General features: G+C 47.5%; 50 protein-coding genes. 19 read left to right on the top strand and 31 right to left on the bottom strand.

Annotated elements, in window-relative coordinates; translation table 11 throughout:
- The first annotated feature begins 128 nt into the window (after positions 1-128).
- Positions 129-2,474 carry a Tex family protein gene (locus KD147_RS05590; RefSeq protein WP_212547187.1) on the top strand — a complete coding sequence of 782 codons (2,346 nt, stop codon included), beginning with the start codon at positions 129-131 and terminating at the stop codon, positions 2,472-2,474.
- 61 nt (positions 2,475-2,535) lie between these two features.
- Here the strand turns inward: KD147_RS05590 and KD147_RS05585 are convergent, their stop codons facing one another.
- Together KD147_RS05585 and bioH are read right to left on the bottom strand one after the other, a co-directional pair.
- A complete protein-coding gene (locus KD147_RS05585; protein WP_105253587.1) occupies positions 2,536-2,844 on the bottom strand; it encodes a hypothetical protein in 309 nt (102 codons plus the stop codon).
- 63 nt (positions 2,845-2,907) lie between these two features.
- Positions 2,908-3,654 (bottom strand): pimeloyl-ACP methyl ester esterase BioH, encoded by a 747-nt coding sequence (gene bioH / locus KD147_RS05580; protein ID WP_105253586.1) that lies wholly within the window; start codon positions 3,652-3,654, stop codon positions 2,908-2,910.
- Between the two features lie 89 nt (positions 3,655-3,743).
- On the opposite strand from bioH, the gene KD147_RS05575 reads away from it, so the two are divergent.
- A complete protein-coding gene (locus KD147_RS05575; RefSeq protein WP_212547186.1) occupies positions 3,744-4,433 on the top strand; it encodes a ComF family protein in 690 nt (229 codons plus the stop codon).
- Between the two features lie 81 nt (positions 4,434-4,514).
- Here the strand turns inward: KD147_RS05575 and KD147_RS05570 are convergent, their stop codons facing one another.
- On the bottom strand, positions 4,515-7,082 hold the full coding sequence (locus KD147_RS05570; protein WP_212547185.1) for a M14 family metallopeptidase: 2,568 nt from the start codon (positions 7,080-7,082) through the stop codon (positions 4,515-4,517).
- Between the two features lie 150 nt (positions 7,083-7,232).
- Here KD147_RS05570 and nfuA point away from each other — a divergent pair, with 150 nt between their 5' ends.
- Together nfuA and KD147_RS05560 are read left to right on the top strand one after the other, a co-directional pair.
- Entirely contained in the window at positions 7,233-7,808 is a 576-nt protein-coding gene (gene nfuA, locus KD147_RS05565; protein ID WP_212547184.1) for a Fe-S biogenesis protein NfuA, read from the top strand.
- Positions 7,786-8,082, top strand: a complete 297-nt coding sequence (locus KD147_RS05560; protein WP_234399077.1) for a hypothetical protein — start codon at positions 7,786-7,788, stop codon at positions 8,080-8,082. The genes nfuA and KD147_RS05560 overlap by 23 nt, the downstream gene beginning before the upstream one ends.
- Here the strand turns inward: KD147_RS05560 and dinF are convergent.
- A complete protein-coding gene (gene dinF, locus KD147_RS05555; protein ID WP_212547183.1) occupies positions 8,027-9,361 on the bottom strand; it encodes an MATE family efflux transporter DinF in 1,335 nt (444 codons plus the stop codon). The genes KD147_RS05560 and dinF overlap by 56 nt on opposite strands.
- On the opposite strand from dinF, the gene KD147_RS05550 reads away from it, so the two are divergent.
- Positions 9,341-10,372 carry a polysaccharide deacetylase family protein gene (locus KD147_RS05550; protein WP_212547182.1) on the top strand — a complete coding sequence of 344 codons (1,032 nt, stop codon included), beginning with the start codon at positions 9,341-9,343 and terminating at the stop codon, positions 10,370-10,372. The two genes, dinF and KD147_RS05550, sit on opposite strands and share 21 nt — an antisense overlap.
- A gap of 9 nt (positions 10,373-10,381) precedes the next feature.
- Here the strand turns inward: KD147_RS05550 and KD147_RS05545 are convergent, their stop codons facing one another.
- Genes KD147_RS05545 through KD147_RS05525 form a run of 5 tightly spaced genes read right to left on the bottom strand, consistent with a single transcriptional unit; the run spans position 10,382 to position 14,125 of the window.
- On the bottom strand, positions 10,382-10,987 hold the full coding sequence (locus KD147_RS05545; protein ID WP_212547181.1) for an SCO family protein: 606 nt from the start codon (positions 10,985-10,987) through the stop codon (positions 10,382-10,384).
- On the bottom strand, positions 10,977-11,885 hold the full coding sequence (gene cyoE / locus KD147_RS05540; RefSeq protein WP_212547180.1) for a heme o synthase: 909 nt from the start codon (positions 11,883-11,885) through the stop codon (positions 10,977-10,979). The genes KD147_RS05545 and cyoE overlap by 11 nt, the downstream gene beginning before the upstream one ends.
- Positions 11,886-11,903: 18 nt before the next feature.
- Positions 11,904-12,893 (bottom strand): COX15/CtaA family protein, encoded by a 990-nt coding sequence (locus KD147_RS05535; RefSeq protein WP_212547179.1) that lies wholly within the window; start codon positions 12,891-12,893, stop codon positions 11,904-11,906.
- A gap of 10 nt (positions 12,894-12,903) precedes the next feature.
- On the bottom strand, positions 12,904-13,407 hold the full coding sequence (locus tag KD147_RS05530) for a redox-active disulfide-containing membrane protein (RefSeq protein ID WP_212547178.1): 504 nt from the start codon (positions 13,405-13,407) through the stop codon (positions 12,904-12,906).
- A complete protein-coding gene (locus KD147_RS05525; RefSeq protein ID WP_212547177.1) occupies positions 13,394-14,125 on the bottom strand; it encodes an SURF1 family protein in 732 nt (243 codons plus the stop codon). The genes KD147_RS05530 and KD147_RS05525 overlap by 14 nt, the downstream gene beginning before the upstream one ends.
- 29 nt (positions 14,126-14,154) lie before the next feature.
- Here KD147_RS05525 and KD147_RS05520 point away from each other — a divergent pair, with 29 nt between their 5' ends.
- Positions 14,155-14,457: a DUF2909 family protein gene (locus KD147_RS05520; RefSeq protein WP_212547176.1), complete on the top strand. Its 303-nt coding sequence runs from the start codon at positions 14,155-14,157 to the stop codon at positions 14,455-14,457.
- Here the strand turns inward: KD147_RS05520 and KD147_RS05515 are convergent.
- The 5 genes from KD147_RS05515 to lexA form a co-directional block, all read right to left on the bottom strand.
- The gene (locus tag KD147_RS05515; protein ID WP_212547175.1) at positions 14,357-15,232 is read right to left on the bottom strand and encodes a cytochrome c oxidase subunit 3; all 876 of its coding nucleotides are present in this window, start codon (positions 15,230-15,232) and stop codon (positions 14,357-14,359) included. The genes KD147_RS05520 and KD147_RS05515 overlap by 101 nt on opposite strands.
- 18 nt (positions 15,233-15,250) lie before the next feature.
- Complete coding sequence (locus KD147_RS05510; RefSeq protein WP_212547174.1) at positions 15,251-15,793, bottom strand: cytochrome c oxidase assembly protein; 543 nt, start codon at positions 15,791-15,793, stop codon at positions 15,251-15,253.
- Positions 15,794-17,368 (bottom strand): cytochrome c oxidase subunit I, encoded by a 1,575-nt coding sequence (gene ctaD / locus KD147_RS05505; RefSeq protein ID WP_105188077.1) that lies wholly within the window; start codon positions 17,366-17,368, stop codon positions 15,794-15,796.
- Complete coding sequence (gene coxB, locus KD147_RS05500; RefSeq protein ID WP_212547173.1) at positions 17,365-18,498, bottom strand: cytochrome c oxidase subunit II; 1,134 nt, start codon at positions 18,496-18,498, stop codon at positions 17,365-17,367. The genes ctaD and coxB overlap by 4 nt, the downstream gene beginning before the upstream one ends.
- Positions 18,499-18,815: 317 nt before the next feature.
- Positions 18,816-19,433, bottom strand: coding sequence for a transcriptional repressor LexA (lexA, locus tag KD147_RS05495; protein ID WP_212547172.1), 618 nt, complete (start codon positions 19,431-19,433; stop codon positions 18,816-18,818).
- Positions 19,434-20,059: 626 nt separating this feature from the next.
- Between lexA and KD147_RS05490 the strand changes: the two genes are divergently transcribed.
- The 3 genes from KD147_RS05490 (at position 20,060) to KD147_RS05480 (ending at position 22,258) form a co-directional block, all read left to right on the top strand.
- On the top strand, positions 20,060-20,644 hold the full coding sequence (locus KD147_RS05490; protein WP_212547171.1) for a hypothetical protein: 585 nt from the start codon (positions 20,060-20,062) through the stop codon (positions 20,642-20,644).
- 155 nt (positions 20,645-20,799) lie between these two features.
- Positions 20,800-21,474, top strand: coding sequence for a hypothetical protein (locus KD147_RS05485; RefSeq protein WP_212547170.1), 675 nt, complete (start codon positions 20,800-20,802; stop codon positions 21,472-21,474).
- A 112-nt stretch (positions 21,475-21,586) separates the two neighbouring features.
- Positions 21,587-22,258, top strand: coding sequence for a hypothetical protein (locus tag KD147_RS05480; protein ID WP_212547169.1), 672 nt, complete (start codon positions 21,587-21,589; stop codon positions 22,256-22,258).
- Between the two features lie 588 nt (positions 22,259-22,846).
- Here the strand turns inward: KD147_RS05480 and KD147_RS05475 are convergent.
- The gene (locus KD147_RS05475) at positions 22,847-23,197 is read right to left on the bottom strand and encodes an arsenate reductase/protein-tyrosine-phosphatase family protein (protein ID WP_212547168.1); all 351 of its coding nucleotides are present in this window, start codon (positions 23,195-23,197) and stop codon (positions 22,847-22,849) included.
- 177 nt (positions 23,198-23,374) lie between these two features.
- Here KD147_RS05475 and KD147_RS05470 point away from each other — a divergent pair, with 177 nt between their 5' ends.
- Positions 23,375-23,518, top strand: coding sequence for a hypothetical protein (locus tag KD147_RS05470; RefSeq protein WP_212547167.1), 144 nt, complete (start codon positions 23,375-23,377; stop codon positions 23,516-23,518).
- A gap of 247 nt (positions 23,519-23,765) precedes the next feature.
- Positions 23,766-25,988, top strand: a complete 2,223-nt coding sequence (locus KD147_RS05465) for an ankyrin repeat domain-containing protein (RefSeq protein ID WP_212547166.1) — start codon at positions 23,766-23,768, stop codon at positions 25,986-25,988.
- A 194-nt stretch (positions 25,989-26,182) separates the two neighbouring features.
- Here KD147_RS05465 and KD147_RS05460 read toward each other — a convergent pair whose 3' ends face one another.
- The 4 genes from KD147_RS05460 to KD147_RS05445 all read right to left on the bottom strand — a co-directional run bounded on the left by KD147_RS05460 (position 26,183) and on the right by KD147_RS05445 (position 30,743).
- A complete protein-coding gene (locus KD147_RS05460; protein ID WP_212547165.1) occupies positions 26,183-27,925 on the bottom strand; it encodes an LA2681 family HEPN domain-containing protein in 1,743 nt (580 codons plus the stop codon).
- A gap of 438 nt (positions 27,926-28,363) precedes the next feature.
- Entirely contained in the window at positions 28,364-29,131 is a 768-nt protein-coding gene (locus KD147_RS05455; protein WP_212547164.1) for a ribonuclease H family protein, read from the bottom strand.
- A gap of 96 nt (positions 29,132-29,227) precedes the next feature.
- The gene (locus KD147_RS05450; protein ID WP_212547163.1) at positions 29,228-30,229 is read right to left on the bottom strand and encodes a YiiX/YebB-like N1pC/P60 family cysteine hydrolase; all 1,002 of its coding nucleotides are present in this window, start codon (positions 30,227-30,229) and stop codon (positions 29,228-29,230) included.
- A gap of 94 nt (positions 30,230-30,323) precedes the next feature.
- Positions 30,324-30,743 (bottom strand): hypothetical protein, encoded by a 420-nt coding sequence (locus tag KD147_RS05445; protein WP_212547162.1) that lies wholly within the window; start codon positions 30,741-30,743, stop codon positions 30,324-30,326.
- A 1,326-nt stretch (positions 30,744-32,069) separates the two neighbouring features.
- Here KD147_RS05445 and KD147_RS05440 point away from each other — a divergent pair.
- The 5 genes from KD147_RS05440 (at position 32,070) to KD147_RS05420 (ending at position 38,047) form a co-directional block, all read left to right on the top strand.
- Complete coding sequence (locus tag KD147_RS05440; protein ID WP_212547161.1) at positions 32,070-32,606, top strand: TnsA endonuclease N-terminal domain-containing protein; 537 nt, start codon at positions 32,070-32,072, stop codon at positions 32,604-32,606.
- Complete coding sequence (locus tag KD147_RS05435; RefSeq protein ID WP_212547160.1) at positions 32,603-34,597, top strand: TnsB C-terminal domain-containing protein; 1,995 nt, start codon at positions 32,603-32,605, stop codon at positions 34,595-34,597. The genes KD147_RS05440 and KD147_RS05435 overlap by 4 nt, the downstream gene beginning before the upstream one ends.
- 8 nt (positions 34,598-34,605) lie before the next feature.
- Entirely contained in the window at positions 34,606-35,556 is a 951-nt protein-coding gene (locus tag KD147_RS05430) for a TniB family NTP-binding protein (protein ID WP_212547159.1), read from the top strand.
- A complete protein-coding gene (locus KD147_RS05425) occupies positions 35,549-37,195 on the top strand; it encodes a TniQ family protein (protein WP_212547158.1) in 1,647 nt (548 codons plus the stop codon). Before KD147_RS05430 ends, KD147_RS05425 begins: the two co-directional genes overlap by 8 nt.
- Before the next feature lie 483 nt (positions 37,196-37,678).
- Positions 37,679-38,047, top strand: coding sequence for a SpoIIAA family protein (locus tag KD147_RS05420; protein WP_105188080.1), 369 nt, complete (start codon positions 37,679-37,681; stop codon positions 38,045-38,047).
- Here KD147_RS05420 and KD147_RS05415 read toward each other — a convergent pair.
- A complete protein-coding gene (locus KD147_RS05415; protein WP_212547157.1) occupies positions 38,044-38,574 on the bottom strand; it encodes a DUF924 family protein in 531 nt (176 codons plus the stop codon). The genes KD147_RS05420 and KD147_RS05415 overlap by 4 nt on opposite strands.
- Positions 38,575-38,824: 250 nt before the next feature.
- Between KD147_RS05415 and KD147_RS05410 the strand changes: the two genes are divergently transcribed.
- Entirely contained in the window at positions 38,825-39,289 is a 465-nt protein-coding gene (locus KD147_RS05410) for a PaaI family thioesterase (RefSeq protein ID WP_212547156.1), read from the top strand.
- Positions 39,290-39,360: 71 nt separating this feature from the next.
- Here the strand turns inward: KD147_RS05410 and KD147_RS05405 are convergent, their stop codons facing one another.
- From KD147_RS05405 to KD147_RS05395, 3 genes are read right to left on the bottom strand one after another with little or no spacing between them, the layout of a single operon-like run.
- Positions 39,361-39,738 (bottom strand): ASCH domain-containing protein, encoded by a 378-nt coding sequence (locus KD147_RS05405; protein WP_212547155.1) that lies wholly within the window; start codon positions 39,736-39,738, stop codon positions 39,361-39,363.
- Entirely contained in the window at positions 39,716-40,771 is a 1,056-nt protein-coding gene (locus KD147_RS05400; protein WP_212547154.1) for a hypothetical protein, read from the bottom strand. The genes KD147_RS05405 and KD147_RS05400 overlap by 23 nt, the downstream gene beginning before the upstream one ends.
- A 3-nt stretch (positions 40,772-40,774) precedes the next feature.
- Positions 40,775-41,305 carry an ATP-binding protein gene (locus KD147_RS05395; protein WP_212547153.1) on the bottom strand — a complete coding sequence of 177 codons (531 nt, stop codon included), beginning with the start codon at positions 41,303-41,305 and terminating at the stop codon, positions 40,775-40,777.
- 349 nt (positions 41,306-41,654) lie between these two features.
- On the opposite strand from KD147_RS05395, the gene KD147_RS05390 reads away from it, so the two are divergent.
- Positions 41,655-42,149, top strand: a complete 495-nt coding sequence (locus tag KD147_RS05390) for an ImmA/IrrE family metallo-endopeptidase (RefSeq protein WP_212547152.1) — start codon at positions 41,655-41,657, stop codon at positions 42,147-42,149.
- Positions 42,149-42,484, top strand: a complete 336-nt coding sequence (locus KD147_RS05385; protein WP_212547151.1) for a hypothetical protein — start codon at positions 42,149-42,151, stop codon at positions 42,482-42,484. The genes KD147_RS05390 and KD147_RS05385 overlap by 1 nt, the downstream gene beginning before the upstream one ends.
- 883 nt (positions 42,485-43,367) lie before the next feature.
- On the opposite strand, the gene tuf is transcribed toward KD147_RS05385, so the two are convergent.
- From tuf to rplJ, 8 genes are all read right to left on the bottom strand, one after another.
- Entirely contained in the window at positions 43,368-44,552 is a 1,185-nt protein-coding gene (tuf, locus tag KD147_RS05380) for an elongation factor Tu (protein WP_212547127.1), read from the bottom strand.
- Between the two features lie 60 nt (positions 44,553-44,612).
- Positions 44,613-46,730: an elongation factor G gene (gene fusA / locus KD147_RS05375; protein ID WP_212547150.1), complete on the bottom strand. Its 2,118-nt coding sequence runs from the start codon at positions 46,728-46,730 to the stop codon at positions 44,613-44,615.
- A gap of 27 nt (positions 46,731-46,757) precedes the next feature.
- Positions 46,758-47,228 carry a 30S ribosomal protein S7 gene (rpsG, locus tag KD147_RS05370; protein ID WP_105199929.1) on the bottom strand — a complete coding sequence of 157 codons (471 nt, stop codon included), beginning with the start codon at positions 47,226-47,228 and terminating at the stop codon, positions 46,758-46,760.
- A 97-nt stretch (positions 47,229-47,325) separates the two neighbouring features.
- Positions 47,326-47,700 (bottom strand): 30S ribosomal protein S12, encoded by a 375-nt coding sequence (gene rpsL, locus KD147_RS05365; protein WP_010387308.1) that lies wholly within the window; start codon positions 47,698-47,700, stop codon positions 47,326-47,328.
- Between the two features lie 190 nt (positions 47,701-47,890).
- Positions 47,891-52,069 (bottom strand): DNA-directed RNA polymerase subunit beta', encoded by a 4,179-nt coding sequence (gene rpoC, locus KD147_RS05360; RefSeq protein WP_212547149.1) that lies wholly within the window; start codon positions 52,067-52,069, stop codon positions 47,891-47,893.
- Between the two features lie 92 nt (positions 52,070-52,161).
- On the bottom strand, positions 52,162-56,187 hold the full coding sequence (rpoB, locus tag KD147_RS05355) for a DNA-directed RNA polymerase subunit beta (RefSeq protein ID WP_105253349.1): 4,026 nt from the start codon (positions 56,185-56,187) through the stop codon (positions 52,162-52,164).
- Positions 56,188-56,458: 271 nt separating this feature from the next.
- Entirely contained in the window at positions 56,459-56,821 is a 363-nt protein-coding gene (gene rplL, locus KD147_RS05350; protein ID WP_105189354.1) for a 50S ribosomal protein L7/L12, read from the bottom strand.
- Between the two features lie 81 nt (positions 56,822-56,902).
- Positions 56,903-57,397, bottom strand: a complete 495-nt coding sequence (gene rplJ / locus KD147_RS05345) for a 50S ribosomal protein L10 (protein WP_105189355.1) — start codon at positions 57,395-57,397, stop codon at positions 56,903-56,905.
- Positions 57,398-57,671: the final 274 nt, after the last annotated feature.

Here is a 57,671-nt window from a genome sequence, read left to right as displayed (position 1 = left end):
TTTTAGCCCGCTCAAAATGCACGGCACGAACGACAAATTTGCCCTGCCGTTCGTGCCAAGCTGTGATATTATCCAGTTAATTTTACTCGTATTCGCCCTTATACGGGCATCAAGATATAAGGTTATTAATGGCTAATCTCACCACCGTTCTGGCGCAGGAATTACAAGCGCAAGAACAGCAAGTGCTAGCAGCAACTAAGCTTTTAGATGAAGGCGCTACGGTGCCATTTATTGCCCGCTACCGTAAAGAAGTCACCGGTGGCCTGGACGACACCCAACTGCGCACCTTGGAGCAACGTTTGGGTTATTTGCGCGAACTCGAAGAGCGTCGCCAATTCATCATTAAAACCATTAGCGAACAAGATAAGTTAACGTCGCAATTGGCCGCCGACATTGCCACCGCCGCGACCAAAACCGAACTTGAAGACCTGTATCTTCCTTATAAACCCAAGCGCCGTACCAAGGGTCAAATAGCCATTGAAGCGGGCCTTGAGCCGCTTGCGGATGCCTTGCTTAACGACGCCAACCTGGAGCCAGAAAGCGAAGCCGCTCGTTTTGTCGACGCCGATAAGGGCGTGAGCGATAGCAAAGCGGCCCTCGACGGCGCCCGTTATATCCTGATGGAACGCTTTGCCGAAGACGCCAAACTGCTGGCCAAACTGCGTAGCCATATCAAACAGCATGGTCATATCAGCAGTGCCGTGATCGCCGGACAGGAAAAAACCGGTGCCAAGTATCAGGATTATTTTGAACACAGCGAAGCCATCGCCAGTATTCCATCACACCGCGCCTTGGCCATGTTACGTGCCCGTAACGAGGGAGTGTTAGCGCTGAGCATTAACCCGGATGCACAAAGCGAAGACGGTCATGCCCTGTGCGTTAACATGATTGCCCGTCATTTCGATCTCGCCATCGAAGGCAAGGCGGCAAGCAAATGGCTGGCACAAGTGGCACAGTGGACCTGGAAGGTGAAACTGGCGCTGCATTTGGAAAATGAGTTTCTTGCCAATATGCGCGAGCAGGCCGAAACCTGCGCCATCGATGTCTTTGCAAAAAACCTTAAAGATCTGCTTATGGCGGCCCCGGCGGGTGCCAAGGTCACCCTGGGCCTGGATCCGGGTCTACGTACCGGCTGTAAGATTGCCGTGGTCGATAGCACGGGCAAGCTCCTGGGTACCTGCACCATCTTCCCTCATGCGCCGCAAAACCAATGGGATAAATCCCTGCGTACGCTAGAGCAATTGTGCCGCCAGCACAAGGTTGAGCTGATCGCCATAGGTAACGGCACCGCCAGTCGCGAAAGCGATAAACTGGTCGCCGAGCTGCTCAAGGCGGCGCCGGAGTTAAAATTAAGCAAGATCATGGTCAGCGAAGCCGGTGCTTCCGTGTATTCGGCATCCGAGTTCGCCGCTCAGGAGTTCCCGGATCTTGATGTTTCGCTGCGCGGTGCCGTGTCTATCGCCCGTCGCCTGCAGGATCCCCTGGCTGAGCTGGTAAAAATCGAGCCTAAATCCATAGGTGTGGGTCAATACCAGCACGATGTCTCGCAAAGCCAGCTAGGACAAACCCTGACTTCCGTGGTTGAGGACTGTGTAAATGCTGTCGGCGTTGATGTTAACACCGCCTCGGTGCCACTGCTGACACGCGTCTCCGGCTTAAACAAAACCCTGGCGCAGAATATCGTCAAATACCGCGATAGCAATGGTGCCTTCGCTAAACGTAGCGAGCTGAAAAAGGTTGAGCGTTTAGGACCCAAAGCGTTTGAACAAAGCGCCGGCTTCCTGCGTATCGTCGGTGGCGCCGATCCCTTGGACGCCTCCGCGGTGCACCCGGAAGCCTACCCCTTGGTTAAGAATATTTGTGCCGCGAACGATCAGGATATCGCGCATTTGATCGGCAATGCCGAAGTGCTAAAAGGTCTGAATGCCGCTGACTACACCGATGAGCAATTCGGTCTGCCGACGGTCACCGACATCATCAGCGAACTGCATAAACCCGGTCGCGATCCGCGTCCCGAGTTTAAAACCGCGGCGTTTAAAGCCGGTGTAGAAACCATCAACGATCTCAAACCGGGCATGGTGCTTGAGGGCGTGGTGTCGAACGTCGCCAACTTTGGTGCCTTTGTCGATGTCGGCGTGCACCAGGATGGTCTAGTGCATATCTCGGCACTGACCGACAAGTTTATTAGCGATCCCCGCGAAGTGGTGAAGGCCGGCGATATCGTTAAGGTGAAGGTGATGGAAGTCGATAGTGCTCGTAAGCGTATCAGCTTTACCATGCGTCTTAATGACGAGTTGCCTGCTGCGGGTGCAAGCGCGGGTGCAGGCGCGGGTGCCAAGAGCACGTCTAAGCCGGCGGCGAAGAAGGCCGCGACCAGCAGCAACAAGGGCAATAATCGCAACCGCAATAAGGATCAGGGCAATGCCGCCATGGGCAACGCCTTTGCCGAAGCCTTTGCCAAGCTGAAAAAGTAATGCCATAAAACAACGAAAAAACGCAGCCTAGGCTGCGTTTTTTTATGCTTGTAATTGGCTGCTAAGCGCGAATATCGATAATGGTGCCCAATAGCTCATCGGCGCTGCTAATCACCCGGGCGCTGGCCTTGGCCTGCAACTCGGCGACCTGTAAATTCACCAGTTCCTGCTCAACACGGGGCGTTTCTGCCACAGGAGCTATCAGGGTTTCGCCATTGCTGGCGCCCTGAGGTTGACGCCCCAGCTGCAATTGCTGTGCATCTAGCTGGCCAGTGGTGGCGCGGTTAATATTGGCACTGGCCTGCGTCGCGTCTTGCTGTGCACGGGCAAAACCGTCCACTCCCGCATTAAAAATCATTGCTACCGCCATCAACTTTCTCCAAGGCTGCTCCTTTGGCTATTGTTGCGCAAAAAACGTGCGAATAAAACCCGACTAAAGCATGGCTTTTAGGGCCGCAACAAACTCGTCCTTATGGGAGATAAAAGGAGCATGCGACGCCTTGTCCAACACTTCGATTTCCAAATGCGGTCGTAATTTCTGCATTTGCTCGATGGCTTTGTAAGGCACCAGGGCATCCAGGCGCCCGAAAATAGCCCCTACGGGCTGCTTCAGGTGCGCAAATTCTTGCCTTAGATCCTGATATTCCAGAATTTCCAGCCCCTGCTTCAACACCTGCTCCGAGGTACTAGGCGCCTGTTGGATCAGCTTCTTCAGTTGTTTGATATCCTGGCGTGCCGACTCGCTGCCCATGGCCTGAATAGCAAGGAAACGCTCTATGGTTTTGGCACTGTTTTCGATTAACTGCTGATTAAATTGCTCCAACACCGAGTTCTTGATCCCCGGCCAGTTTGGGCTTTGACTAAAGAATGGCGTTGAGGCGATTAAAATCACCTTACTCACCTTGTGCGGATAAAAATGGGCCAGATACAGGGCAACCAGACCACCGAGAGACCAACCGGCGAGGATGGAACCGTCTTGCAGTTGATCCGCTAGCTGCTTGGCCATGGTCGGCAGATCCGAGTGAAACCCTTCGCCCTGTGGCGGTTGGGCATGACCATAGCCGGGCAAGTCGAGCGCCCGCACATCGCCGTCAAAAATAAAGTTAAGCTCTGGGCTGATCAATTCCCATACTTCACGGTTCATACCCCAACCATGAAGCAACACCAGTTGTTTTTGCATTTAAGCTGTTCCGCATCCACTATTATTAAAGCCCCGTCGCGCATTACGCGCCGACACCTGCATTATTAACGCGAATAAAGGCTTATGCAATGGACGCATTCACAAAAGCCTGTGCCTGGCTGTTCCCGCAATACTGCCAGCTCTGTGCTCAGCCCCTTGGGGCCGGACAACAAATATGCAGTCATTGCATCAATGCCTTTGTTGGCATCAACGCCGCCTTGCAGGAAGATTTACTTCTGCGCGCCGATATTCAACGACAATTTCCACTGCGCCATATCGACAGCTTGCAGGCACTGGACTGGTATCGCCCGCCCCTGTCGACCTGGTTAAAACAATATAAGTACCAGCAACGCATGTATCGCCAAGTAGCGCTATCCGCCTTATTGACCCATCACTTTGCTCGCTTGGCCAGCCTGCCAGACTGGCATTGGCCACACCTGGTCGCCCCTATTCCGCTGGCACCCTCGCGGCTAATCTGGCGGGGGTTTAATCAGGTGGTGCGACTGTGGCAAGACGCCCTGCCACAGCCATTATTTGCCGCTAACCTATTACGGCGGCGCCACGGCACCCGGACGCAGGCCAAGCTCAATGCTCGGCAAAGGCGAAAAAACCTGGCCCATGCTTTTAGTGTACACGCCGATGTGCGCAACCTTGATATTGCTTTGGTAGATGATGTGCTGACCACGGGAGCGACTTTGGATAGCGCCGCCAAGCAGCTTAAGGCGGCAGGGGCTCGCTCGGTGTCGGCCTGGATCGTCTGTCTGACCGCCAAGACATAAATACCCATTCACTTAATATAAAAAAGCCGACTAGGACGTCGGCTTTTACTTAGGAGAGTACCAATACTTTAAGAATAAAGTTTACTCGGCATTGGCGTCTATGTGGACGCCAAAGAACAAGGCATTACTGAAAATACGGCTGGTGCCATACCAAAAGCCCCTGAATACCGGATTGTCTGTCATGGCCACCACGGCACCGCGGCCATAGCTGTGGGCCAAGATGGCGCCGCCCTTGGCGATTTGCGCCAGATTTTGCTCATGAGTAAAGCCGGCTAGCAAGGGTTTTTCCGTGTAGGTCGCCACATTGACGAAGGGCGCGGGCATTTGCTCGAGCAAGAAGGTGCTGTTTTTAAACACCGGCAACTCATCCCTAGTTAGTGAATAACTAAGGGGGTGGCTGAGATCGATTTTGGTATTGAAGATAGCGCCGGCAATACGCTGCTTGCCCGCCAACATATCTCTGTCGCCATAATGCAGGCCCTCGGTGGAAAACGCCGCAGCCATATCCTTACGTGACAAGTAGCTGGCCTTTAACAGCTGCTCATCGGCCAGGAATTGCGCCCCGCCCTTATGACCCCAGACCACACCGCCGTGGCGTACCCAGGTATGCAGCTCGGCTTTAAATGACTTTTCCAGAGTGCCGTAACGGCCGTTGGCAAAAACGATATGGGTGTAGGCATTAAGATCGACCTTGGTCAGTTCATCGGCCTCAATAATACTCGGTGTTAGGCCCACATGACGGTCAAGGTAATACCAGAGCTCACCCACTTCATACTGGCTGCTCTGCTCACCGCCTACCAGCAGGACCTTAGGCAACTTCACCGGGGCGAGCTGGCGCGAACCCAGGTCGACACCACGACTGGTCAAGCCAGAGTCGATGCCGTACACATCAATATCAAATTCGGCGCTGACTTGCTTTAAGACTGCTAACCAGTCATCGCGCTGCTGCAGACCGGCGGCTACCACTATGGAACCGGCGGCCAGATCACGGCTTTGGCCATCACTGCTGGCGGTAAAGGGCGCCAGGGCGACGCGCGCCTCAATCCCCTGCTGCAACAGCTTGGTTAGCAGTTTAGGGGCGTGATAGTCGAACCACTCAAAGGCAAAGGCGTAATGGGGTTGCAACTCCTGTTGCGACGCACTGCTGCGCGGTGACCAGGGCTGTGTCGCAACATCCACACCACGAACGCTCTCGAGCGCCTTAAATTCCAGGTTAAAGGCATGGGCCAAGGTCCAGCCGGAAACATCATAGAAGGTGTTATCGACAAAGTTCTGCTGCTCGCTAAATATGCTTTTGATCAAGCGATACTGACGCTGCGCTAAGGGCACAAAGTAGCTGCTCTGTGCGCTGAAGCGCTGTTTGTCTATGCTCGCGTCTTCCTCTAGGGCATAAGCCTGGATTTGATGCTGCGCCAAAATCGCCAGGAAACTGTGCAGGCGCGTCGAATCTTTAGGGGCGCTGACCACATAGCCTTTTACCTTGTCCTTATCGGCCAGTTTCGTCGCCTGCTTGAAAAAGTCCGCCTGGTAGTCGAGTAACTGCTCGCGCTTTTCGAGCACGGCATCAAAGGTAGAGAAGTTAGTCAGTAGCTGGTTTTTAATAGTAAATGGAAACTCCAAGCGACCATTAATGGTGTCTTGCACATGACCACGGCTGCTGCCCTGCTCGAAAAGGATACCCACGCTGCCGTTTACATCCGGGTAGGTCGAGCCCTTACCCACGTAAAAATCATCGAATGCTTCCTCGGTAAAATAGAGGCGGTCATGGCTGTCGAGAATACGGGCGTGGTGCTCGGCGATGGCCTTGGTCAAATCCACGTTTTTCTCCGGTGTCAGCGGGTTTTTACGTGTTGGAATGCCCGGCTGGAAGAAGAAGGTGCTGTTTGGTCCCATCTCATGAAAGTCGGTCAGCACATTGGGCTGCCAGGCCTGGAACTGGGCGATACGGGCGCGCGATTCCGGGTGCTGGAGCAATAACCAGTCGCGGTTGAGATCGAACCAGTAATGGTTGGTACGGCTGCTAGGCCAGTTTTCATTGTGCTCGCGAGTATTGGGATCGGCGCTCGGCACCATGGCGCGATTCGAATTGGCCCAGTTGGCAAAGCGTGCCAGTCCGTCCGGATTTAACGAGGGGTCGAGCAGGATCACGGTTTCCTGCAACAGGCGCTCAACGCGCGTATCTTGTGCTGCGGCCAGATAATAGGCCACCAGAAGCGAAGCATTACTGCCCGAGGGTTCATTACCATGGACACTGTAACCCATGTACATGACTGCCGGTGCAACTGCGGGTGCAGTTGCAGATGCATCATTGCTTTCACCCGTCACTCGGGCCAGATGCGCCTGTCGTACCTGTTCAATATTGGCCAAGCGCTCCGGAGCGGCTATGGTCAGCATCACCAAAGGGCGCTGCTCATGGGTGTAGCCTATGGTTTGAATTTGCACGCGATCGCTGTGCTCGGCCAGCTCGCGCATATAATAAACCAGCTGGTCGTGGCGCACATGCCACTGGCCAACCTCATAACCTAACACCGATGCCGGGGTAGGCACCTTGGGATCAAATTGAACCTCATCACCAAAGTAATAGCTCAGCGGCTGTGCCGCCAGGGATGAAGCAAAGACCGTTAACAATAAAAATAGAATTCGGCGCATTAGATAACAGTGAATTTAAAAAACCATATTCTCACGCTACCATCGGCTTAAAATTAAGCCAACTTTTTACGTTCAACACTGGCGACAACGCGACGAGCGGAGTATCATAGCCATTAACCGAGTAAAACAGTCAAGTATAGTGTTGTTACTATGATCACAATTTCAGAAACCGCGCAAAGTCACTTTGCAAAACTGCTTTCAGAACAAGCAAATGGCACCAATATCCGTGTATTCGTTGTCAATCCTGGTACCTCTCAAGCCGAATGTGGCGTATCGTATTGCCCGGCCGATGCGGTTGAAGAAGATGACATTCGTCTTAACTTCAACGGTTTTGATGCGGTAGTAGACAAAGAAAGTGCGCCTTTTCTAGAAGAAGCGGAAATCGATTTCGTCACCGATAAAATGGGCACGCAATTGACCCTTAAGGCACCTAATGCCAAGGCCCGTAAGCTATCAGACGATGCCTCACTGGAAGAGCAGGTTGAGCACATGCTGCAAACCGAGGTAAACCCTCAGTTGGCTAACCACGGCGGTCAGGTGCAGTTGGTTGAGATCACCGCAGAAGGTATTGCCGTGCTGCAGTTTGGCGGCGGCTGTAATGGTTGTTCTATGATCGATGTCACGCTAAAAGAGGGCATCGAGAAGGAAATGATCGCTAAATTCAGCGAAATTACCGGTGTCCGTGATATTACCGAACACAACCGTGGCGACCACTCCTACTACTAAGTTTGCGGCGCTGATTTATCGCTTGGGCTCAGAGCCCAAGCGCAGCCTCAAACGCTTCCTGATTGGCCTTGGGCTTTTTGCCCTTGCCGTCGCCTTTATTGCACTGGGCTACTTTTATCAGCCCTGGTGGCAAATTCCCGGCCTGTTATTCCTCGTGGTGGCGTTATTTTTCGCAATCTGGGGGTATCTCGGCATTTTTGCCAATCGCTTCGCTCAGGTTATTGCAGCAACGCATCCGCCTTTACCAACTGACGATAACGCACCGCCAGGCTAATACCGCGCAGCGCCATAAAGGCGGTCATGGCCGCCCACAGGGCGTGATTGCCCCAGCCTTGAGTTAACACAAAGACGCCGAAAAAACCCACCGCGGCGGAAAGCATCATGGTATTGCGCATATCCTTGGCGCGCATCAGGCCAACAAAAATCCCGTCGAATAAAAAGCAACTCATGGCGATTAACGGCATCAGGACCAGCCAGGGCAAATAGGCGATGGCCAGGCTATTGACCTCGGGCACATCGGTCAGCAAACGGATCACCTGCTCCCCAAAAACATAGAAGCCCAGGGCATAAATGACCGCAAATAAAGCACCCCACTGTAAGCTAACACTTACCCACAATTTAATACGGCGTACACATTTTGCGCCGCGCGCCTGCCCCACCTTGGCCTCGGCGGCATAGGCAATGCCATCCATGGCAAAGCTGATCAACAGCAGAAAGTTCATCAGCACCGCATTGGCGGCCAAGACCACATCCCCTAAGCGAGCACCGTAAAAGGTCATAAAGCTAAAACACAGCTGCAGCATTAAGGAGCGCAGGAAAATATCGCCATTGAGGCGCAACAAGGCGCCCAGTTGTAACAAGCGGGCACCAAAGGACCAACACCAGCGCAGATGCAGCTTGGCAAACAATCGCGACACCAACCACAGGGCAAAGGCCAGGGCACAATAATCGGCGATCACCGAGGCCAGCGCCGCCCCCTTAACGCCCCAGCCGAAGCCAACCACAAAGAGAATATCCAGGGCGATGTTAACGACATTGGTGAGCAGCACCAGTAAAAATGGCCCGCGCCCGTATTGCACGCCGAGCATCCAACCCAGCAGCACCAGGTTCGCCAAGGCCGCCGGGGCGCTATAAATACGAATATAAAAATAATTAAAGGCCTGCTCCATGGTCTGCTCCGAGGCATCGGCCAACACTGCCATCAGCGCCCCCAGGGGTTTTTGCAGCAGCAGGAGAAGCAGCGCCACCGCCAGCGCCAGCAGCAGGCTTTTTTGCAGCGCCTGCACCAGCTCTTGCTTGTCTTCGGCGCCAAAGGCGGCGGCGATAAGCCCGGTGGTGCTCATACGCAAAAAGCCGGCGAGCCAAAACAACATGGAAATAACCGTTGCGCCCAGGGCAATACCTGCTAAATAATGGGCGCTGCCGAGATGGCCGATCACTGCGGTATCAACCAGGCCTAGCAAAGGCACCGTGATATTAGATAGAATCATGGGCCCGGCGAGCAGCAATAAGCTTTTATGGTGAGTGTTGTTATGTATAGAAAATTGTCCCATTTGTTCTTCTCTTTATGCGCCCTGATTGGCGCCTCTGCCCAGGCAGCGGTTATTTTACAGTATCATCACGTCAGTAAAACCCTGCCCAAGGTCACCAGTGTCGAAGCCGATACCTTTCGCGCCCATTTACAGTATTTGCAGCAACACGATTATAAGGTGGTTGCCCTGGATACACTGCTAAGCGGCCTGCAACAAGGGCAAACCTTTGACGATAAAACCCTGGCCATCACCTTTGATGACGGCTATGACAATAATATCGAACAGGCCGCCCCGATACTGGCGGAATTTGGCTACCCCTACACCATCTTCGTCAATCCCGCCCTGATCGACGAACAGCAAGGCTATGTGATGACCTGGGCCCAACTCAAGGAGCTCAGCAAGCAGGGCGCTCTGATCGCCAACCACAGCGGTCGCCATGATTATCTTCATCATCGCCTCGAGGGTGAAAGCGAAGAGCAATGGCGTAGTCGCATTAAAACCGACCTCACCACGGCCGAAAAGCGGATCGAAGAAGAAATAGGCTACAGCCTGAAATACCTGGCCTATCCCTATGGCGAGTTCGACAAGACACTGCAGCAGCTGGTGAAGGAATTGGGTTATGTCGGCATAGGTCAGCACTCGGGCGCCCTGGGCCCGGATAATGATTTTACCCGTTTGCCGCGCTTTCCCGCATCGGGATTTTATGCCGACCTAGAAACCCTGGCGACCAAGCTCGACTCCCTGCCCTTCGCCCTGGCAAAGATCGACTACAAAGACACTGTCACCGCCGAGCCGCGCCCCAAAGTCACCTTGGAGTTTGCCAAAAAGGGCTTTCATAACAATCAGTTTGCTTGTTATGTTTCCGGCCAGGGCCGAGCCGAGCTGACCTGGTTGGATGGTAATCGGGTGATGGTACAGGCCAAGCAGGATTTAAAACCCGGCCGCGCCCGCTATAACTGCACCGCGCCCTCGCAGCACAAACCGGGACGCTATTTGTGGTTCTCCCAACCCTGGGTGATCACCCAGGGCTGATACCGAGTGCTAATCGGGGTAATAGTCAATAATCGCCTTTAGCTCGCGTACCATGACCTCGGTATTGATGGTCGGTACCGAGCCGGCGACAAATTCAGGCTTAAAAATGGCGCGGATCTTCCCATGCGGGTCCACCAGCACCACAGACGCACTGTGGTCCACCAGATAATCGCCCTCTTGCTGTTCGCTAATGGCATACATCAGCCCCAGGTTCTGCACAAAGGGGTAGAGCTGCTTATGCGGCGCCGAAACCGCCTTATACTGAGGGTTAAAGTAGGTGATGTACTGGCGGCGTTTGGCGGCGGTATCACGCTGGGGATCCACGGAGACAAACCACACATTAAGGTCGTTGCGATTGACCTGGGTATCGACCTGGCGCAATTTCGCCAGCGTCATGGGGCAGACATCGGGGCAGCTGGTGTAGCCTAAAAACAGCAAGTCCCACTGGCCCTGCAGATCGGCCACACCCACGGGCTGACCATGCTGATCTTCCAAACTAAAGGCATTAATCACCCGCGGCTGCTCATAGACCAGGGCCTCCACCAGCAACTCCGGCTTAGAGCACCCCAGCGTCAATCCCGTCAGTGCCCCGATCAGCCACCATTTAAGCGACATAAAATACCCACTTATCAATAAATAATGCGACAAAGAGTAACATTAAATGCAGGATAGAGAACTTAAAAACACGCATTGCCGATTGATGCTGAGGCTCGCGCTTTAAACGCCAGGCATAGGCGATAAACATCAGGTTAAGCGCCGACGCCGCCAGCAAATAGAAAAGCCCAGACATGCCAATCAGATAGGGCAACACACACACCAAAGCCAGCAATATGGTATAACCCAGCACACAGGTTTTACAAAAATCAATGCCATGGGTGACCGGCAGCATGGGAATATTGGCGCGGCGGTAATCCGCTTCACGAGCAATGGCCAGGGCCCAAAAGTGCGGCGGCGTCCAGGCAAAGATGATCATCACCAAAAGCCAAGGCGCGGCGGCCAACTGCCCGGTTTCACTAACCCAGCCCAATAACGGCGGCATAGCACCGGCCAAACCACCAATCACGATATTTTGTGGCGTCGCCCGTTTCAGAAACAGGGTATAGACCACCGCATAGCCAACCAGGGCCAGCAGCGTCAGCAGCGCGGTCAGCCAGTTGGCAGCGCCGACCAGGGCAACAAAACCAATGCCACCGATCACCGCCGCAAAGGCAAAGCCTCGACCCTCGCTGACCTTGCCTACCGCCACCGGACGGTGGCGGGTGCGCGCCATTTTGCTGTCAATTTCACGGTCGACGATATGGTTGATCACCGCCGCCGCCGCCGATAACAGGCCAATGCCTAGCAGGCTGAACAGCTGCAGCATCCAGGAGCGGCCCGTATCCGGCGCCAGGGCCAGGCCAACCCAGGCGGTCAGCACCAGCATCAGCACCACCTTGCCCTTGCACATGGCCAGGTAGTCGCGCCAGCTTGCACAGTGCGACAGAGAGCTCGTTAAGGTTATAGCTTTACTCATAATTCTTCTCCTTCGCGCCTAACATTTTCGTTTTTGTAAATAGCACAGCCGCACCAGAGTGAGCAGCAACAGCAGAGCCATCAGGTTATGCGCCAGCGCCATCAACAAGGGGATCTGCAAATAGATCAGGGCAATTCCCAGGGTAAGCTGAGTCGTCAAGGCGGCACAGACCGCCAGCGCCGCATTTTTAATGGTGCGCGAATAAGCGCCCTTATATACCCGCCACATGGCGGTGCCGACAATCAGCAGGGTCATCAAGGCGCCAAAGCGATGCAGCAGATGAATGGACATGCGCGACTCGTAGGAGAGCACCCCATACTCGTAATTGGCGTGCTCCATAGGCAAGTGGAACACCTCGGCCAGGGAGAACGCCTCGCTGCCTTCGCACAGCGGAAAACCAACACAGTGAGCGGCGGCATAGTTGGCCGCCAACCAGCCTCCCAAGGCAATCTGCACTACTACCATGCACAGGGCTGCCATGCTCCAGCCCTGCATCGCCTTAGCACCGGCATCACCGCCGGGCACGGGGCGACTGTAGTAACGTAAATACAAGAGCCACAGCAGACTGGCGATGGAAAAGCCACCGAGCAGGTGGCCCATCACCACCAGGGGCTGCAGGTTCATGGTCACCGTCCACATGCCCAACATGGCCTGGAAGATCACCAAGAGCAACAGCACGGTGGGCAAACGTACCGGCATATGAATGCGTTTGCCATGACGCCAGGCATACATGGCAATGGCGAGGATCAACAGCCCTAGGGTGCCGGCAAAGTAGCGATGCACCATTTCCTTGAGCGCCTTACCCTGATCTACCTCCATACCGGGAAAGTTTTCCTGCACCGCGGCTATTTCATGGGCCTTGTCGGGCACGGTTAAAAAGCCATAACAGCCGGGCCAATCCGGGCACCCCAGCCCGGCATCGCTCAAACGGGTATAAGCACCCAGACCCACCACCAACACGGCCAATAAAGCCGTACTTAACACCAGAAATTTATAGTTTTTTGTCATACTGGCCTCTTTAACTGCTACGCGCATAATTGAGTAGTTTTTTTAAGTCCTTCAACAACCCCTTGTGTACCAAGCGGTTGGCGTCGGCTTGTGGAGCATAGTCATACTCCAGGACCACCAAACCATGGTGATCGATTAAATACAGGCTGCCGGCGTTAAGCTGCGCCGGGGCACTGTTGATATGAATACTGGGCATGTCTTTCGTCGCTGGCGCTTCCTTCCCTAACACGGCAATGCGCACCTTATCCTGATTTTTACCCAGGGCTACATACAGGGACTGCAAGTCTTGCCATTGCTGCACGCAGCCCTGACAGGGGTCGCTATTGACCAGGGCTATGGTCCAGGGCGACGGCGGGTATTGCTGCCAGTCGCTCAGCTCCACCTGCTCAGTCATCAGTCGCCCCTGATTGCTCTGATGGCCGGGCAACCAGCCGGAATACAAAACCGCCACGGCGGCCACAATGGGCAGCAGAAAGCAGCCGATAAATAACAGAAGGGGTTTAGGTAGCTGCATGCGTTCTCCTTGCTCGCCAATAGGCACTTACGGCAATCACCAGGGCCGCCAGGGCGATTAAAAACCACTGCCAGGCGTAGGCCCTGTGTTTGTCGGCCGACATGGTGACCGGCTGATAATGGGGGATAGCGCCTATGCCCTCGACTCGGTGCTGGGCATAGACCATAAAAGGGTGAATGGGTTTGCGGGTTTGCTCGCTCATCTGAGTAATGGCAATCTGTTGAATGCGCTTAGGCCAGCCCTGCTCCGCCCGGGCGTCGCTCAGGGTAAACTGCGCCAGGGTACCTTCTTTGACCAGCGCCTGGGTCAGGGTGAGCTGCTCTGGCAGCTCAATGGCGGGCAGTTCACTGCGTGCGCTTGGCGCCGGCACAAAGCCCAGATTGACCAGCAGCCAATGGCTGGAACCCGGAGGCAAGGCCAGTACCAGCAGATCATAGCCGACCCGGCCCTGATACACCTGATTGTCCAGCAGCCAGTATTCGCGCTGCAACTTGGCGTCGAAGCCTACCTGCAAACCGGTGGCGTCTTCGCTTTCGATATGGCGTAGCGCCTTGGTTAAAGGCATGACCCCCTGTGCCGACCAGGAATCCAGCAGCTGTTGTCGCTCCTGCTTTTGTTCCGCCCGTTCAAGCTGCCAAAAACCCAAGCGAGTACAAACAGTTACCGCAAGGATAACCAACCCAGTCCATAAAATTGCGCTAAGCTTACCTGTAAACACTCAACCACCAACCTCGGAGTATCCGTACCGTGCTTATTAAAATTATAATTATTGCGCTGTTGTTGCTCGTCATTTACACCCTTTTCCGTGCCTTACTGGCGATGATAAAATCCGATAACAAGGTGCCTATGTCGCGCTATTTGGGCAAGCGCGTCGCCCTGTGCATCCTGGTACTCATTATTATTTTGCTGGCGCAGCAGTTTGGTCTGCTGCGCTTTAATCCATCACCGATCACAACACATACACAAATACAAACAGGCACAGCCACACCACATCTACAAAGTGCCAGTACCAGGCCGCCGCTTGAAAGGCAAAATGCTTTTCGCTGCTAAAGTGACCCTTTAATACGCGGATAAAGACCACGCTAAGCATGATGGCCCCCAGGGTCACATGCAGACCGTGGAAACCGGTGAGCAAGAAGAAGGTGTTACCGTAAATACCGGAGTCCAGTTTCAGACCTAAATCCTGATAGGCGTGCACATATTCATAGGCTTGCAGGCCCAGGAAGCAGACACCCAGGACTATGGTCAACAGCAGGAACAAGGTCAGTGGCTTACGCTGGTCTTTTTCTATGGCGGTGTGGGCAAACTGCAAGGTCACCGAGGACACCAAGAGGATAATGGTGTTGATCAGGGGCAGCCCCTGCCAGCCCATGGCCTGAGTGGTGGTGCCACCCGGGGTGCTTTCCAGCGGCCAGACGGCGGTAAACTCGGGCCACAATACTTCACCCGTCATCACATTGTTGCCATCGCCACCAAGCCAGGGCACCGCCAACATGCGGGCGTAAAACAGTGCGCCGAAGAAGGCGGCGAAGAACATCACCTCGGAGAAGATAAACCAGCTCATGCCCTGCCTAAAGGAGCGATCCATCTGCACCGAATAGAGACCGCCATGGGATTCGCTGATCACATTACGAAACCAATTCACCAGCATATAGAGCAACACGGCAAGACCCAAAAATAACAGGTACTGACCATGGCTGCTTTCCTGCTCCATTTGCATCACGGTTAAGCCCGCGCCGGCGGCGATAAAAAACAACGCCACCGCGCCGACTATCGGCCAGGGACTCTGCGCCGGCACATAGTACTTTTCATACTGTTCACTCATATTCATGCCTCATTTGGGTTATCGCGCCGACGCCACTAACGACTCGGGATGCTTGGCGCTGATATCAAAAAGCGTATATGACAGCGTTAGCTCCTCGTATTCGGGGGGTAACGCCGGATCGACATAAAATCTTAATTGATATTCTTGTTGTTCGTTGGCCTGCAGGGTTTGCTGGTCAAAGCAAAAGCAGGCCAGTTTATGTAGGTATTTTGCCGCCAATCCAGGAGAGACAGACGGAATGGCCTGCATCACCCGGGCTTGATCGCTGATATTGGCCGCCGTAAAGGTCACCAGGCTCATCTCTCCGGGCTTAACCACCACAGACTGCTGCTCGGCGCTGACCTTAAAGGGGGCGCCGCTCTGGGCATGAGTGGTAAAGCTCACGGTGACCTCGCGACTGTTATCCACCCTTTGGCTTTGTTGCGCCTGCTCCATGGAAGGCTTGCCGTTGAGGCCGGTGACATCGCAGAACACGTCATACAAGGGCACCAGCGCAAAGGCGAAGGCAAACATGGCCAGGGTAGTTAACAGCAGTTTTCGTAACAACGGCATATGGTTCATTTATTTCACCTCGGGCGGCGTCTCAAAGGTGTGATATGGCGCCGGTGAGGCCACTTGCCACTCTAAGCCCTCGGCTCCGTCCCACACCTTGGCCGGGGCTTTCTCGCCGGCCTTGATGCACTTAAACACCACGGCCACAAACAGCAGCTGCGATAAGCCAAAGGCAAAGCCACCGATACTGATAATGGCGTTAAAGTCGGCAAACTGCAGCGCATAGTCGGGGATACGACGGGGCATGCCCGCCAGGCCGACAAAGTGCATGGGGAAGAAGAGTACGTTGACGCTGATGAGCGACATCCAGAAGTGCCACTTCGCCAGCGTGGTGCTGTACATATGCCCGGTCCATTTCGGCAGCCAGTAATAGGCCGCGGCCATAATGGAGAATACCGCCCCGGTGACCAGCACATAGTGGAAGTGCGCCACCACGAAGTAGGTATCATGGTATTGGAAGTCCACCGGCGTAATCGCCAGCATCAACCCGGAGAAGCCGCCCAGGGTAAAGAGCACGATAAAGGCAATGGCAAACATCATGGGCGCTTCAAAACTGATGGAGCCGCGCCACATGGTCGCCACCCAGTTGAACACCTTCACCCCGGTGGGCACGGATATCAGCATGGTGGAGTACATAAAGAAGAGCTCGCCGGCCAGCGGCATGCCGGTGGTAAACATATGGTGCGCCCAGACCACGAAGGACAACAAGGCGATGGACGCGGTGGCATACACCATGGAGGAGTAGCCAAAGAGTTTTTTGCGCGAGAAGGTGGGCACTATGGTGGAGATAATGCCGAATGCCGGCAAGATCATGATGTATACCTCGGGGTGACCGAAGAACCAGAAAATATGCTGGAACATCACGGGATCGCCACCGCCGGCGGCGTTAAAGAAGTCGGTGCCGAAGTATTTATCCGTCAGTACCATGGTCACCGCCCCGGCCAGTACCGGCATCACCGCAATCAGCAGGAAGGCGGTGATCAGCCAGGTCCACACAAACAGCGGCAACTTCATCCACTTCATGCCCGGCGCCCGCAGGTTGACGATGGTCACTATCACGTTAATCGCGCCCATGATGGAGCTGGCCCCCATGATATGGATGGCAAACACGAACAGCGCGGTGTTGTCGTTACTGTAGGTGGTCGACAGCGGCGCGTAAAAGGTCCAACCGAAGGCCGGACCGCCCCCATCCATAAACAGCGACATCAGCAAGATGGCAAAGGCGAAGGGCAGGATCCAGAAGCTCCAGTTGTTCATGCGCGGCAAGGCCATGTCCGGCGCCCCGATCATCATGGGGATCATCCAGTTGGCCAGGCCGGTAAAGGCCGGCATCACCGCACCGAAAACCATGATCAAGCCATGCACCGTGGTCATCTGATTAAAGAAATGCGGGTCAACCAATTGTAATCCCGGCTGGAATAGCTCGGCGCGAATGACCATGGCCATGGCGCCGCCGGTTAAAAACATCAGCAAGGAAAACAGCAGATACAGCGTGCCTATGTCTTTATGGTTAGTAGTAAAGAGCCAGCGTTTAATGCCGGTCGCAGGCCCGTGATGTTCATGTGTTGCAGCGGCTGTACTCATTGTTCTCCCCCATCAATAAAGGCCTGAATCTCACTTGGTTGCACCGTATCGCCGGTGTCATTACCAAAGGCATTACGCTGATAGGTAACAACGGCCGCGAGCTCTTTAATGGTGAGCTGGCTCACGAAGGCCTGCATGGCCGTGCCCGGTTTACCGTGCACCACAATATCGATGTGGTCTTTGATTTCGCCGGTCGCGATTGGGCTGCCCTTGATTGCCGGGAATACTCCGGGAACGCCGAGACCCGTTGGTTGGTGACAGGCTACGCAGCGGGTCATATAGATCTTCTCGCCGGTGCTCATGAGCTCGTCATGAGACAGGGTTTGGTCGAGTAAGGCGGCATCGGCATCGGCCTGGTCCAACATCGCTTGTTTTTGCGCCGCCAGCCAGGTATCAAACTCCTCAGGGGATTTCGCTTCAACCACAACGGGCATAAAGCCGTGGTCCTGACCACACAGCTCGGCACATTGACCGCGATAGATACCCGCTTCGTTAACCTTGGTCCAGGCCTCGTTGATAAAGCCCGGGTTGGCATCTTTTTTCACCGCGAAGTCTGGCACCCACCAGGAATGAATGACATCGTCCGAGGTCATCAGGAAACGCACCTTTTTACCGGTAGGGATCACCAGAGGCTTATCCACTTCCAACAGGTAATTTTCGCCCTTAGCTTCTGCGTTTTTAATTTGCTCCTGGGGCGTGGCCAGCAGCGAATAAAAGCCCAGATCATGACCCATGTATTCATAGTGCCATTTCCACTGCGAGCCGGTGATCTTGATGGTGACATCCGCCTTGGAGGTGTCCTCCATGGCGATCAGGGTTTTGGTCGCGGGCACCGCCATGCCGATAAGAATTAAAAATGGGATCGCGGTCCAAAGAATTTCGACCTTGGTGCTTTCATGGAAGGTGGCGGCGGTAGCGCCCTTGGATTTTCGGTGCCTGAGCAAGGCCCAAAACATGACCGAGAATACGATCACCCCAATCACACAACAGATGATAAATATCGTCATATGCAACTGGTAAACATTCTCGCTGATATCCGTCACCCCAGGGCGCAAGTTGTACTTGCTGTTGGCAAAGGCCATTTGGGGAACAAACAGACACAGCAACATGAGGGAGCAAAGCTGCTTCATGTACCATCTCCTTAACTACGCGCAACGCAAAAAAGGGAAGAGGCAATTACTGCTAGCCATTCTTCGTTATTATTATGCTTGGACTGGCCGATTCAATTTACTGCAATAAAAGTGCGCAAAAAGCAACCAGCAAAGCCTGTAATATAACCAATTAGTCAAGAATTGAGCGAATAGCAAGAAATGAAGCGTTTTAGTTTTGCTTTTTTAAATAAATATTTGGGGGATATTCAAACTGTTAGCGCGTAAGGAAAGAAAGGAGAAAAGCGCCGTAAAACCCCCAATAAACGGCCTATCGGGGGCTAAATGCGGGGTAAAACCTACATCCAGTCGGCGTTTCGAATTACGCCAACTGCTAAACCCTCAATATTAAAGGATTCATGTTCTAAATCGACTTCGATGGGGGCAAACTCGTCGTTCTCCGCATGCAGTAACACCTTACGACCAGCCTTTTCCAAACGTTTGACCGTGACGTCTTCCCCGACACGGGCCACCACCACCTGACCGTTTTCCGCCACCTGGGCGCGGTGTACCGCCAGCAAGTCGCCATCGAGAATGCCTATGTCCTTCATACTCATGCCGTTAACGCGCAGCAGGTAATCCGCCGCCGGTTTAAACAGCAAGGGGTCGATTTGGCAATGGCTCTCAATATGTTCCTGCGCCAAAATGGGCTCACCGGCGGCTACGCGACCTATCAGCGGCAGGCCTAATTGCTCCGGCTCTTCTTCCTCAACCAGCTGAATACCACGGCTGGCGCCGGGTTTCATCTTGATCACCCCTTTCTTGGCCAGCGCCTTCAGGTGCTCTTCAGCGGCATTGGCACTGCGAAAGCCCAGCGTTTGTGCAATTTCGGCGCGCGTCGGCGGCATGCCGGTATCTTTAATAAAGACTTTGATCAGCTCTAAAATTTGCGATTGGCGTTTAGTTAAAGGGCGCATACAACTGGTTTTCCATACAGTACATTTAACTGTGAGTATATACAGTTGTCAGAAAATCGCAAATAAATTCAAGGAATTTGCCAACCCCTGTGGCGTTTAATTTATTTCCAAAAAAATCCGTTAACAATAAACTTTTTAAATGCTCAAAGAGTGAAGGGGTATCTAGCGATCTGGGTCTACTCCAGCTCTAACTAAAGGATGGCTGAGAAATTGATATTTATTCAAATAGTTCAGTAGCTTGTTACCGTTCTTTTATCAATATTGGCGGTAAAACGTTTGAAGCCTACTGCTTTACTATGCTTAGTGCACACTAGTTGGAACTAAGCTATCGAAAACCGCGGTGCTAGGTGTAGTGATAGTCAGCTAGGAGTGAGGATCGGACGTTCATCCTTCTACCAAAATCACAGTGTATACATCCATAATCGTTGCGTTTCTCCCATAGTCAGGAAAACGACCCAATGGGTCGTTTTTGTCGTGTCCACGTTTAGAGCAATGTAGAATAACTTCAATGCTGTTAAGTACTTCCTAAATTTGCTATCAATGGTCATAGGACAAAAATGAGACCGATTTGGACAGGAAAACGACCCAATCGCTCGATATTAAATTGTTTGAATTTTTAGGAAACTATGAAGAATATCGAAATTAGAGATATCTTGAGGTTCGCTGACTCTTTGAAGAGTGAAGACTCCGAGCATACATATCACCGTTCTTATCGCCATTTCGTAAAGTATTTCTGTGACAAGGATACTCTTACAGAGCAAGACTTGGTTATTGGTGCAAATTTCACTTATGGATGGATGCCAACAATCATGAACTTCAAGTCGAATAACTTTGAAGAGTCGCTGAATATACTAAACAAGGCAAAGTTGCCTGAACGAATTTCAAGTGATGAAATCCTTGCTTTAAAGTCATTGGTAAACAACTCTCTTGTTGGCGTTTCAAAACTTCTACATTTCGTAAACCCAAATGTTTATGCGATTTGGGACAGCAGGGTGTGCCATTTCCTTCTTGGTAAGTCTCACAAGTACATTATTGAAAAAGTAGATTTGTACTGGGAATACTTAGACTTGTGTGGACGAGTAGCATCAGAACCAAAATTTAAGGAAATACACACTGCTTTCGAAGCTTCGGTCAATTACCAAGTTGCAGAGTTTAGAGTCGTTGAGCAACTGATGTTTGTTAATAGCAGTACAACGATAGCAAAATTCTAACAAACTGTTTAAGAGTGATTCGCAACGCGTGGCATTTTCACTATGCGTTGATTTAAGTGATTAAGGTGGTGTGCGTAGACTTCGGCATTGCGTTGCTCACACCTTAACAGGGCGTTAGTAGCAATCTGTAATAGTTGAACAAGGAAAATATTAAAATGATGAAAGCAATTTCTAATATTGTCACCGTTTGGGGATTTATATCTATTCTTATCGTAATTTTTAACTGGGCGGGATTACTTCCAAAATATGATATTCAGCTGGTGGAAAAAAAGGCTATTACGCCAGAGGTTCTAGTCCACCCAGGTGAAAACATCCGACTAAATGCTTTATTTTTAAATTCTGTATCAAACCAGAAGATTGAAGCCATAACTTGGAGCTTACAAGATTCTAAAGGAAATAAATATCAAGGTATTCCAAATTTAAGTTCAGTAGACATTCAATTATTACCAGATTTTTCTGGAATGATGAAAATCAGCGTTGAGGCCAAAATTTTTGGAGAAAGTAATCCTCGGACCGGAGAAGGAAGCTTTCAAATAGTACAAACTAATTCATACCAAATGAAAAAACTGACCCATGGTGAGTTTTCTTTACCGGATAATCTTACTGAAGAACACCTAAAGTTAATGCAAGTTTACGCTGGTTCATCTCAGTGGGTTGACGCAGCAATGGCTGACTCGAGGGGAAGTATTGCAAACCTGAAATCTCAAGTTGATGAATTGACGACTTGGGGCGGAAAAGCGTATATCCGTTATATTCCTAAAGAGTCAAATAGTGAACAGTTTGAATATGCTGTCGCTACTCAGATAGATGCTGATGAAAATAACCAATAACATTAAAAGCTTAGGCAACTAACAAGCCTTTAAAGCAAGAAAAATAAAGCTTGGCTTTGTCACTGCGTTCCTAATTTTAGTCAAGCGTTTATTTGCCTTTTAGTGGGGCGTTATGGCACAGGAGCAAAATTTGGAACTACAAACGTCTAAAAGTACAAATATTGTATTGAAATCTACGTTCAACCTTTTGAAAAAAGCTCATAATTTGTATGCAGAACACAGGGTTAAACAGTTCCTTGATGCTATTGATTCTGAAGTTGAATACCTATCACTCGACAAGCAAATAGAACTCAATGAGTTTTTGAATAGTAAAGTAGCTCAAAAAGTTCTAGCTGACTATGCATCTGCAATTACATCTACGTCAAGTGAGATCGGGTTAAGAGCGTTAGCTTTAACCTTCATAAATGATCGCCAGTTTAACTTTAGTGAAAATGAAAAAGTCAGATTTATTTCTTGTATCAATGGTATAGATGACCTAAAGGTGAACTTATTTATTAAGTTAGCTTCATTGAAGCAACTGGAGTTTAAAACAGTATATCCAGTTTACGTTGTTAATAACCTGAACTTTGATGCCTTAAGCTTAGGCGTAGATGTGGATGAATTGTTTGCTTACACAGAAGACTTTATTAAAAGGGGACTATTGCTCCGAGATCCTCGTTCAACAGATGGCGGTAATTTTTACTCTCCAAAAGACGGCGACTGGTCAATCTGCTTTGGCATAAGTCCCACATTGCAGAGATTTGCGTCAGTATTGATAAAAGCAAAGTTGTTAGCTGTGAAGTAGTGCCATAACAAAGCATTTAAGAGTGATTCCCAACGCTTGGCATTTTCAGTTCAAGGTTGGGTTTCGTGTTTACGGTGGTATGGTTGAGGTTAGGTGGTAGCGTTGCTCACACTGGTAAGGCCATTTAAAATCCCCAACTTAGCTTGTGACTATGGCATACGTAAGGAATCCGCCTCCGGTAAGAAGCAAGCAAATGATCAAGAGGTTGTATAAAAACAAAAGCGGTTTAGTGAAGGCTGATAGTCCCTTTGCCATAATAAGCATCCTTGTCGGTACGCTAGATTCACATAGTCCATTCAGCTTTAATTATAGAGGATAAGAAGCCTTTTCCCAGTTGGCTTTTCAATCTGGTTAGCCAAATCGTGTAGTAATCAGCGCTCATCATATTAAGGGCCATTGCTGTATTCGAGCCAGAAATTTAAGTGGCGACTTAAAAGACCACATACGGTCTATTATGGACTTTTTTGTGTCGTAATAGTCCTTATAAGAGCCATTATGAATACCCTAGATTTCGGCTCTATAGCAAAACGGTCCTTTTTGCTTTCTAGAAAATAACACCATCGAGTTAATTCAATTCAGGCTTGAGCCTTACTCATTCCCTTTTATTAGCTCCCTCAGTGGCAAACGCTCTAATAAAAGTAACACCAGCTCTCGTTGGAAGTATTGATACTTATCAGGGATATCCAGGTTGGTGATCTTAGCTGAGTGAACGTCACCAGTGTACTCTCGAATGCGCTCTATATGTTTTGCTTCAAACACATAGATTTTATCAGCCCATTGCAATAGCTCTTCACTACATAAGCGAGAGCCAGCCTTAGCAACATACTTAGCGCTTAGCCCAGCTGAGCGATATTCGTTAATACCATCGGCAGCGCTAAATAACTCTTCGGCTGTTTTGCTGCGTTGGATATTGGCAGTGCATAAGAAAAGAATGTTCATGATGTGAATTCTTAGCTTGCGTTTAATTCATCATATCAAATTCAATTTGGTCTGGTTAGAGAAGGCTACGCATGGAACTAGCACTTTTAATTTTTTTCTCTCCAATTACCTTGCTTACACAATCTTGCTCCAGACCTAAGCTAACAGCTCCTTTAAACAGACACATTAGGAGCACCTATGTCTAATCCCAAAAAGCCAATGACCACTGAAGACGCCGCACGTATCCAGAGCGAATACGCAAAAAAACATGGAGGAAAAGTGCCTAAAAACCACTTTGTAGGACGCGCGCAGAGGGCCGCCCAAAAGAATCAAGACAAGTAATTTTGACTTATTATGAGGTGGGCGCTCCCACCTCTTTTGGAGAGCTAGATGAGACGCTATAGCAAAAATAAGGAAATAAACTCTTATATTAAGCGGTTAGTAAAAGAACAACTGTGTATTGTGAATAGAGGAAAGAAACATAATAAACTCTTATCAAGACATGGGACGCACATTACAATACCTTCTACACCAAGTGATTGGCGTGCATATCATAACTTTAGAAAGGATGTCGAAAAGGTGATAATGAATGAAACTTTATAAAGCGAAAAGGACTACCCCTTACCCCACAGCGCAGGCTCTACTAAGAAGTATATCAACTGCGTTTGATACCAAATCATTCTTGTCATCATCAGATGCACGAAAGCTTGATGATAGCTGCTCTAAACAAGTTGATATCCATATCGGTGAGTTTGAAAAATTAAAAGAACTTACAGTCATCAGCCCAATTCGTAACGTATATGGAGACGAAATTGCGGCAAGAGTCACAATATTTCTGCAAAAAGTATTCAAGTCTTATTTTGATTGGATTTCCACTCACCCTTTAGATGGGTTCTCCATTGGGCAAGCTAATAAATATCTTGAAGACAGCGCACTCCTATCGAGTTTAGTAACCAGCACCTTCTTAGAAGAAGATAATCACTCACAGAAGTTATGTGCCCCCAATGGAGTTAATTTAACTATCCTGGATGACGTAGAAGATAATTCTTTACTTACACTGTTCAAATCGAAAGAGGTTAAAGACAGGGTTCGGACATGGATCAAACAAGCCGAATTGCCATCATTCAAATATGTGGCATCCCTAGAACAGCATGCCCCGCCTAATTCCCATGACGAAAAGCAATGGAACAACTTAAAGTGGAGTATTATCGCTACAAGGTTCTTATTAGAATTTCAACCACATCTAGAGAATGCTCGGTTTGCGTTCGATGACTTCAAAAACTCAACTGAAGATAATCGAATGCAACTTTCCGATAACTACTTGCGTTTGCAAAGTCTCATTAACGATGTTCTCCACGAATACAAGCAAAACGCCCGCTCTCCAAAGTCTGAAAAGAACAAAAAAATAGTCTCAGAACTACTTCTTTCAATAAAAACGGAGCTTGATAATTGTACTGAGCTCGAGGGCTTGACCTATCGATATCACCAATTATTAGGAAAGCATCTCGTACTATCAGGTAAGTTAGAAGAAGCTAATTTCGCATATAAAAAGGCTTTCGAGCTATCACTTTATAGAGCTCATTCTAAAGACCAAATTCAAGCTATCATTAGTGAAGCTTTGGTTGTAGCTGCTTACCAAACTAAAGCTGATAAAGTATTTATCACGCGACTCAAATCTGCTTCTATTTTGTTTGGTTTTGATCTTTTGCCAGCGAAGACTAAATCAGAAAACAAGCAGAAACTAGAAGTATTAGCGAGTAATGAAATTGAACACTATCGCTATAACTTCAACAACTGTTTTCCAGCCCAGTATGCATACCCTAATACAGCTTACCCAGAGTACGATCTCAAAGTTGGTTCTATTGTAGAGGAGACTCCCCAAAACCCTCTCGATACTCAAAGGAAAAACATGAAGGTCGGCTCTAAAGCTGGAGTCCAACGTAAGATGCCCCCAATTGTTTATGCCGCTCTTCATAATGACGTTGAGCAAGTTAAATCATGCTTAGAGCGTGGAGATAGCGTTAATGTCACATCTGAAGTTGGTGACTCTCCGTTATTGATGGCCCTCTCTCATTTAGATCGCTTTGATCCATTAACTGAGTCTCTTGATAGACAAATTTTTGAAGCTATCTCGCTTAAGCCTCATTCAGCTAAGATATTAAATACAGTCACAACGCGAAAGATGAACTTCCCTTTGATGGCAGCCGTTTGTACTGGGGAGCCTGAAATTGTACATAAAGTTTTATCGCTAAATGAGGACATTGAAATTGATCTTAGAGGTGGACTCGATTCGGAGAGTGCCTTATACCATGCTCTTGGCCTAGTGAAAGAGTGTAAAAAACCTATTTGGACTATCGACGACTTTTTAAATAGGCTACAGCCTGAAAATCTTCATAGATTAAAGCCCCTCTTTGCTGGGGTGAATATTGATGATTTACCAGTTATTAAAAATGAGAGGCATAAGAAGATTCTCGAGGAGTATTTGGAAGAAATTAATAAACGCAAATTAAAAAACTATCCCACCGTTTCAAAAATGCGGCAAATTGCCAGGATCTTAATAAAAAAAGGTTCTAATGTTAATTTAACACATAGAATAAAAGGGATGGATTACACCCCCCTTATGTTAGCAGCCGAAATGGACGAGCTAAATCTATTCAAGCTCATGATTGAACATGAAGGGGACTGGAAGAAAAGCTATACATTGCCCATCTATGCCACCCATAGAAATAAAGCTATCAACTGCCTCGACATAGCAAAACACTATCGTTCTGAACGCGTGGTAAAGTATATTCAAACTGAATTACTTTGTTGACACGTACTAGCTCAGACTTGATCTGACAGTTACCCATTTTTCAATCGGTGACTATCAGTTTAGATTTGAGCTAAATTCTTCTCAGCCCAAATCGATTTCCCATCCAATAATGTTTCCAGTGGCTTTCTGCCACAGCACAATTGAACTGATGGTCAGCTCTGTGTCAAAAACAGTCACCCACCAATCCATATAACCTAATATAATTTAAATGGCACTTCCACAGGTAGATACAGCCCTTCACTTGGTCGCTTCATCTCTTCATAATGAATAGCCAAAGATAAATACATTATCGAATTTCTAGCTAACTTCATTAATGTCATTAAGCGCGATTCGAACTGGCTTATAGGTATTAAAAGGGTGTGGGAAGATAGCTTTTCTTTCTCAACAATATTTAAATCTAAGACTGACAACCTTAAGTTGAGCTTATTCTTTTTCCCTTCTAATTGCTCAATTAAAGAGTTATTACAATCTTTTTTAGCCTGTTTTTGTTCTTTATAAACCTCTTTCAAGTCAGCTTGGATTTTTACAATTTCTTGCTTTGTCTTGTTCAACTCGGCTTCATGAAAGCTTTTATCTGAGTGAGTAAGTTCATAACCAAAATCATCCACAATTTTGAGCGAACGGTGTTCCATAGCATTTCTAATCTCTGAAAATGATTTTGCGTCTGGATCTATCCATTTTGATACGGAAGATGACTTTGTAACGTCTCGAATATCTTTCAGTATGTAAAACAATGCATGAATAAAATGATTATCGCTATCCTTCAGCTTCTTGTGAGGTTTCCAGTCTCTTTTCCAGTTCTTAGCTTTGAAATCCCTAAATAGACTATCGATGCTTATCATATTGTCGTCTTTCAGGTCGTTCAAATCAAAAAAACGACTCACAAGGTAAGCAATTTTATCAAACAGTGAATACAGTGTACGAAACGCGGATTTGTAGTGGCCAGTTTTTAAGTTATTGATTGAGTGTGACATATCATCAACATGCAGATATGTAGAATTGAAGAAATGCGGGACATCATCGGGGATATTTTTTGCTGAAAAAATGAGATAACGAGCATGGCAATAGTCATTCTTTAGTTCGTCAAAATTACCGTGGTAAGCAAGCCCCTCATGCATAGCTAGTGTTGTATTTATGGTTTGAACAAATGAGGGCAAAGCAAGTACATCTTGATAAGAAATTTCATACTCACAAACGTCATTCAGATCATTGATAAAAAGTTTGTTTTTTGCACACCATTGTAAATACTGTTTGTGTTTTCTGGTTTCAAAGTCATCAAATTCATCTTTAAAGTAATCAAATGCAGAGACTTCAAATGTTTGCTCAAACCATTCCTTGAACTTAAATAAGTAACCTTCACCTTCAAGGTCCCCCCTTTGTTCAGGGTATAGCTGATCAATATTTTTAATTGCTTCTTTAATGAGTTGATAAGCTATAAAGTAGTGATACTCTTTATGTCCATTGTCATAAAGAGATTCTCCTAGGAAGATTTGGTTCCGAGCTTTTGAGACGATAGCTACAACATTGCTGTTGATTGATATGGCTTCGTCATAAAGCGATATACAACACAAAGCTCTTCCCTGCGAGGAAAGACTATTTGCTAAATTAGTGACAACCCTCGACCTGAGGTCTTCATATGTATGGATGTTGTTAACGTCTTCACTTCGATCAATTTCAGGAATACTGTGTAAAGCTTTTCTGTAAAATATTACCGCTTTCATCAAGTCATCTGAGTACCACTCAACTGTCCGAGCGTCATAAAGAACAGAGTAGCAATTTGCCACTGTATAGAAGTAATGAGCCTCATGCAGAGGATGCTCAAACTCAAAATCTCGCTCTGTGAGTCTTTCAATTAGCTTTACCAACGAGTCAGTATCTCTGTTTATGATGTGATAATCTGCTTCTTCATTGAACTTGTTAAGTTCGTCTCTCGTCATTAACAAAATAGCTCCTTTATACTGATATGACTCAAATAGAACCTAACATAATGGACATGATAACTAATATTAAATGCATAAATAATATTTGGTTCTATACTACTTATAATAATTTCAAGAATAATAGTTCAAAATGATTATGGTGAGATAATAAGACAAACTGAATGCCGTTTTTGCTCTTACGAAACGACTGCAAACTGCCTAGGAGAACTTTGTCATTTCATGTGTAGGTGCTTTATTTTTTCGAAATCGACAATGTTGCTCTTTTCATTTTTAGGACAAAAATTTCATACGACATAAACTCTCCTACTAACGCCGCATTAAGGTGTGAACATACTACCATGACACTAAACCAATCAGCCTTAAACACGAAACCCAACGATGGAACAAAAATGCCAAGCGTAGGGAATCACTCTTAAGTATTTTTGTGTATGTTTATCAGCCAGTGCGTAACGCTAATAGTTCGGGAATACTATCCGTCTCTCTGTACAAAGTAAGACTCTCATCCTGAGACTCAATAGCCAGGATGGACATCCTATCAGCTAACTCGTTGCCCTCAATGCCGACATGTCCTTTTACATGGTGAATTGTAATTTGAGACGATATTTCTTGGTAAAGAGAATACGCTGGCTTAATGATATCCAAGTTTTTGATTTCACCATCAGACTTAGCCCAACCCTTTTTCTCCCATCCACTTGCCCACTTTGTAATACAATCGATAGAGTATTTTGAATCACAAAAAATACCGACGGTACTTCCACCTGCCAACTTTTCCTTGGCAAGCAATAAAGCTTGACTGAGACCATGAAGTTCCGCTGTATTGTTGGTACCGAAGGATTGGTATAAACCATACCAAAGCTCAATTAACTTGTTATGTTTATATACAGCAAGCCCAGCTCCTGCCTCACCAGGGTTAGGCTCACATGCGCCGTCTGTATATATCTTTACGTCAAAAGGCATAGCGTCTATTTGTTCCTGAGACAGAGGGACAGATTTAAGCTTGCTAGATTTTTTGACGATCTTTGGTTTTGTTTTCGGAGTCTTTGATTGAGGTTTCTTTCCAAACGCACATTCGGCTTCTTCTAGCGTTACAAACGACTTAAATTTTGCTCCAGCAAAACCATCAACCAATGACTTACACTTTGCCCAAGTCGTGAATATGCCTGTCTCACGACCTTTCCAAACTACATAATACTTTTTCGCCATACTGTCCTCCTAATCCACATTGGCCGCGTGCACATAACGCCCGCATTTGAGGCTGGTTTGGAGCGCAGCGGAAAAAAGTCCGGCAATATGCGCTTGTTAGGTGTTTTCCAGCACATACTCTGCGGCATTAATATTGTCCAATGTATTCTCAACGAGTTTCTTATATAAATCAAAATGTATGGAAGAATACTCCAGTTTATAAATCTTATTGATATAAAAATATTGTTCAAGATTTCCCTTGTAAAGCGCAAGTCTCTCCTGGGCGCTGTCTTTCTCAAATCTTGCCATCTCAATCAACTCATCAATAGGCAAAGGTAGATTTATAAATATTCGCCCATCATAACGCCATGCATTTTTTGTGGTCTCGTACTCCCACATTGTTAAATATCCTGAATCTCTATAGATTTTGGATATTTGCCGATCATGCACTGGATTCTCAATTACATACTGTGTAATTTGTTCGAGGGTTTGAATGTCTTTTTTAGCTATCTTTCTAACTTTTGAAAGAATTTCATTTGTTATATGTGACTGCTTCTCAATCGGGTTTTCACTGTTCGCAAAGCTGATTTCTTCATCTATGGCTTTTCTCGCTTTCCTTGGAACCTCTTGAATATTTTGAGATTCGAGAATTTCTTGGGGCGTACAAAAAGAAGCGCTATCTACTAACTTAACGCCAGCATATTCGTATGCTTGCGCTACAAGCCTAGAGCAAAACTGCCTATTCTCATTTTCCCTCTTACTTACCTTCAGCTTTGCATTGACTGCACTTTTTACAGAATACGTAGTTCCTATCTTTGATCTCGCGAAAATACATGCTTGATTCACTGTTTCTTGATCACATTTGACCCTCAAAACAGTCACGTTTTCAGATGCATCAAACAGAAGCCTTTGCAGATTACCTGAATGAACGCCGTTAGCATCAGAATGTATGTAGCTACCATGACCTACATAAAGAATTGCATGTGAGAAATCACTTCCAGTCGATTTCCTTACAACTTTGCTAGTTGCTGAGTTCTCACTTGTAAGAAGAATATCACCATTCTTTAATTCGCTAATGGGGATTATGTACAACAGTTCGCTCCATATTTGATAAAACACCTAACGCCCCATTCAGGGGCTTTTAATTGCTGGCTAAAATAACGAACGCAGTGAGGAAAGCCAACAGTTAAAAGCCCCTCACTGCAATAGCTTGTTATATTTCAACTTCTTCGAATATTGCATACGATTTGTGAAGTATTCGTGCACCTATAAACACCTTCTCCGATGTGATACCACAAGAGTATCTATAAGATTTACCAACCTCAACAACTGCAATAATTTCAGCGTCTGTCGCACCACCTCCATAATTGCATTGCAATATGAATTTATACTCGCCTGGTTTCAGGTAAGCTTCTTGAATAGCATTTTGCATTGGCTTAAATTCCATTACTACTGAACCATTAGCGTCAAAGACTGCATTGATAAATGCACTCGGTTTGCCACTAAACGGCTTATGTGGTTGTTTGAAGATATATGCCAACTGGTTTTGAGCAATTCCTTCGGGGTTGTGAAATCTTGTAGCTTGGCAACCAGCCAATAAAAGAACAAGAAAAACCAACATGGAGCTTTTCACTAAACTATCCTTGAAATATAACAGGTTATCAGTAAGACCTTACAAAGTAGCATACCTTGCAAGGTTGGAATCTTCTACTGTCCGGTTTTCATTCAAAGCCACCAGCTTTATCACACCTCTTCGAGCCCAGGCAAAATGCCAGCCCCCTCACTTATCCCGCGCTGTTTTGGTGTGTGGCTACATGTGAGTAAAGGACTCCTGCGTCGGACCGTTGAAGTGGCAAACAGTTTGTTTTGCCTAACCGTGCTCTCGCAGTCGAGTTGATGTTGCTTTAATGCAGCAAACACAATCGTCAAGGGAGACTTGAATACGGTGAGACCTCGGGGGTGGACGTTTCGACGTATATCCTTGTAGCTCAACTCCATCACACTCTCAAAAAAGCTATCCGGATGAATAAGTAACAGGCGACAGACTTTATCCAGCCGTTTTAACAGCTCACTGTCATATTGCCAATTTGTCTGGTGTAGCTTTTTAGCCTGATGAGTTTCAACCTGCTTTCTTAGAATGTTGTCTGAATTGCTTTTTGCATTGCCGTGGGTAATCACTTTTTCTATAGCGGCTACCTCATGAGCCAAAAATCTGTTCGTCCAAAATGCTTTTTTATTCCTAACTCCTCGCAAAGCTTGATAAATTTTTCATAAATACCCCTATCTACCGAAAATTTCCGATGCTTTACCGCAAAACTTAACCACCTGTTTTTATTGGGAAAAACATTTCCTTACAAAATAATTTAAAAAAAGCTTCAAACTGCGTAACTGGGTGTCTTTGCTATCAAATCTATCAATCGCTCAATTTCAAAAAACCAGCATTTACTTTAAAAAAGTGAACCACGTGGTGAACAATTATCTTGCTAAAACAAATCGTTACGCGAACCGAAAACAAGTATATCGTAATTTTTAGCCCTTAACTTTCAAGAACTTGCGCTCAAACTAAAAAAGCTGTCAAACTGAATAAGAGTTCCGGAGGCCACACGGCTTCATAGTCATAGTTTGCGCAAAGGGAGTTGCCTATTTAATGAGCATAACCTTTAATTATGAGCTATAACTTTTATTGTGCAAGAAAACGAAGGGAAGGCACTGAGCTTTTTCTTCAAGTTAGCAATATCGAAAATGATGCAGAGTTATTACGTCGAGGTAGCGATAAAACAACAATAAAAACCAGCTTGGTGCAGTTTTGCATTGCAGGATTTCGTCTTACATCGAGGTGCATGTAATGCAACGAAACAGAATGACACTTGAGCGCAAGCTGCCTAGGAGAAGCAGGGTTACTCACCTACACAGGTTCTTTTCCTATAAAAATCAAAGCATGATTTTTTGCGAGAGCGCAATGGAAGCGCATGCAGCCCTGCTGCTTGAATTCGACAACAGCGTAGTACGCTATACCTCACAACCCTTCACCACTCACTATCAGCTCAATGGCAGAGCCACACGCTATACACCTGACTTTTTAATTAAGCTGGCCTCCGGCGAGTTTAAAAGCCTCGAGATAAAGCCCAGCAACAAGCTCAATACACTGCGACTTACTGACAAGTTTGCTGTGTTAAAGCAGCATTTTTCAGAGGAGCTCTACCACCCGCTGGAGCTGATAACTGACAAAGATATCTATCGCGGTACCAACATCAACAACTACCAAAAGTTATACGGGTTCCGTCAGCTTCCGCTCACCCCTTCAGAGCAAGCTCGATTCATTGAAATAGACGCAGATACTGTGACCCTTTGCGAGCTAATCACAATCTTGTCCAATCACAGTGATACTCCCTATTGCGATGCGATGAAGCTCCTTGCACATGACCTGTTCGCGTGGCATTGCACAAAGCCTCTCATCGGCAGTTCACTACTAACCAAAGTAGGGGTGGCTTCATGAGCGCAACCGTATTGCAAGAAGGTCAAAAGCTCATGTATCGCGATACTATGGCGACCGTTAAAACAATTGATAGAGAATCAATCGTCTTAGAGCTTCATAACGGCTGTAAGCAGTTTACGCTGAGCCAATACCAAAAAGCAGTGACCCAGGGTTACATCAAAGAGGCGCCCGCCACTTTTGTCCTCGGTGAATTAAAACCCCTGTTGGGCGAAGACGAGCTCTTTCTCGCGCAGCGATACAGCGATTACCTTTCCCCTCTCAAATACATGCAAGCGAACCGCTCCTTAGAACGCATCGCGAAAGTCATCGAGACTGTCGCCCTCAAACGAGGTGATACTGGTAAAAACAAACCCTCAGCAATTACGGTATACCACTGGCTAGTAGACGCAGAGACAAAATGGAACTTCGACTACGTTGCGATGGTGAATGCCAAAAAGCGCAAACCTGGATGGCGAGTGAGTGATGAATGCCGCGATCTATTTTTCGAGATAATTGATAGATTCTACCTTAAATCGATAAAACCAGGTCCTGACCGAGGACTGAGCAAATCAGAGTGTTGGCTGGAGTTTCGACAAGCGCAAGAAAAGTTATTAGCAGGCCTCTCAACAGAAGAAAGAGCTAGCTACAAAGGCATGAAACGCTCGAGCTTTATGGACAAACTGAATCAACTAGACCCTGTTGAAGTATGCATTGCCAGAGAAGGGTATGATAAAGCTCGTAGAATGTTCAGGGGCTCTGCTCACCACATCGTTGCAGAACGGCCTTTAGAGCTGGTGCAAATAGATGCTGTTCACATTAATGTCGGGTTATTGGATTGCGATGGAAACTTCGTCGGTATGCCTGTCATTTTCTTTGCAATTGATGTGTTCACCCGCACGATTTTAGGCTACGTCATCTCTTACGCTCACAAACGCAGAGAAGATATGTGCTCTGCCATCGAGCTATTGAAAGTCTCTATCCAAGAAAAGCAAAAGCCCGCCCACACTAAACATGGCTGGCCGCTGCACGGCAAGATTGAAACTGTTCAATATGATTCTGGCGTCTTCAGCTCAAAATTAATGAGCTCTTATCTATTGCACATTGGAGTTAATGGCCGCCAAACACAGCCTAGAAGCCCATGGCAAAATGCTTTTATAGAACGGTTTCATCGCACCTTTAGAGAGTCTTGCTGCACATTCATTCCTGGCTATGAAGGCAGCCGCAATAGTGAAAAGAAAGACTCTACGCCTATTAAGCAATCTGCGGCAATCACTGAAATTGAGTTTAAACGCATAGTAGAAACATTCATCCTAGATAAATATCACCAGCGTCCTCACGGTGGATTAGGGCAATGTACACCTGCGGACATGGCTGAAAATTTTCGCGCCTTAGTCCCCCCGCTTTCCCCTGACGATATTCGCAAGCTTGACCTCTTCCATGGAGTTGAAACTGAATTTACGATTCAAGCGCATAAGGGCATTGTCAAAAATAACATTTGGTATCACGACAAGGCTGAGTCAATCCGCAACCCAAGCAAGCTGGTTAAAATTTATAACAAGCACCATGCCACAGGTAAGCAAGTAAAAGTAAAAGGGTACTCTTCACGAGCTGATGTTTCAGCTATCTCAGTAATTGATCCAGATACGGGTGAACTGTTTAAAGTCCCATCCACCTTATACGACGAGCCAATTTCATTGTCTCAACATCAGGCCAGAACCAAGGCAGGAGGAAAAATAGATCCAGCGACAGCGGTAAATATGATGTCCCCACAACTACAGAGCTATGAAACTAACGATGAAGTAGATGGTGATCCACACCAGCCATTCCTGCCTACTTCAAGTGCCACCTCGACTCAGAGTATGCCGCCTGTGACCCAAAATGAGCTCGAGCAATGCATTACTGACAATGCCGCAGGGCAAAACATGCCTCCTGCACTGGCTCAGCCAGATAACACCGAAAAACCAGCTCCCCCTTTAATAGTTAAGAAGAACGTTAAACCACTTAAAATGTAAGGAAGTCCATGACGATTGGCGAAGTGTCACATGACGCAAATAATTTGGCGAAGCTGTATTGTATGTCTGGTAAATACAAGGCAGCTGAGAAGTCCCTTTTGCATACAATAAAATACCGCTCTTTTGAAACGGGCGGTGCCTTATTGTTGGGTGAGCCAGGTATCGGCAAGACATCACTAGCTAAGAAATTTTTAGAAGAGCATCATCAGGATCCGCTTCCAGAGCACAACAATGTATTTGGTATCTATGTTGAAGTTCCTGGCGGCACTTTGAATGGACTCCATAGTGAGATTCTCAGAGCGCTGGGCGATGAGAACTTCAACGAAGGGAAGCTCGATCAGAAAAAGCGACGGATCATGAAGCTGGTCAATGCCATGGATGTGAAGGTGATCTTTTTAGATGAAGTGCAAGTAGCACTGCCATCAAGCGGCGTCATGCCCTCCTCTAAATTCATCAAAGACATTAAGGAGCTCATCAACGGAACCCGTTGCAGCTGGGTTTTATGTGGCACACCTGAAGCTAGAGATATTCGAGATGTGGATGAGCAACTGAAAAGTAGGTTCCCTAAGGTCATTGAATTAGATAACTTTTCATTTAAGGGCTACGACAACAAGGTCGATTTTATTGCGATTCTATTCGACTTCCTCTCCACCATGCCGCGAAAATTCCCGCTGTTTAAATGCCTAAATGACTCTTTAGTCGATGAGGGGATCGGCTACTTCAAAGAAGTGGATTACTCAAATTTATTGCGGTTACTGTGTGCCACTAACGGAAGCCTCAGACGATTAAAGCTTATCCTTATGGATTGCCTGGAGCGCACGGATATCGACGACGAATTAACTAAAGAGATTTTTGCAGAGGCCTACGCCGAGTGTTTCCAAGGAGAAGCCATCAATCCATTCACTGCGGATATGGGGACGGTGAAAAAATTACTCATAGCGAGGGATCTGTATGCCTAACCAACTAGTGATCAGGCCTCGCCCAAATCAAGGGGAAAACCTATTGGGATTTCTCCTGCGCCTGGCGAATGAAAATGGCTATTACCGCCACGGTGCCATTTTTAAAGTGCTTGGACTGAAGCCCCAAAAAGGAGCCTTCAATGTATCAAGTGCGCGTTTCAACGAATTTATGGCTGCATTAGCTCACGCATTGTGTATGGGGACCAACACACTCAAAACCTTATTTTTGCCGACGCATATCGACGACGATCTGCCTTTGTCCACCGTTAAGAGCTCACTGTGTCCTACGCTTCATATCTGCAGCACTTGTCTCAGTGGTAAAGATGGGTTTATCCGACATGATTGGCAGAAATGTCACGTCACTCATTGCGAACGACATAAAGTAGCCTTGATTGATGCTTGCCCTAGTTGCCTCCAAAGCTTGCAGTGGAATGCTGACATATTTGATGGGTGCTCTCATTGCGGATTACGCTGGCATGACTATTGTGCGTTACCTCACCCTTCAATCCCTTCTTATCAATCATATGTAGAGACGTTGCAAGGGGATAAAAAGCAGACCTATCTAGAAGCACTATACTCGGCAGCGCTTATGATTAACAAACCATACCGTTTTTCGAATGACTCTATCGGCTCTTGGAAATTTAACAACAACGAATCTCAAGACCTGTTCAACAAAGGGTATTGGCTACTTGCATCGAAAGAGCACCAAGTTCAGTTCTTTAACGCTCTGCAGCGCTCACTGCGAGACAGTACAACGGCTATTTCTGCATCTACACTCAAATCACTATCCCACCCAATAAAGCAGTTACCCAATTTACAACTCCCTGCAGCAGCTTTTACCGTGAATATAGACACGCTGCTGCCCTGTAAGGTGTTTTGCTCCTTGAGTGATGTCCAAGCAAGCAAACTCCTAGGTATCACCCCTGCAGAGCTCAATCAATTAGCACGACAAGACGTTATTTCTGCTGCGATTAATAACAAGATGTACACCTACAACCTAGAGCATGTTGATGACTTTCTAGGAACGCTTTTAAACAAGGCTCGATTATCCACCGGAGCAAAGTCTCAGGATTGGTTACCACTCAGTGAATTGGCCATGGAGTCCCAACAATTCTTTTTTAATTTTGGTGAGGCCATTGAGCTTATTTTGAAAGAGAACATTCCCCTGTTTCAGCGGGCCACAACACGCTCACTCAAAGAACTTTATGTTTCTAAGAGTGCAATTTACAGTCTGCTAGCTGAGCATGAGCACTCTCAATTCAACCGCCTCTTTTCGCAATCTGAATTAAGGGCATACTTTTGTGTTCAACAGGTAAAAATTGATGCTTTAGCCACTTTGTTTGCCTGGGAAAAAGTATGTGTAAACAGAACCTGGGGACAATACACTCACAAAAGCATTCGGGAGTTTATCGATAGTTACCTTTTGTTGGATAAATGGTGCAAGAGCCGCCCTTATCCTAAAGCAACACTCTTTAACTACCTTAAGAGTCAGGGGGTTTTGCCCGTGGAAGGGCATGATGCATATCAGACCAAATTGCACGTCTTCGAAAAGTCAGAAAAGCTGATGGGCAGCATTGCGCTTTTTGAACAATGCTGGCGTAAGTCAAAGCAGCCTTACTTAGAGGTTGAGCCACATTAACACCTAAAATTCATACACCTACAGTGATGAGCGACATTCTCCAGCCAACTCCGTCCGCCTAAAAACGTCACTCCACCAAAAGAGTGTTGCGCTCATTGAAGCCCAACACTCTTTTTTATTTCTTGCTCAAAGTGGCTTAATCCAATTTTTTCTTATACCCTGTAAGGATCACCGTATAACAGGCATACATTTTTATGTAAGCTTATAATTTCACTGAACTTATAGTTTAGTGCTGAGGTGGATTTTTTGCGCGAAATTTACTCTTAAAGTGGATCAGTCAAAAAACTCCTCTTGGACACCTCCCCGTAACCCACTGTTTTTACTAAGTATAGAAGTTTCTCCTTAAATTAAACGCCACACCCCATTCTTGTGAACTTAGCCTTTGCCTTTATCACCGACTGCGCAAACCCAAAAAAAGCGCCTAAAGTTATATAGGAAGGCGATCCCGCATCGATGCATTTACAACAATAGAAGGAACCCAATATGCTCTGTATCAGCCTAGATGACGAACATGATATTGGCGTCTTTACCCCCCACGGCCAGCTTTCGGCAGCCGACTTTGTGGCGGCGGTGCGCATCATTGACCCTTATATTGAGCGCCGCGGCCCCTTAAAAGGCCTGATGATAGCCACCCGGCACTTCCCCGGCTGGGATTCATTCGCGGCGCTGTCGGCACACCTGCGCTTTGCACGCGACCACCATAAGCAGATCGGCAGGATAGCCCTGGTCACTGACTCGCCCATGGCCATGCTCGGCGAGCATTTGGCGGCGCACTTTATCAGCGCCGAAATTAAGGCCTTTAAATACGACCAGATAGAGCAGGCCCGAGCCTGGCTGCGCGAGACCCATTAAAAGCGGCTGTTGGGCTGCTCTAAAAATGCCAGCTCCTCGGGTGTCGACTGGCGCCCGAGCAGGGCATTACGATGTGGGTAGCGCCCAAAGCGGTCGATAATCGCCTTGTGCTCCAGCTCATAGGCATAGTTATCCAAAGGCCGAAAGAGATGCTCGGCAAGCACATGAATGGCCGCGCTTTCGCTGTGCATATAGGGCATGTACAAAAAGGTGCGTTCCTGCTCGGTTAGCAGCAGATCGTAACCCTTCTCTACCGCATGTTGCGCCAGGCACAGGGCCAAGGGATCATAGGCAAAGGCACCGGCGCTGTCGCGATACATGTTGCGAGAAAACTGGTCGAGCACGATGATTTCACTCAGGGCGCCGTGGGCACTGCTGCGCCAGGTATAGAGCTCGCCCCGGCAGGCGGCCGCGTGCGTGGCGGCAAACTGACGGCTCACCTCTTCGTCGAGCGCCGCACTCTTGCTAAACCAGTCCTCTGGCCGACACTGGTGAAACCAAAAATCATACACGGATTGAAAGTCCATCGTCTCCCCCTCTCAACGAACCCTGATGCTGTTACTGACAGTCTAGTCAAATCCGGTGCTCGGGGGATGACCAAGAAGCCATGTATTTTTGCCCAGCACCGCTGCTCACGGTGCGCGGCTCTGTTCCTGCGCTGCTCACCGTCGTAAAAGACTTGCAGATGCCCCACCCGTGCAGCACTATGTGAGCCAGGTTGCCACTGGGAGCAACACCCGAGCATTCACAGACCTTGCCATATAAGGAGTAGTAAGCATGAGCACACGTATTTGGGCTCAGGAAATCGATTTTGATCTTTGTCGCAAACTCGACCTCGGCGTCGGCGCCAAGGGCACGCTGATGACCAAGCTGGGCATAGAAATCAGCGAAATCGGCCCGGATTACCTGGTGGCCACCATGCCAATCAACAACGAGCTCTACAACCCCATCGGCATAGTCCACGGCGGCGCCTACGTGGTCTTAGCCGAAACCGTCGCCAGCTACGCCGCCAACTTCGCCGTCGACATCACCAAGTACTACTGCGTCGGCCAGGAGATCAACGCCAACCACCTCAAAGCCTCACGCACCGGCACGCTCAAAGCCGTAACCAAACCCGTGCACCTGGGCGGCCGCTCATCGGTATGGGAGATTAAGATCTACAACAGCGCCGGTGATTTGTGTTGTATTTCAAGGATGACTGCTGCGGTGGTGGAGAAAAGGAGTAAAAGCGCTGGGCTTTAATGCGGGATTGTTCAATTGAACGCTTGTGAATTTAAGAATGGAAGGAGAATAAGACTTCTCCTTTATATTAACTAAGAAGGTAAGTACCTGTAGGATTGGGGTGGAGTGATATTGTCACCTAGCTCACTTAAACATAAGGGGCGCTCATATCTTACAACATTTCCAACCTTAATGGCTGTCCCCTTTTCCCTACCTAAATAATATTCATCGAAAAACTGTTTAGAAATACCCGCAGCTTTCTTTGTTCGGTGCCAAAGTAGATCTGGGTGTTCTGATATGACATCTTCAATATCAAATTCACCAACAACTTTGCCCACAGGCATAGTTGAATATACCACTACAGTTTTGACACCATCTCGTTTGAAAGTATTTTTTCTAAACTCAAACTTTTTGGTACCTTCAAGGATTTTGTCTACAAACTCTGGCTTAATCGACAATAAGACTTTCATTGACCCCTCCCAACCTCGCAATGTGTCTAAACTGCTGGTTCGTTAACTTCATAACACCCGGGTATGCGTTTTTATCTATCCCAACTTCCTCAATAAGGCGACCACGAGTAATACGTTTGGAAAGGGCCGCATTATAAGTGAATCTTATGATATGACAGTATCTTTTTTCATTATAGATTTTAATTAATTCATCGTTAGAAAAAACAGAATAAGGGGCGCAATATGATAAAAACTCCTCTAATGAGCTGAACTCACGTATATGCCTATATTCTTCAACCACACCGATTGAAGTGGCCACTGACCGATACCAAGCGGATCCTTGACCATCTGAAGTACGATAAACGACCAACCCGTCTCCGGGTCTAAAATAAGATACGCCTTCCATCTTACAAATGAAAATCTTATGGATACTATTTGTGTGAGAAACGTCCTGAATAATGTCATGAGTTTCGTTGTTTAGAATGGAGTCAGGCAGTAACCGAGAGTGAAACTCTGGATAAATTGATAACAGGTACTGATTAGCTTGGTTTAAACGTACAAAGGGATAACTTTGTATAGTCGAGCCTACTTGCCCTCTCATTATACGAACTAAAACCGACTCAACCCCATTGGGAGTGCTTTTTGAGCCACAAGTAATAAACCCATACCTTGAAAATAGGCTTTTCAAATATTCATGCTTATCAAATACCGTTACATAAATACTATCAACGTCTTGTGCAAGCGCATGGTCAAAAATCTTTTTAATGAATCTTTCCCCACGGCGTGTTCCATGTGAGTTGAACTTAAAAGTACCAACTTTCAAATGCTTGCCTGGTGGTAAATTTGGGGAAATATCGGTAATAGGCCCTATTTCTTCTTTTAAGTACATGAATCCATCAATTGCATTCCCATCTACCAATACGTACGCGAACTCATTTTGCTCTGCTTTGCGAGAGAACCAAGCAGGAAACTCGGCATAATCAGCTCGCAATGTATCAAAAAAAGAATCCTGTAGATTAATTTGCCTGAATGGCACATAGTGAAGGCTTTCCATAGCTTACTCCAAGTGGGAGCTGATAAATTGAGTCAGCTCTAGTGTATCGTTATTGGTATCGTGGGTAAAAACAGGAACGCCTAGCCGTTCGGCTACAGACTTTGCATGTTCTAGTTCACAATTGTTCAACTCTTCATACGCTGACTTGTCGTGCTGTATACCATCTCTTGCGGCAACTCTCTCCAGAACTACGTTAACATCACAAGTGAGAACACACATAGCCATGGGTTCAATAGATACGAATGTTTCTTCAGGAACCAGTTGAACTTTATGATTAGCATCGAACAGTGCAAAGTGCCCATCCAACAAAAAACATGGCTCGTCCACAAACTCATTTAAGGCTGTCAGTAGAACATCTTGGTTTTTTGATACATTAGCGACGGCTTTGTCTTTGGTAAAAAGATCTTGCTTCGCTCTATTTATCAGATCACTAGCTGAATAATGGGGGATATTTAATTCAGAAACTAGTTTATTACAGAGGGTTGATTTTCCGACACCATGTATGCCGCCAATAAATATCACTTTCCTTTTCATCACTACATTTCCATATACGGTATGAACACATATATAGAACTAGAGCCTCTATCAATTGTCAATGTAGAGTCAATAAGTATTTAAGATAGACCTGTGCGTTTCTGCCGAATATGGTGGGATGAGTAATACGACGAAGTAAATAGCACAGAAATAGGTAGTAGGGACGTCTTAGCAGCAAAATGCCGAACCTTAGAAAGATTTTATTAAGAAGTTTAGGACAAAGCTAACTAAAGACAAAAAACTGATAGAGAGACTTGCCATATAAATTACTGTACAAATAAACATCTATATTGCTATTTTTATATAAACCTGTATAACGGCGTACGAAATTTCTATTTAGGGAAATTCTATGAACCTAGATCCAAATGTTGAAGCAAAAAAAGTCTTGGATAGGCTTTGGTGTAACCAAGGGTTTCCAGTAGATCCTGTTTCTATTGCTCAAAAGATGGGATTACAGGTTTTAGATACAGATCTTCCCCCAACTGTATCTGGCGCGTTAATAAAAGAAGCTGGTGCAGATCCTATAATCGCACTTCACTACGCCGATCACAGCAACAGAAAACGGTTTACCTGTGCTCACGAATTAGGACATTACGTATCTCGAATAGAATCAAATGACGATAACATTGAATACGAGTACGTAGACCTAAGAGGCTCCGTTGCTGCCTCTGGCTGCGATTCAGAAGAGATCTTTGCTAACAGGTTTGCTGCAAGTCTGTTAATGCCCGAGAAAGTGGTCAGAGAACACGTAAAATCAGGGAAGAGTCACTTTGAATCGGCTTTATTTTTTGGCGTTTCAAATGAAGCTTTGAAACACAGACTGAAGAATCTAGGGCTTTTATAATGACGCAAGAAGGAAAGGACTCTTTAGCTGCTCTTATAAAAAAAAGCTTACAAGATAAAACAAAAACTTCACCAACAGATCCCTTAATAAATGAACAAGTTGAGGATTCAAAAGCTGACCGTGAATTAAAAAAGTCATACGCTAATTGGTTCATTATTATCCTTATAGGGCAGCTTATCGTCATGAATGCAGCCTTTTTTTGCGTCGGGTTCGGCTGGTTATCATTCGACGAGTGGTCACTAAATTTATATATGGGCGGAACGCTAGCTGAGGTCTTTGGTGTAATTCTCGTCATTACCAAAAATTTATTCCCTACTCGCCCTTCTTCAAAGTAACTTAGCAATAACCCCTTTCTGACACACTCATTTTTCCTGATTCGTCTTCGGCGGCTCGACAAAAGCGCACTCTAGAGCACTTTCAGCAGGGCTAAAGCCTCGCCTCTAGCCAAACTCTAACTCCCCATAGAACACCAATGTATCAGCCTAATCCCGTTTAAATTCGCGCTGGAGAAATCGGCTTTTGCTGTGAAACGTGGCTAAGACAGCGAGGCACGATGCCGAGCTAGATTTATCGGCACAGGGAAGTGCCGTTAAATCGTGTCGCAGCCTAAGCGGAGCGTTTAGCAAAAACCTGAGTTCGTAAGCATAAGCGAATTACGGGCGCCTTGGGGTTCCAAGGGGTGACGAGTGACCGACGACTGATAATCGTCGCAGCACGAGGAAGTGGAGGCAAGGATGCCGACAGGAACCAGGCTTCAGGGACGAATTACTTGCACCTAAGGTGATTTGTATCTCAAGTTGCTGTCGCCAACGCGACAAGATCGCACCACAGAGAGCTGTGGGGCGTTTTAAACTCAGAATTGAGTATAGAGGCAGATAGCAGAAGAAGAGTGTTTAGAAGGCCGCACAGCGGCCTTTGGTGTTCGAGGTGAGAGCGGAGTATGTAATCTAAGTTACCTACATCACTACCCTGCAAGGAATTCGTCCCTGAAGCTGGGTTCCTGTCGGCGTCCCCGCTCATCGCAGAGCTCTTCGCCTTCAAGCGGCGAGAGTGAAATTATTCACTCTCTTGTTTCCGCTTTCAGCCATGCCTCCACCTCCGAGCGCTGCGAAGCTGTGCTTCGGTCGCTCGTCGCCCTTCACGCCGTGAAGGTGGTCTTCTCAACTTTCAGGCACAAAAAAGGCCGCTAAAAGCGGCCTTTTTTCTCGAGAGTAACTATTACTCTACGATTGATGCTACAACACCAGCACCAACTGTACGACCACCTTCACGGATCGCGAAACGTAGACCTTCGTCCATCGCGATTGGGCAGATTAGTTCTACAGTCATCTTGATGTTGTCACCAGGCATTACCATTTCTACGCCGTCTGGTAGTTGGATGTCACCAGTTACGTCAGTTGTACGGAAGTAGAACTGTGGACGGTAGCCTTTGAAGAATGGCGTGTGACGGCCACCTTCGTCTTTAGAAAGTACGTATACTTCTGCTTCGAACTTAGTGTGCGGGTTGATTGAACCAGGAGCAGCTAGTACTTGGCCACGCTCAACTTCGTCACGCTTAGTACCACGTAGAAGGGCACCGATGTTCTCACCAGCACGACCTTCGTCTAGAAGCTTACGGAACATCTCAACACCTGTACAAGTTGTCTTCGTAGTTTCTTTGATACCTACGATTTCAACTTCGTCGTTCACGTTGATGATACCGGCTTCAACACGACCAGTTACAACTGTACCACGACCCTGGATTGAGAATACGTCTTCGATAGGCATGATGAAAGGCTTATCGATGTCACGCTCTGGCTCTGGGATGTAAGTGTCTAGCGCTTCTGCAAGCTCAACGATCTTGTCTTCCCACTCTTTCTCGCCTTCTAGGGCTTTAAGAGCTGAACCTTGGATTAGAGGTAGGTCGTCACCTGGGAAGTCGTACTCAGAAAGAAGTTCACGAACTTCCATTTCTACTAGCTCTAGTAGCTCTTCGTCGTCAACCATGTCACATTTGTTCATGAATACGATGATGTAAGGTACACCAACCTGACGAGAAAGTAGGATGTGCTCACGAGTCTGAGGCATAGGACCGTCAGTCGCAGCTACTACTAGGATCGCGCCGTCCATCTGAGCAGCACCAGTGATCATGTTTTTAACGTAGTCAGCGTGTCCAGGACAGTCAACGTGCGCGTAGTGGCGAGTTGGAGTGTCGTACTCAACGTGTGAAGTTGAGATTGTGATACCACGCTCACGCTCTTCTGGAGCGTTATCGATTGATGCGAAGTCTTTTGCTTCACCACCGTATACTTTTGCAAGTACGTTAGTGATTGCTGCAGTTAGAGTTGTTTTACCGTGGTCAACGTGGCCGATTGTACCAACGTTTACGTGCGGTTTTACGCGTTCAAACTTTTCTTTTGCCATTTTAAAAATTCCTATAAAGAAATTAAAGTCCGACCCTTAATGAATCGGACCGAACTCAAATTACTTAACAGCGCGAGCTGCAATAATAGATTCTGCGACGTTCTTAGCCGCTTCCGCGTACTTGAGGAATTCCATCGAGTACGAAGCACGACCTTGGGTTGCAGAACGTAAGTCAGTTGCATAACCGAACATTTCTGAAAGCGGAACCTCGGCGTTGATTTGTTTCAAGCCGCCTGGCGCCTCATCCATACCATCGATCATACCGCGACGACGGTTTAGGTCGCCTACAACATCACCCATGTTTGCTTCAGGAGTGATCACTTCAACCTTCATGACTGGCTCTAACAATACCGGGGTTGCTTCGAGCGCACCCTTACGCATTGCCATCGCACCAGCGATCTTAAAGGCCATTTCGTTCGAGTCGACATCGTGGAATGAACCATCGAATAGTGTCGCTTTCACGCCCAGTAGCGGATAACCAGCAAGGACACCTTGCTCCATCTGCTCGTGGAGACCTTTTTCTACCGCAGGAATGTATTCCTTCGGTACCGTACCACCGACGATTTCGTTAACGAACTCGAACGTTGGTGCGTCATCATCGCTAAAATCAAGTGGCTCAAGTTTGACCCAAACGTGACCATACTGACCACGACCACCCGATTGACGTACAAACTTACCCTCAACCTCAACGGTTGAACGAATCGCTTCACGATAGGCAACCTGTGGCTTACCAACGTTACATTCAACTTTGAACTCACGTTTCATACGGTCGACAATGATATCCAGGTGAAGTTCACCCATGCCAGAGATAATGGTCTGGCCCGATTCTTCGTCGGTCTGTACGCGGAAAGACGGGTCTTCTGCAGCTAGTTTACCTAGTGCCATACCCATTTTTTCCTGGTCTGCCTTGGTTTTTGGCTCTACCGCAACAGAGATTACCGGCTCTGGGAATTCCATACGCTCAAGCGTAATAACAGAATCCGCATCACACAGGGTATCACCTGTTGTTACGTCTTTGAGACCAATCGCGGCGGCGATATCACCGGCACGAACTTCTTTGATCTCTTCACGTGAGTTTGAGTGCATCTGAACGATACGACCGAAGCGCTCACGCTTTGATTTAACTGGGTTATAAACCGTGTCACCCTGGCCCACTGTGCCCGAGTAAACACGGAAAAAGGTTAGCGTACCAACAAAGGGGTCGGTGGCAATCTTAAACGCCAACGCCGAGAATGGGGCATCGTCGTCTGCCGGGCGCGTGTCTTCGGTTTCACCGTCTTCTAACACACCCTGGATTGCTTTGACTTCGGTTGGTGAAGGCATGTATTCAATCACGGCATCAAGCACGGCTTGAACACCCTTGTTCTTGAATGCACTACCGCAAGCCATTAGCACGATTTCGTTCGCTAAGGTGCGGGCGCGTAGGCCTTCTTTGATCTCAGCTTCGCTGAGGTCGCCTTCCTCTAAATATTTGTCCATTAGTTCTTCAGACGCTTCCGCAGCCGCTTCGATAAGTTGCGAGCGGTATTCTTCGGCTTCGTCTAGAAGTTCTGCCGGGATCTCCTCATAGCTGAAAGTCATGCCCTGGTCCGCTTCGTTCCAGTTGATGGCTTTCATCTTGATAAGATCGATTACACCTTTAAAGTCTTCTTCAGCGCCGATAGGTAGCTGAATGGGAACAGGAGTAGCACCCAGGCGGGTTTTCACCTGATCTACAACCGACAAAAAGTCGGCGCCGATACGGTCCATCTTGTTTACGAAGATCATTCGAGGAACTTCGTACTTGTTGGCCTGACGCCAGACTGTTTCTGTCTGTGGCTGTACACCTGATGAGGCACAAAGCACGACCACGGCACCATCAAGCACTCGTAATGAACGTTCTACTTCAATGGTGAAGTCAACGTGTCCAGGAGTGTCGATGATATTAATGCGGTGATCGTCAAATTGCGCGTCCATCCCCTTCCAGAAACAAGTAGTCGCAGCAGACGTGATAGTGATACCACGCTCCTGCTCTTGCTCCATCCAGTCCATAGTTGCGGCACCATCATGCACCTCACCGATTTTGTGAGACAGGCCCGTGTAGAAAAGTACACGTTCCGTGGTGGTGGTTTTCCCCGCATCTACGTGAGCACAAATACCGATGTTGCGGTAGCGCTCAATTGGAGTTGTACGTGCCATATTATCCTCTTAAAGGTTAAGGACAGATTACCAACGGTAATGAGCGAATGCTTTGTTCGCTTCAGCCATACGGTGAACGTCTTCACGTTTCTTAACCGCAGTGCCTTTGTTTTCAGCAGCGTCAACGATCTCTTGAGCCAGACGAAGGCCCATAGATTTTTCGCCACGCTTACGTGCAGCGTCAACTAACCAACGCATACCTAGTGCGTTGCGACGAACTGGACGTACTTCAACTGGTACTTGGTACGTTGAACCACCAACACGGCGAGATTTAACCTCAACCTGTGGGCGAACGTTTTCAAGTGCAGCTTCAAAGATTTCTAGGTGCGACTTGCCTGATTTCTCAGCAGCCACGTCTAGCGCACCATATACGATTTTTTCAGCAGTAGATTTTTTGCCGTCAAGCATTACTACGTTGACGAACTTTGCAAGTAATTCTGATCCGAACTTAGGATCTGGAAGAATTTTACGTTGACCTATAACGCGTCTTCTTGGCATTTTGAATCTCCGGTATCTTCAGGTCTGTCTTTTGAACAGATTCCCAAAACAATATTTATTAAAAATTTAAGTGCTTGGCCTTACTAACGGAGAACCATTAGCCCTTAGGGCGTTTTGCACCGTACTTAGAACGACCTTGCTTACGGTCATTTACGCCTGCACAGTCAAGTGCACCGCGAACAGTGTGGAAACGTACACCTGGTAAGTCTTTAACACGACCACCACGGATAAGGATTACACTGTGCTCTTGAAGGTTGTGACCTTCACCACCGATGTATGATGTTACTTCGAAACCGTTCGTTAGACGAACACGGGCTACTTTACGTAGAGCCGAGTTAGGTTTCTTAGGAGTAGTAGTATATACACGAGTACATACACCACGCTTTTGTGGACATGCCTTTAGCGCGGCTGAGTTACTTTTAGTAACCTTGCTGCGACGTGGCTTGCGCACTAGCTGGTTAATAGTTGCCATTAAATAGCTCCTGAAAAATTAAAGTTACTACTGAAAAAATTAAAAATTCCGCCCAATTTATCCGCAACAGTCGTTGTAGCGAGTAAAAGGGTGGCGGAATTTTAATGAGCAAAGTTTAGCCTGTCAACCAAAACAATGCCCAGAGCAGCATTCTACCACTCTAGGCATGACTTAATTATGAAATTAAGTTTTATTCCTGGTCGCCAGACAAATCTGCATTTAGCGCATCGGTTAGTGCTTGAGTTGCCTCTTCTGCACTGACCGTTGGCTCAAGCAAATCCTCTGCATTTTGCTTGCGACGGTTTGCGCGGTCCTGGTGATACGCAAAGCCGGTACCGGCTGGGATCAAGCGACCCACGATTACGTTCTCTTTCAGACCACGAAGCTCATCGCTCTTACCATTTACAGCGGCTTCGGTTAGGACACGCGTGGTCTCCTGGAACGAGGCTGCTGAAATGAATGATTCTGTAGCAAGTGATGCCTTGGTAATACCCATCAGCTGAATTTCGAATTTAGCTGGGATCTTACCTTGGGCTTCCAGGTCACGGTTAGCAATGTTTACACGTGCTACCTCAACCTGCTCACCGGCTAGGAATTCAGAGTCACCGCCGTCAGTGATCAGACACTTACGTAGCATCTGACGGATAACGGTTTCGATGTGCTTATCGTTAATCTTTACACCTTGCAGACGGTAAACGTCTTGCACTTCGTTAACGATGTAGTTAGCAACATCGGTTACGCCACGTAGACGAAGGATGTCATGCGGAGACTCAGGACCATCGGCGATTACTTCACCTTTAGATACTGTCTCACCTTCGAACACGTTAAGCTGACGCCACTTAGGAATCATTTCTTCGTATGCATCACCCTCTTCAGGCGTGATCACAAGACGTTTCTTACCTTTGGTCTCTTTACCAAAGCTTACCATACCTGAGATTTCAGCAAGGATTGCTGGATCTTTCGGCTTACGAGCTTCGAATAGGTCCGCTACGCGCGGTAGACCACCGGTGATGTCACGAGTCTTCGAACCTTCTTGTGGAATACGCGCCAGTACGTCACCTGGTTTAGAGGTCGCGCCATCGCTCACTTCGATTGTGGTGAATGACGGTAGGCGGATTTCCTGCAGGCCACGCTCTTCATTTTCAATGATTAGCTTGGGCTCTTTGGCATTTACTTTCGCTAGGTCTTTAACAACCACACGTGTTAGGCCAGTAAGCTCGTCGGTCTGCGTTTCGGTGTTCGAATCGTCGATGTCGCTGAACGACACTTTTGACTCGTGCTCGATAATAATTGGGTGACTGTGCGGGTCCCACATAGCAACTATGTCGTTACCCTTCACTTCGGCACCGTCTTGTACAGTTAGTACTGCACCGTAAGGTACTTTATAACGCTCTTTCTCACGACCATGCTCATCGATGATGGTGATTTCTGTTGAACGTGAAGTGATTACAATCTTGCCTTCAGTGTTCAATACGAATTTCGCATTGTGCAGCTTCAGACGACCGTTGTTCTTAACTTGTACGCTGTTCTCTGCTGACGCTCGAGATGCCGCACCACCGATGTGGAAGGTACGCATCGTAAGCTGGGTACCCGGCTCACCGATTGACTGTGCCGCGATAACACCGACCGCTTCACCCGCATTGATGCGGTGGCCACGGGCCAGGTCACGACCGTAACAGTTCGAACATACGCCGAAGTCGTTGTCACAGGTGATAACAGAACGTACGCGTACTTCGTCCACCGAGTGCTCTTCTAGAAGGTCACACAGTTTCTCGTCAAGCATCACGTTGCGCTCTACAAGCACTTCGTCGGTGCCAGGAATAACCACAGGCTCTGCAACTACACGACCTAGTACACGCTCGCGTAGCGGCTCAACTACGTCACCACCTTCGATTAGCGGCTTCATAGTTAGACCATCTTCGGTGCCACAGTCTACTTCGTTGATTACCAAGTCTTGGGCAACGTCTACTAGACGACGCGTTAGGTAACCCGAGTTCGCTGTCTTCAATGCGGTATCGGCAAGACCTTTACGCGCACCGTGCGTCGAGATGAAGTACTGAAGTACGTTTAGACCTTCACGGAAGTTTGCGGTGATTGGCGTCTCGATGATTGAACCATCCGGACGTGCCATCAAACCACGCATACCCGCTAGCTGACGAATCTGGGCCGCACTACCACGAGCGCCCGAGTCGGCCATCATAAACACTGAGTTGAATGAGTCTTGCTCTTCTTCAACACCTTCAGCGTTGATAACTGTGTCTTTCGATAGGTTAGCCATCATTTCGCGTGATAGGTTTTCGTTCACACGTGACCAGATATCGATAACTTTGTTGTACTTTTCACCGGCGGTTACAAGACCTGACTGGAACTGCTGGTTGATTTCAGCAACTTCTTCCTCGGCCGCTTCGATGATCTCAGCTTTAACCGGTGGAATTTCCATGTCATTGATACCGATAGACACACCCGACTTCATCGCGTAGTGGAAACCGGTGTACATTACTTGGTCGGCAAAGATAACGGTATCTTTCAGACCTAGTAGACGGTAACACTCGTTCAACATGCCAGAGATTTGCTTCTTACCAAGTGGGCGGTTAACCAACTCGAACGGTAAGCCTTGTGGCATGATCAATGAGAAGATTGCACGACCGACAGTGGTTTCTACGATGCCGGTTACTTCGCTTGCAGTACCGTCTTCAGCAATCACTGTTTGCGTCATACGTACTTTTACGCGTGCGTGTAGTTCGGCTACGCCAGTACGGTATGCTTTTTCAGCTTCTTTCGCGTCTTTCAATACCAGGCCTTCACCTTTGGCATTGATGCGATCACGGGTCATGTAGTAAAGACCCAATACAACGTCCTGTGAAGGTACGATGATTGGCTCACCGTTCGCAGGCGAAAGAATGTTGTTGGTTGACATCATCAACGCACGCGCTTCTAGCTGCGCTTCTAGCGTCAATGGTACGTGAACCGCCATTTGGTCACCGTCGAAGTCGGCGTTATACGCCGCACACACTAGCGGGTGCAGGTGAATCGCTTTACCTTCGATTAGTACCGGCTCAAATGCCTGGATACCCAAACGGTGAAGTGTCGGTGCACGGTTAAGTAGCACTGGGTGTTCACGAATTACTTCGTCTAGTACGTCCCAAACCTCTGGTACTTCACGCTCAACCATCTTCTTCGCAGCTTTGATGGTTGTCGCCATACCGCGGCGCTCTAGTTTGCCGTAGATGAATGGCTTGAATAGCTCAAGTGCCATTTTCTTAGGAAGACCACACTGGTGTAGTTTCAGTGTAGGACCTACGGTGATTACAGAACGGCCTGAGTAGTCAACACGCTTACCTAGAAGGTTTTGACGGAAACGACCTTGCTTACCCTTGATCATGTCTGCAAGCGACTTAAGAGGACGCTTGTTAGAACCTGTGATCGCACGACCACGACGACCGTTATCAAGTAGCGCATCTACCGCTTCTTGCAGCATACGCTTTTCGTTGCGGACGATGATGTCCGGTGCCGCTAGGTCAAGAAGACGCTTCAAACGGTTGTTACGGTTGATCACTCGACGGTATAGGTCGTTCAGATCTGAGGTCGCAAAACGACCGCCGTCTAGTGGTACTAGAGGACGTAGATCGGGTGGCAGAACCGGAAGAACCGTCATGATCATCCACTCTGGGTTGTTGCCAGACTGGTGGAATGATTCCATCAACTTCAAGCGCTTAGTGATTTTCTTACGCTTAGTTTCAGAGTTGATAGTCGGTAGCTCTTCACGCATTTCTGCGATCAGCTGACCTAGGTCTAGTTCTTTAAGAAGATCAAGTACGGCTTCCGCACCCATCTTGGCTTCGAACTCGTCGCCGTGCTCTTCAAGAGCATCCAGGTACTCTTCTTCGCCTAGTAGCTGGCCACGCTCAAGCGTAGTCATGCCAGGCTCGGTCACAACGAATGATTCGAAGTACAGTACGCGCTCGATGTCACGTAGCGTCATATCAAGCATTAAGCCGATACGAGACGGTAGTGATTTCAAGAACCAGATGTGTGCAACTGGGCTTGCAAGCTCGATGTGACCCATGCGGTCACGACGTACTTTAGTCAGCGTTACTTCAACGCCACACTTTTCACAAATAACACCACGGTGTTTTAAGCGCTTGTATTTACCACACAAACACTCATAGTCTTTCACTGGGCCGAAGATACGGGCACAGAATAAGCCGTCACGCTCAGGCTTGAAAGTACGGTAGTTAATGGTCTCAGGTTTCTTTACTTCACCGAATGACCATGAACGCACCATGTCTGGCGAAGCAAGACCAATGCGAATTGCGTCGAATTCTTCGGTCTTATTTTGTTGCTTCAGAAACTTAAGTAAGTCTTTCACCTTAGCTCTCCTGTCGGAGGTTAATCTCGAGGGCGGACAACCGCCCATTCATTCTTTTTGCAGGTAGTGGGCGCGCTAGGCGCCCAACCGGCTTATTCTTCTTCAAGCTCGATGTTGATACCGAGTGAACGGATTTCTTTCAACAATACGTTGAATGATTCCGGCATACCTGGCTCCATCTTGTGGTTGCCATCAACGATGTTCTTATACATCTTGGTACGACCGTTCACGTCATCCGACTTCACCGTCAACATCTCTTGTAGCGTGTAGGCTGCGCCGTACGCTTCAAGTGCCCATACTTCCATCTCACCGAAGCGCTGACCACCGAACTGAGCTTTACCACCCAGCGGCTGTTGCGTTACTAGGCTGTAAGAACCAGTTGAACGAGCGTGCATCTTGTCATCAACAAGGTGGTTCAGTTTCAGCATGTACATGTAACCTACGGTTACTTGACGCTCAAACTGGTCACCGGTACGACCGTCATACAGGGTTACCTGACCGCTTGATGGGTAGCCACCTAGCTCTAGCATCTCTTTGATTTCGCTTTCTTTAGCGCCATCGAATGCTGGAGTTGCGATTGGTAGACCGCCTTTAAGGTTCTCGGCTAGACGACGAACTTCGTCATCTGAGAAGGTGTCGATGTCTACTTTCTGACGACACTCACCTAGCTCGTACGCTTTCTTGATGAATTCGCGCAGCTCGTGAAGTTCACGCTGCTCTTTCATCATTTCTTCGATACGCTCACCGATACCACGTGCCGCTAGGCCCATGTGCGTTTCAAGGATCTGACCGATGTTCATACGTGATGGTACACCCAGTGGGTTTAGTACGATATCTACGGTACGGCCCTTGTCATCGTAAGGCATGTCTTCTACTGGTACGATAGTCGAGATAACACCCTTGTTACCGTGACGACCCGCCATCTTATCACCTGGCTGGATGCGACGTTTAACCGCTAGGTAAACCTTCACAATCTTCAATACGCCTGGCGCTAAGTCATCACCTTGAGTGATCTTGCGACGCTTGGTTTCAAATTTCTTATCGTACTCGGCCTTAAGCTCGTCGTACTGAGCAGCAAGTTGCTCTAGCTCGGCTTGCTTGTCTTCTGCGGCCAGACTTTGCGTTAGGATCTTATCGGCAGCAAGACCAACTAGTTTCGCTGCGTCTACACCTGAATCGGTAAGAAGTTTGCGAGCACGGCTCAATACACCTTCTTCAAGGATCTTGAACTCTTCGTTGAAGTCTTTCTTCGCTTCACGTAGCTGCATTTCTTCGATTTCAAGCGCACGCTTGTCTTTTTCTACACCGTCACGGGTGAAGACTTGTACGTCGATAACCGTACCCGATACCGAGTTAGGTACACGCAGTGAGCTGTCTTTAACGTCAGACGCTTTCTCACCGAAGATCGCACGTAGTAGCTTCTCTTCAGGAGTTAGCTGGGTTTCACCCTTAGGCGTTACTTTACCTACTAGGATGTCACCACCTTTCACTTCCGCACCGATGTAAACAACGCCAGACTCATCCAGCTTGCCTAGTGCAGACTCACCCACGTTCGGGATATCGGCTGTGATCTCTTCAGGCCCAAGCTTAGTATCACGAGCAATACACTGAAGCTCTTGGATGTGGATAGTCGTTAGACGATCTTCTTTTACAACGTTCTCTGAAAGTAGGATTGAATCCTCGAAGTTGTAACCATTCCAAGGCATGAATGCCACGCGTAAGTTTTGACCCAATGCCAAGTCACCTAGGTCTGTTGAAGGACCGTCGGCCAGTACGTCACCACGTACGATTGGCTCACCAACCATACAAGTTGGCTTTTGGTTAATACAGGTGTTCTGGTTAGAACGGGTGTACTTAGTCAGGTTGTAGATGTCGATACCGGCTTCGCCTGGTACGCGCTCATCTTCGTTTACGTTGATAACGATACGGCTCGCATCAGCGTAATCAACCACACCACCACGCTTAGCAACGATGGTTACACCTGAGTCTTTGGCAAGTGTAAGCTCGATACCTGTACCTACTAGCGGCTTATCGGCGCGTAGTGTAGGAACAGCCTGACGTTGCATGTTCGATCCCATCAATGCACGGTTCGCATCATCGTGCTCTAGGAATGGGATAAGAGCAGCAGCTACTGAAATAACCTGTTGTGGCGATACGTCCATATATTGGATGTCTTCGCGCGGCATCAAGGTTGATTCACCTTTGTGACGACAAGTAACCAGTTCTTCAATAAATTCGTTGTTATCGTTCAAGTCAACGTTTGCCTGAGCAATTACGAATTGACCTTCTTCGATAGCAGATAGGTAATCAACGTCGTCGGTAACCACACCGTCTACCACTTTACGGTAAGGTGTTTCCAGGAAACCGAAGTCATTGGTACGTGCGTACGTAGACAATGAGTTGATTAGACCGATGTTTGGACCTTCAGGCGTTTCGATTGGACATACGCGACCGTAGTGCGTTACGTGTACGTCACGTACTTCGAAGCCTGCACGCTCACGGGTAAGACCACCCGGGCCTAATGCAGAAATACGACGCTTGTGCGTTACTTCTGAAAGCGGGTTGTTCTGGTCCATGAACTGTGAAAGCTGTGATGAACCAAAGAACTCTTTCACCGCAGCCGAGATAGGCTTAGCGTTGATCAGGTCTTGTGGCATGATGGCATCAAGATCACCAAGGCTTAGGCGCTCACGTACCGCACGCTCAACACGCACTAGACCAACACGGAATTGGTTCTCGGCCATTTCGCCCACAGAACGAATACGACGGTTACCTAGGTGGTCGATATCATCCACATCGCCTTTACCGTTACGGATGTCGATCAACACTTTCATTACAGACACGATATCTTCTTTAGAAAGTGTACCTGGACCTTCGTCTGAATCGTAACCAACACGGCTGTTGAACTTCATACGACCTACGGTTGATAGATCATAGCGCTCATCGGTGAAGAATAGGTTTTCAAATAATGCTTCAGCCGCTTCTTTTGTTGGTGGCTCACCAGGGCGCATCATGCGGTAGATTTCCACAAGCGCTTCTAGGCGGTTTGACGTTGAGTCAATACGCACGGTGTCAGACATGTACGCACCGCTGTCTACATCATTGATGTACAGGGTGGCGATCTGAGTGTGGCCCGCTTTAACAAGCTCAGCCATCAGCTCAAGAGAAAGCTCGTCATTGGCGTTGGCGATCACTTCACCGGTAGACTCATCGACGTAGTTCTTAGCTAGTACGCGACCAATGATGTACTCGTGTGGTACTTCTAGTTGATCGATGCCTTGTTTTTCGAGAGTTTTGATGTGACGCGCAGTAACACGACGGCCTTGCTCAATCACTACTTCACCGTCTTCGCTCTTGATATCAAAAGCGGCGGTTTCACCACGTAGACGTGAAGGCACAAGTTCCATTAGAACTTTACCGTCAGTCACTTCAAACGTAGTGGTTTCGAAGAAGATGTTTAGGATTTCTTCGGTTGAGAAATCAAGGGCACGTAGAATGATCGACGCAGGAAGTTTACGACGACGGTCAATACGTACATACAGGTTATCTTTAGCATCGAATTCAAAGTCGAGCCAAGAACCACGGTAAGGGATAACGCGGGCGTTATAAAGTACTTTACCCGACGAGTGGGTTTTACCACGGTCGTTATCAAAGAATACACCAGGTGAACGGTGTAGCTGAGAAACAATAACACGCTCAGTACCATTGATAACAAAGGTACCTGTGTCGGTCATGAGCGGAATCTCGCCCATGTAAACTTCTTGCTCTTTGATGTCTTTAACAGTGCCAGGTGCTTCTTTGTCCATAAGCACTAGACGAAGTTTCACGCGAAGTGGAGCAGAATATGTCACGCCGCGAATTTGACATTCTTTAACGTCGAATACTGGCTCACCAATACGATAACTTACGTATTGAAGCTCAGAATTGCCCGAGTAGCTTTTAATCGGGAAAACGGAACGGAAAGCAGCTTCCAAACCGAAATCACCGTCAGCGTCCGGCGTTAAGAATTTTTTAAACGATTCTAGCTGCATCTGCAGTAAGAAAGGCACATCCAAAACCTGTGGACGTTTACCAAAATCCTTACGGATACGTTTCTTTTCAGAATAAGAGTAAGCCATGGGGTTCCTCAGCTTGCTGATCTTTGACCCTACCTGTTCTTGTAAGAACAGGACTTCATTGACGAAATGCCAATTTCTACAACATTTAGAGTTGCGTCCAAATGTCACTGCTATTGCCAATATTTAGGTGTAACTAATTGATAATAATAGTGAAATTTGGTTATAGAAAGCGCAATAGTGAATTTTCTCTCTATAGCGCAAAAGGGCCGGTGATTAAATAATCACCAGCCCTTGCCTGATTTCTCAGGCAGCGAACCTAGCGTATGCTAGATTACTTGATCTCAACTTCAGCACCAGCTTCTTCAAGATCTTTCTTAAGTGCTTCAGCTTCTTCCTTAGATACACCTTCTTTGATAGGTGCAGGAGCTGATTCAACAAGAGCTTTAGCTTCTTTAAGGCCAAGACCTGTTGCGCCACGTACTGCTTTGATAGCAGCAACTTTGTTAGCGCCAGCGCCAGCTAGGATTACGTCGAACTCAGTCTTCTCTTCAGCAGCTTCAGCAGGACCAGCAGCAACAACAGCAGCAGCTGCAGTTACGCCGAATTTTTCTTCCATTGCTTCAACTAGTTCAACAACTTCCATTACTGACATTTCAGCAATAGCGTCAAGGATTTGGTCTTTAGTTACAGACATTGTAAATTTCCTAATATTCTCGAACCTTGCGGTTCATTAAATTCAATACACCGATAAAGAACAATAGCTTATAAATAAAAATTAAGCAGCTTGTTCTTGTTTCTGGTCGCGAACTGCAGCAAGAGTTTTTGCCAGCTTGCCCGCAGAAGCTTCTTTCATAGCGCTCATTAGACGTGCAACTGCTTCGTCGTATGTAGGTAGCTTAGCAAGCATGTCTACATCAACTAGAGAACCGTCAAAAGCAGCCGTTTTAAGCTCAAACGCTTCATGACTCTTAGCGAAATCTTTAAAGATACGCGCTGCAGCACCTGGGTGCTCAGAAGAGAAAGCGATTAGGCTAGGGCCTACTAGTGATTCAGTTAGACACTCGTATTCAGTACCTTCAACAGCACGTTTAGCTAGGGTGTTACGAACAACTTTCATCCATACACCAGCTTCACGAGCTTCTTTACGAAGGGCTGTGATAGCGTCTACAGTTACACCACGAGAATCTGCAACAACTGCAGATAGAGCACCTTTGGCAGCTTCGTTGACTTCAGCAACAATTGCTTTTTTGTCTTGAAGATTTAAAGCCATGGGTGTTACTCCTGGTTGTGAGGAACTTCCATCCCTCAGTTTTACTCTACTCCACTCATAAGTAAGCGGAGCTGCTTGTTACGGCGAGAGCCAGAAGATTAGGAAAAATCTAGCTGGGATTCACACCGTCTACGTAGGAGATTAAGCAGTGAATCACTGCACCTACGGTCTTGGACGGAAGCCAAGTAACTTGGCTTCAACCCGAATTTGTTGCTTTGTTGAGACGTTTTCTCAACAAAATGGCGCGAAATTATAGTATAAAAATCGCGCCACG

Source organism: Pseudoalteromonas sp. BDTF-M6 (assembly GCF_018334135.1).
Taxonomy (GTDB): Bacteria; Pseudomonadota; Gammaproteobacteria; order Enterobacterales; family Alteromonadaceae; genus Pseudoalteromonas.
This window is presented reverse-complemented; position numbering and strand designations above follow the sequence as displayed.

Bases quoted from the DNA above. Each gene is read 5' to 3' on its own strand.
- KD147_RS05530 (WP_212547178.1), bottom strand. From the start codon at position 13,407: ATGCAGCTACCTAAACCCCTTCTGTTATTTATCGGCTGCTTTCTGCTG.
- KD147_RS05440 (WP_212547161.1), top strand. From the start codon at position 32,070: ATGGAAGCGCATGCAGCCCTGCTGCTTGAATTCGACAACAGCGTAGTA.
- KD147_RS05480 (WP_212547169.1), top strand. From the start codon at position 21,587: ATGGCACAGGAGCAAAATTTGGAACTACAAACGTCTAAAAGTACAAAT.
- KD147_RS05435 (WP_212547160.1), top strand. From the start codon at position 32,603: ATGAGCGCAACCGTATTGCAAGAAGGTCAAAAGCTCATGTATCGCGAT.
- KD147_RS05490 (WP_212547171.1), top strand. From the start codon at position 20,060: ATGAAGAATATCGAAATTAGAGATATCTTGAGGTTCGCTGACTCTTTG.
- KD147_RS05420 (WP_105188080.1), top strand. From the start codon at position 37,679: ATGCTCTGTATCAGCCTAGATGACGAACATGATATTGGCGTCTTTACC.
- KD147_RS05410 (WP_212547156.1), top strand. From the start codon at position 38,825: ATGAGCACACGTATTTGGGCTCAGGAAATCGATTTTGATCTTTGTCGC.
- KD147_RS05515 (WP_212547175.1), bottom strand. From the start codon at position 15,232: ATGAGTGAACAGTATGAAAAGTACTATGTGCCGGCGCAGAGTCCCTGG.
- KD147_RS05395 (WP_212547153.1), bottom strand. From the start codon at position 41,305: ATGAAAAGGAAAGTGATATTTATTGGCGGCATACATGGTGTCGGAAAA.
- KD147_RS05460 (WP_212547165.1), bottom strand. From the start codon at position 27,925: ATGACGAGAGACGAACTTAACAAGTTCAATGAAGAAGCAGATTATCAC.
- rplL (WP_105189354.1), bottom strand. From the start codon at position 56,821: ATGTCTGTAACTAAAGACCAAATCCTTGACGCTATTGCTGAAATGTCA.
- KD147_RS05400 (WP_212547154.1), bottom strand. From the start codon at position 40,771: ATGGAAAGCCTTCACTATGTGCCATTCAGGCAAATTAATCTACAGGAT.
- KD147_RS05455 (WP_212547164.1), bottom strand. From the start codon at position 29,131: ATGGCGAAAAAGTATTATGTAGTTTGGAAAGGTCGTGAGACAGGCATA.
- dinF (WP_212547183.1), bottom strand. From the start codon at position 9,361: ATGGGACAATTTTCTATACATAACAACACTCACCATAAAAGCTTATTG.
- KD147_RS05465 (WP_212547166.1), top strand. From the start codon at position 23,766: ATGAAACTTTATAAAGCGAAAAGGACTACCCCTTACCCCACAGCGCAG.
- KD147_RS05475 (WP_212547168.1), bottom strand. From the start codon at position 23,197: ATGAACATTCTTTTCTTATGCACTGCCAATATCCAACGCAGCAAAACA.
- KD147_RS05385 (WP_212547151.1), top strand. From the start codon at position 42,149: ATGACGCAAGAAGGAAAGGACTCTTTAGCTGCTCTTATAAAAAAAAGC.
- KD147_RS05485 (WP_212547170.1), top strand. From the start codon at position 20,800: ATGATGAAAGCAATTTCTAATATTGTCACCGTTTGGGGATTTATATCT.
- KD147_RS05570 (WP_212547185.1), bottom strand. From the start codon at position 7,082: ATGCGCCGAATTCTATTTTTATTGTTAACGGTCTTTGCTTCATCCCTG.
- KD147_RS05390 (WP_212547152.1), top strand. From the start codon at position 41,655: ATGAACCTAGATCCAAATGTTGAAGCAAAAAAAGTCTTGGATAGGCTT.
- KD147_RS05405 (WP_212547155.1), bottom strand. From the start codon at position 39,738: ATGAAAGTCTTATTGTCGATTAAGCCAGAGTTTGTAGACAAAATCCTT.
- KD147_RS05590 (WP_212547187.1), top strand. From the start codon at position 129: ATGGCTAATCTCACCACCGTTCTGGCGCAGGAATTACAAGCGCAAGAA.
- rplJ (WP_105189355.1), bottom strand. From the start codon at position 57,397: ATGGCTTTAAATCTTCAAGACAAAAAAGCAATTGTTGCTGAAGTCAAC.
- rpsG (WP_105199929.1), bottom strand. From the start codon at position 47,228: ATGCCAAGAAGACGCGTTATAGGTCAACGTAAAATTCTTCCAGATCCT.
- KD147_RS05550 (WP_212547182.1), top strand. From the start codon at position 9,341: ATGTATAGAAAATTGTCCCATTTGTTCTTCTCTTTATGCGCCCTGATT.
- nfuA (WP_212547184.1), top strand. From the start codon at position 7,233: ATGATCACAATTTCAGAAACCGCGCAAAGTCACTTTGCAAAACTGCTT.
- lexA (WP_212547172.1), bottom strand. From the start codon at position 19,433: ATGCGCCCTTTAACTAAACGCCAATCGCAAATTTTAGAGCTGATCAAA.
- KD147_RS05415 (WP_212547157.1), bottom strand. From the start codon at position 38,574: ATGGACTTTCAATCCGTGTATGATTTTTGGTTTCACCAGTGTCGGCCA.
- rpsL (WP_010387308.1), bottom strand. From the start codon at position 47,700: ATGGCAACTATTAACCAGCTAGTGCGCAAGCCACGTCGCAGCAAGGTT.
- KD147_RS05470 (WP_212547167.1), top strand. From the start codon at position 23,375: ATGTCTAATCCCAAAAAGCCAATGACCACTGAAGACGCCGCACGTATC.
- KD147_RS05545 (WP_212547181.1), bottom strand. From the start codon at position 10,987: ATGTCGCTTAAATGGTGGCTGATCGGGGCACTGACGGGATTGACGCTG.
- KD147_RS05425 (WP_212547158.1), top strand. From the start codon at position 35,549: ATGCCTAACCAACTAGTGATCAGGCCTCGCCCAAATCAAGGGGAAAAC.
- KD147_RS05430 (WP_212547159.1), top strand. From the start codon at position 34,606: ATGACGATTGGCGAAGTGTCACATGACGCAAATAATTTGGCGAAGCTG.
- tuf (WP_212547127.1), bottom strand. From the start codon at position 44,552: ATGGCAAAAGAAAAGTTTGAACGCGTAAAACCGCACGTAAACGTTGGT.
- bioH (WP_105253586.1), bottom strand. From the start codon at position 3,654: ATGCAAAAACAACTGGTGTTGCTTCATGGTTGGGGTATGAACCGTGAA.
- KD147_RS05575 (WP_212547186.1), top strand. From the start codon at position 3,744: ATGGACGCATTCACAAAAGCCTGTGCCTGGCTGTTCCCGCAATACTGC.
- KD147_RS05510 (WP_212547174.1), bottom strand. From the start codon at position 15,793: ATGAACCATATGCCGTTGTTACGAAAACTGCTGTTAACTACCCTGGCC.
- fusA (WP_212547150.1), bottom strand. From the start codon at position 46,730: ATGGCACGTACAACTCCAATTGAGCGCTACCGCAACATCGGTATTTGT.
- KD147_RS05535 (WP_212547179.1), bottom strand. From the start codon at position 12,893: ATGACAAAAAACTATAAATTTCTGGTGTTAAGTACGGCTTTATTGGCC.
- coxB (WP_212547173.1), bottom strand. From the start codon at position 18,498: ATGAAGCAGCTTTGCTCCCTCATGTTGCTGTGTCTGTTTGTTCCCCAA.
- ctaD (WP_105188077.1), bottom strand. From the start codon at position 17,368: ATGAGTACAGCCGCTGCAACACATGAACATCACGGGCCTGCGACCGGC.
- cyoE (WP_212547180.1), bottom strand. From the start codon at position 11,885: ATGAGTAAAGCTATAACCTTAACGAGCTCTCTGTCGCACTGTGCAAGC.
- rpoB (WP_105253349.1), bottom strand. From the start codon at position 56,187: ATGGCTTACTCTTATTCTGAAAAGAAACGTATCCGTAAGGATTTTGGT.
- KD147_RS05585 (WP_105253587.1), bottom strand. From the start codon at position 2,844: ATGGCGGTAGCAATGATTTTTAATGCGGGAGTGGACGGTTTTGCCCGT.